General features: G+C 34.8%; 51 protein-coding genes and 5 pseudogenes (2 of these 56 cut by a window edge). 9 read left to right on the top strand and 47 right to left on the bottom strand.

Translation table 11 applies throughout. The annotated features are described in order from the left end of the window. The 5 genes from NSQ08_RS03265 to NSQ08_RS03245 all read right to left on the bottom strand — a co-directional run. Positions 1 to 1,194: the start of a restriction endonuclease-like protein gene (locus NSQ08_RS03265; protein ID WP_340780036.1), read on the bottom strand. It extends 1,251 nt beyond the left edge of the window; only the first 1,194 of its 2,445 coding nucleotides appear in the window; its start codon is at positions 1,192 to 1,194; the stop codon falls past the left edge of the window. Then, positions 1,169 to 3,709: an MrcB family domain-containing protein gene (locus NSQ08_RS03260; protein WP_340771486.1), complete on the bottom strand. Its 2,541-nt coding sequence runs from the start codon at positions 3,707 to 3,709 to the stop codon at positions 1,169 to 1,171. The genes NSQ08_RS03265 and NSQ08_RS03260 overlap by 26 nt, the downstream gene beginning before the upstream one ends. Positions 3,710 to 3,797: 88 nt before the next feature. After that, a complete protein-coding gene (locus tag NSQ08_RS03255) occupies positions 3,798 to 4,772 on the bottom strand; it encodes a tripartite tricarboxylate transporter substrate binding protein (protein WP_340771483.1) in 975 nt (324 codons plus the stop codon). Next, positions 4,769 to 5,446, bottom strand: coding sequence for a response regulator (locus NSQ08_RS03250; protein WP_340771480.1), 678 nt, complete (start codon positions 5,444 to 5,446; stop codon positions 4,769 to 4,771). The genes NSQ08_RS03255 and NSQ08_RS03250 overlap by 4 nt, the downstream gene beginning before the upstream one ends. 19 nt (positions 5,447 to 5,465) lie before the next feature. Further along, the gene (locus NSQ08_RS03245; protein ID WP_340771477.1) at positions 5,466 to 7,055 is read right to left on the bottom strand and encodes a sensor histidine kinase; all 1,590 of its coding nucleotides are present in this window, start codon (positions 7,053 to 7,055) and stop codon (positions 5,466 to 5,468) included. A 224-nt stretch (positions 7,056 to 7,279) separates the two neighbouring features. On the opposite strand from NSQ08_RS03245, the gene NSQ08_RS03240 reads away from it, so the two are divergent. Next, entirely contained in the window at positions 7,280 to 8,605 is a 1,326-nt protein-coding gene (locus NSQ08_RS03240) for an MFS transporter (RefSeq protein ID WP_328009645.1), read from the top strand. 453 nt (positions 8,606 to 9,058) lie between these two features. Here NSQ08_RS03240 and NSQ08_RS03235 read toward each other — a convergent pair whose 3' ends face one another. The 5 genes and pseudogenes from NSQ08_RS03235 to NSQ08_RS03215 form a co-directional block, all read right to left on the bottom strand. Beyond that, positions 9,059 to 9,382: a hypothetical protein gene (locus NSQ08_RS03235; RefSeq protein ID WP_340771466.1), complete on the bottom strand. Its 324-nt coding sequence runs from the start codon at positions 9,380 to 9,382 to the stop codon at positions 9,059 to 9,061. A 35-nt stretch (positions 9,383 to 9,417) separates the two neighbouring features. Continuing rightward, on the bottom strand, positions 9,418 to 9,588 hold the full coding sequence (locus NSQ08_RS03230; RefSeq protein ID WP_002010943.1) for a hypothetical protein: 171 nt from the start codon (positions 9,586 to 9,588) through the stop codon (positions 9,418 to 9,420). A gap of 51 nt (positions 9,589 to 9,639) precedes the next feature. Then, positions 9,640 to 10,290: a Yip1 family protein gene (locus tag NSQ08_RS03225; RefSeq protein ID WP_002010942.1), complete on the bottom strand. Its 651-nt coding sequence runs from the start codon at positions 10,288 to 10,290 to the stop codon at positions 9,640 to 9,642. Between the two features lie 430 nt (positions 10,291 to 10,720). Next, positions 10,721 to 11,413 (bottom strand): annotated as a pseudogene (locus NSQ08_RS03220) (cytoplasmic protein); the annotation flags it as partial. A 162-nt stretch (positions 11,414 to 11,575) separates the two neighbouring features. Then, positions 11,576 to 11,737, bottom strand: coding sequence for a hypothetical protein (locus NSQ08_RS03215; protein WP_340771463.1), 162 nt, complete (start codon positions 11,735 to 11,737; stop codon positions 11,576 to 11,578). Positions 11,738 to 12,027: 290 nt separating this feature from the next. Between NSQ08_RS03215 and NSQ08_RS03210 the strand changes: the two genes are divergently transcribed. Next, positions 12,028 to 12,303, top strand: a complete 276-nt coding sequence (locus NSQ08_RS03210; RefSeq protein ID WP_340771461.1) for a hypothetical protein — start codon at positions 12,028 to 12,030, stop codon at positions 12,301 to 12,303. Between the two features lie 69 nt (positions 12,304 to 12,372). On the opposite strand, the gene NSQ08_RS03205 is transcribed toward NSQ08_RS03210, so the two are convergent. The 7 genes from NSQ08_RS03205 to NSQ08_RS03175 form a co-directional block, all read right to left on the bottom strand. Then, a complete protein-coding gene (locus NSQ08_RS03205; protein WP_340771458.1) occupies positions 12,373 to 15,567 on the bottom strand; it encodes an Eco57I restriction-modification methylase domain-containing protein in 3,195 nt (1,064 codons plus the stop codon). An 11-nt stretch (positions 15,568 to 15,578) separates the two neighbouring features. After that, the gene (locus NSQ08_RS03200) at positions 15,579 to 18,899 is read right to left on the bottom strand and encodes a helicase-related protein (protein ID WP_340771455.1); all 3,321 of its coding nucleotides are present in this window, start codon (positions 18,897 to 18,899) and stop codon (positions 15,579 to 15,581) included. Between the two features lie 64 nt (positions 18,900 to 18,963). After that, entirely contained in the window at positions 18,964 to 19,641 is a 678-nt protein-coding gene (locus NSQ08_RS03195) for a hypothetical protein (RefSeq protein ID WP_340771453.1), read from the bottom strand. A 934-nt stretch (positions 19,642 to 20,575) separates the two neighbouring features. Then, positions 20,576 to 20,797 carry a hypothetical protein gene (locus NSQ08_RS03190; protein WP_340771451.1) on the bottom strand — a complete coding sequence of 74 codons (222 nt, stop codon included), beginning with the start codon at positions 20,795 to 20,797 and terminating at the stop codon, positions 20,576 to 20,578. Positions 20,798 to 21,261: 464 nt separating this feature from the next. Continuing rightward, positions 21,262 to 22,101, bottom strand: a complete 840-nt coding sequence (locus tag NSQ08_RS03185) for a GIY-YIG nuclease family protein (protein WP_113770662.1) — start codon at positions 22,099 to 22,101, stop codon at positions 21,262 to 21,264. A 223-nt stretch (positions 22,102 to 22,324) separates the two neighbouring features. Then, positions 22,325 to 22,549 (bottom strand): hypothetical protein, encoded by a 225-nt coding sequence (locus NSQ08_RS03180; protein WP_340771444.1) that lies wholly within the window; start codon positions 22,547 to 22,549, stop codon positions 22,325 to 22,327. Continuing rightward, a complete protein-coding gene (locus tag NSQ08_RS03175) occupies positions 22,549 to 22,779 on the bottom strand; it encodes a hypothetical protein (RefSeq protein WP_340771441.1) in 231 nt (76 codons plus the stop codon). The genes NSQ08_RS03180 and NSQ08_RS03175 overlap by 1 nt, the downstream gene beginning before the upstream one ends. A gap of 293 nt (positions 22,780 to 23,072) precedes the next feature. On the opposite strand from NSQ08_RS03175, the gene NSQ08_RS03170 reads away from it, so the two are divergent. Beyond that, positions 23,073 to 24,350, top strand: coding sequence for a hypothetical protein (locus tag NSQ08_RS03170; RefSeq protein WP_340771437.1), 1,278 nt, complete (start codon positions 23,073 to 23,075; stop codon positions 24,348 to 24,350). Here NSQ08_RS03170 and NSQ08_RS03165 read toward each other — a convergent pair. Both NSQ08_RS03165 and NSQ08_RS03160 read right to left on the bottom strand, forming a co-directional pair. After that, a pseudogene (locus tag NSQ08_RS03165) lies at positions 24,338 to 24,429 on the bottom strand (DUF4176 domain-containing protein); the annotation flags it as partial. The gene NSQ08_RS03170 and the pseudogene NSQ08_RS03165 sit on opposite strands and share 13 nt — an antisense overlap. Positions 24,430 to 24,442: 13 nt before the next feature. After that, positions 24,443 to 25,111 (bottom strand): hypothetical protein, encoded by a 669-nt coding sequence (locus NSQ08_RS03160; protein ID WP_340771435.1) that lies wholly within the window; start codon positions 25,109 to 25,111, stop codon positions 24,443 to 24,445. Positions 25,112 to 25,238: 127 nt separating this feature from the next. On the opposite strand from NSQ08_RS03160, the pseudogene NSQ08_RS03155 reads away from it, so the two are divergent. After that, positions 25,239 to 25,502 (top strand): annotated as a pseudogene (locus NSQ08_RS03155) (tyrosine-type recombinase/integrase); the annotation flags it as partial. Between the two features lie 102 nt (positions 25,503 to 25,604). On the opposite strand, the gene NSQ08_RS03150 reads toward NSQ08_RS03155, so the two are convergent. The 4 genes and pseudogenes from NSQ08_RS03150 to NSQ08_RS03135 form a co-directional block, all read right to left on the bottom strand. Next, complete coding sequence (locus tag NSQ08_RS03150) at positions 25,605 to 25,886, bottom strand: hypothetical protein (protein ID WP_002125625.1); 282 nt, start codon at positions 25,884 to 25,886, stop codon at positions 25,605 to 25,607. Positions 25,887 to 25,907: 21 nt separating this feature from the next. Next, positions 25,908 to 26,192 carry a DUF4176 domain-containing protein gene (locus NSQ08_RS03145; protein WP_002125622.1) on the bottom strand — a complete coding sequence of 95 codons (285 nt, stop codon included), beginning with the start codon at positions 26,190 to 26,192 and terminating at the stop codon, positions 25,908 to 25,910. Between the two features lie 28 nt (positions 26,193 to 26,220). Then, a complete protein-coding gene (locus tag NSQ08_RS03140) occupies positions 26,221 to 26,415 on the bottom strand; it encodes a hypothetical protein (protein ID WP_340771428.1) in 195 nt (64 codons plus the stop codon). Between the two features lie 199 nt (positions 26,416 to 26,614). After that, positions 26,615 to 26,842: pseudogene (locus NSQ08_RS03135) on the bottom strand (hypothetical protein); the annotation flags it as partial. A gap of 540 nt (positions 26,843 to 27,382) precedes the next feature. On the opposite strand from NSQ08_RS03135, the gene blaIII reads away from it, so the two are divergent. After that, on the top strand, positions 27,383 to 28,330 hold the full coding sequence (gene blaIII, locus NSQ08_RS03130; RefSeq protein WP_002016516.1) for a class A beta-lactamase BlaIII: 948 nt from the start codon (positions 27,383 to 27,385) through the stop codon (positions 28,328 to 28,330). A gap of 218 nt (positions 28,331 to 28,548) precedes the next feature. Here the strand turns inward: blaIII and NSQ08_RS03125 are convergent, their stop codons facing one another. From NSQ08_RS03125 to NSQ08_RS03090, 8 genes are all read right to left on the bottom strand, one after another. Beyond that, a complete protein-coding gene (locus NSQ08_RS03125) occupies positions 28,549 to 28,707 on the bottom strand; it encodes a hypothetical protein (RefSeq protein ID WP_002087303.1) in 159 nt (52 codons plus the stop codon). A 131-nt stretch (positions 28,708 to 28,838) separates the two neighbouring features. Then, positions 28,839 to 29,000, bottom strand: coding sequence for a hypothetical protein (locus NSQ08_RS03120; protein WP_002150223.1), 162 nt, complete (start codon positions 28,998 to 29,000; stop codon positions 28,839 to 28,841). A gap of 293 nt (positions 29,001 to 29,293) precedes the next feature. Beyond that, positions 29,294 to 29,818 (bottom strand): hypothetical protein, encoded by a 525-nt coding sequence (locus NSQ08_RS03115; protein ID WP_193652648.1) that lies wholly within the window; start codon positions 29,816 to 29,818, stop codon positions 29,294 to 29,296. Between the two features lie 326 nt (positions 29,819 to 30,144). Next, positions 30,145 to 31,116 carry an ABC transporter ATP-binding protein gene (locus NSQ08_RS03110; protein ID WP_061689456.1) on the bottom strand — a complete coding sequence of 324 codons (972 nt, stop codon included), beginning with the start codon at positions 31,114 to 31,116 and terminating at the stop codon, positions 30,145 to 30,147. After that, positions 31,109 to 32,101, bottom strand: coding sequence for an ABC transporter ATP-binding protein (locus NSQ08_RS03105; RefSeq protein WP_002169052.1), 993 nt, complete (start codon positions 32,099 to 32,101; stop codon positions 31,109 to 31,111). The genes NSQ08_RS03110 and NSQ08_RS03105 overlap by 8 nt, the downstream gene beginning before the upstream one ends. Before the next feature lie 27 nt (positions 32,102 to 32,128). Beyond that, positions 32,129 to 32,980: an ABC transporter permease gene (locus tag NSQ08_RS03100; RefSeq protein WP_002035185.1), complete on the bottom strand. Its 852-nt coding sequence runs from the start codon at positions 32,978 to 32,980 to the stop codon at positions 32,129 to 32,131. A gap of 6 nt (positions 32,981 to 32,986) precedes the next feature. Beyond that, a complete protein-coding gene (locus NSQ08_RS03095; RefSeq protein WP_002035186.1) occupies positions 32,987 to 33,937 on the bottom strand; it encodes an ABC transporter permease in 951 nt (316 codons plus the stop codon). Between the two features lie 298 nt (positions 33,938 to 34,235). Beyond that, a complete protein-coding gene (locus NSQ08_RS03090; RefSeq protein ID WP_340771412.1) occupies positions 34,236 to 35,825 on the bottom strand; it encodes an ABC transporter substrate-binding protein in 1,590 nt (529 codons plus the stop codon). Positions 35,826 to 36,145: 320 nt separating this feature from the next. Here NSQ08_RS03090 and NSQ08_RS03085 point away from each other — a divergent pair, with 320 nt between their 5' ends. Then, on the top strand, positions 36,146 to 36,484 hold the full coding sequence (locus NSQ08_RS03085; RefSeq protein ID WP_002030071.1) for a hypothetical protein: 339 nt from the start codon (positions 36,146 to 36,148) through the stop codon (positions 36,482 to 36,484). A gap of 287 nt (positions 36,485 to 36,771) precedes the next feature. On the opposite strand, the gene NSQ08_RS03080 is transcribed toward NSQ08_RS03085, so the two are convergent. From NSQ08_RS03080 to NSQ08_RS03055, 6 genes are all read right to left on the bottom strand, one after another. Further along, entirely contained in the window at positions 36,772 to 38,973 is a 2,202-nt protein-coding gene (locus tag NSQ08_RS03080) for a hypothetical protein (RefSeq protein WP_340771408.1), read from the bottom strand. A gap of 175 nt (positions 38,974 to 39,148) precedes the next feature. Further along, the gene (locus tag NSQ08_RS03075) at positions 39,149 to 40,126 is read right to left on the bottom strand and encodes an ornithine cyclodeaminase family protein (protein WP_340771404.1); all 978 of its coding nucleotides are present in this window, start codon (positions 40,124 to 40,126) and stop codon (positions 39,149 to 39,151) included. 19 nt (positions 40,127 to 40,145) lie between these two features. After that, a complete protein-coding gene (locus NSQ08_RS03070) occupies positions 40,146 to 41,198 on the bottom strand; it encodes a proline racemase family protein (RefSeq protein WP_340771401.1) in 1,053 nt (350 codons plus the stop codon). Positions 41,199 to 41,610: 412 nt separating this feature from the next. Beyond that, complete coding sequence (lhgO, locus tag NSQ08_RS03065) at positions 41,611 to 42,813, bottom strand: L-2-hydroxyglutarate oxidase (RefSeq protein ID WP_340771398.1); 1,203 nt, start codon at positions 42,811 to 42,813, stop codon at positions 41,611 to 41,613. A 58-nt stretch (positions 42,814 to 42,871) separates the two neighbouring features. Continuing rightward, entirely contained in the window at positions 42,872 to 43,810 is a 939-nt protein-coding gene (gene glaH, locus NSQ08_RS03060; protein WP_340771393.1) for a glutarate dioxygenase GlaH, read from the bottom strand. A 528-nt stretch (positions 43,811 to 44,338) separates the two neighbouring features. Next, positions 44,339 to 44,692 carry a DUF3870 domain-containing protein gene (locus NSQ08_RS03055; protein ID WP_001225455.1) on the bottom strand — a complete coding sequence of 118 codons (354 nt, stop codon included), beginning with the start codon at positions 44,690 to 44,692 and terminating at the stop codon, positions 44,339 to 44,341. A 240-nt stretch (positions 44,693 to 44,932) separates the two neighbouring features. On the opposite strand from NSQ08_RS03055, the gene NSQ08_RS03050 reads away from it, so the two are divergent. Beyond that, the gene (locus tag NSQ08_RS03050; RefSeq protein ID WP_159146282.1) at positions 44,933 to 45,148 is read left to right on the top strand and encodes a YflJ family protein; all 216 of its coding nucleotides are present in this window, start codon (positions 44,933 to 44,935) and stop codon (positions 45,146 to 45,148) included. A gap of 462 nt (positions 45,149 to 45,610) precedes the next feature. Next, entirely contained in the window at positions 45,611 to 46,111 is a 501-nt protein-coding gene (locus tag NSQ08_RS03045; RefSeq protein WP_001273686.1) for a DinB family protein, read from the top strand. A gap of 201 nt (positions 46,112 to 46,312) precedes the next feature. Here the strand turns inward: NSQ08_RS03045 and NSQ08_RS03040 are convergent, their stop codons facing one another. The 7 genes and pseudogenes from NSQ08_RS03040 to NSQ08_RS03010 form a co-directional block, all read right to left on the bottom strand. Continuing rightward, positions 46,313 to 47,266 carry a TRM11 family SAM-dependent methyltransferase gene (locus NSQ08_RS03040; RefSeq protein WP_078422021.1) on the bottom strand — a complete coding sequence of 318 codons (954 nt, stop codon included), beginning with the start codon at positions 47,264 to 47,266 and terminating at the stop codon, positions 46,313 to 46,315. Between the two features lie 172 nt (positions 47,267 to 47,438). Next, positions 47,439 to 49,031 (bottom strand): N-acetylmuramoyl-L-alanine amidase, encoded by a 1,593-nt coding sequence (locus NSQ08_RS03035; protein ID WP_340771378.1) that lies wholly within the window; start codon positions 49,029 to 49,031, stop codon positions 47,439 to 47,441. A 224-nt stretch (positions 49,032 to 49,255) separates the two neighbouring features. Beyond that, a pseudogene (locus tag NSQ08_RS03030) lies at positions 49,256 to 49,508 on the bottom strand (hypothetical protein); the annotation flags it as partial. A gap of 58 nt (positions 49,509 to 49,566) precedes the next feature. After that, on the bottom strand, positions 49,567 to 50,616 hold the full coding sequence (locus NSQ08_RS03025) for a M42 family metallopeptidase (protein WP_340771373.1): 1,050 nt from the start codon (positions 50,614 to 50,616) through the stop codon (positions 49,567 to 49,569). Positions 50,617 to 50,774: 158 nt separating this feature from the next. Then, positions 50,775 to 51,101: a nucleoside triphosphate pyrophosphohydrolase gene (locus tag NSQ08_RS03020; protein WP_340771370.1), complete on the bottom strand. Its 327-nt coding sequence runs from the start codon at positions 51,099 to 51,101 to the stop codon at positions 50,775 to 50,777. A gap of 75 nt (positions 51,102 to 51,176) precedes the next feature. Next, positions 51,177 to 51,311 (bottom strand): hypothetical protein, encoded by a 135-nt coding sequence (locus tag NSQ08_RS03015; protein WP_340780275.1) that lies wholly within the window; start codon positions 51,309 to 51,311, stop codon positions 51,177 to 51,179. A 174-nt stretch (positions 51,312 to 51,485) separates the two neighbouring features. Next, positions 51,486 to 52,274, bottom strand: coding sequence for an enoyl-CoA hydratase (locus NSQ08_RS03010; RefSeq protein WP_002010905.1), 789 nt, complete (start codon positions 52,272 to 52,274; stop codon positions 51,486 to 51,488). Positions 52,275 to 52,604: 330 nt separating this feature from the next. Here NSQ08_RS03010 and NSQ08_RS03005 point away from each other — a divergent pair, with 330 nt between their 5' ends. Then, positions 52,605 to 53,984 carry an O-antigen ligase family protein gene (locus tag NSQ08_RS03005; RefSeq protein WP_340771365.1) on the top strand — a complete coding sequence of 460 codons (1,380 nt, stop codon included), beginning with the start codon at positions 52,605 to 52,607 and terminating at the stop codon, positions 53,982 to 53,984. 98 nt (positions 53,985 to 54,082) lie between these two features. On the opposite strand, the gene NSQ08_RS03000 is transcribed toward NSQ08_RS03005, so the two are convergent. From NSQ08_RS03000 to NSQ08_RS02990, 3 genes are all read right to left on the bottom strand, one after another. Then, on the bottom strand, positions 54,083 to 55,945 hold the full coding sequence (locus NSQ08_RS03000) for an S-layer homology domain-containing protein (protein WP_088035283.1): 1,863 nt from the start codon (positions 55,943 to 55,945) through the stop codon (positions 54,083 to 54,085). A gap of 148 nt (positions 55,946 to 56,093) precedes the next feature. Continuing rightward, on the bottom strand, positions 56,094 to 57,182 hold the full coding sequence (gene csaB, locus NSQ08_RS02995; RefSeq protein WP_002087333.1) for a polysaccharide pyruvyl transferase CsaB: 1,089 nt from the start codon (positions 57,180 to 57,182) through the stop codon (positions 56,094 to 56,096). Between the two features lie 143 nt (positions 57,183 to 57,325). Then, positions 57,326 to 57,671, bottom strand: the 3' end of a protein-coding gene (locus NSQ08_RS02990; RefSeq protein WP_340771359.1) for a putative polysaccharide biosynthesis protein. 1,175 nt of this gene lie beyond the right edge of the window; 346 of the gene's 1,521 nt are visible here — the last part of the coding sequence; its start codon lies off the right edge, out of view; its stop codon occupies positions 57,326 to 57,328.

Raw genomic sequence — 57,671 nt, 5'->3', positions numbered from 1 at the left:
ATACGTCCAGTATTCGTATAACCTTGCGACATCTTTTACCGACACTTTGAAAATTTGTCCTCGTAATGTTAAACCGCGCGATAGCATTAAGAAGATTTGATACGCATCTCGATAGCCTGCTGCCATTTGGATAACGAGCGAAAAGACTGAGCGATCTAATTTTCCGATCCCTCTCCAAAATGGATCGTTCAATTCGTTTTTCATTCGATACTTCATATTTTTTACACACTCTAGCAAATCTTCATCAGTTACACCACGTGTATATCTAGATTTTGACTCTAGCGCCTTAAGTAGATCGTCTATTTTATGTACAATTCTTTGAATCATCCATTTAACAAATCGATTTTCCAGCGTATCATAAGACACTTCCTTATAAGCTGTAATACCTTTAGTTGGTATACTGTTTTCTCCTTGCAGCAAGTGTGGTCGCTTTCGCAAATAGTTCATTCCGATAGAATCCAATTTACGAATTTTTTCTCCTCGTACTAGTTTATGCCTAGTCATAAGTATATGATGCGGTTGTCTTTTTATATGAGAGATCGACTTCATAAATCGCTCAAAGGAATCATTTAAAATACGATAAAACTCACTCTTCGATGGATTTGTAGCGTAAATTGCAGATGCTCCTAAGTAAGTTCTTTTTAGTAAATGAAATGCTAAATTATAAATTTCATCATTTACTTCATCTAATAAGGCTCTGTAATCATTCTTATAATCAAGTTTTGCCGGGAAAACTTCAAATGTAACAGTTAATAAAGTATCTTGGTCATCTTTAATTTCAAACGTTGTATTTCCTACCTCATTCGGAAATGAAAGGTTCCCCATTAACACATGAAGTGACCCCATTTGAATAGAACTAACTCGCTTTCGAAAACCCGGATGTTCATGATAAAAAGACAGCTGCCTGTTATTTTTCGGAACAACAACAAGCTGATAACTTCTATTTTCAAAAAAGATTGGCGGGTGTTCGTTCCATTCATCTAGCCTCTGCAATCTCGCATCAAATACAGAAACGGATTCAGCCTTCCCATCTACATGAAAATACATCATTTCATCTGCGTTCATAGCGTGATATTCTTTTAAACTCTCGTATTTTTCATGATAAGGATTTCCTTTAATCGTCAATGATAGCTCCTCTGTTTCAATCTTAACTAGCTCTATTTCATTATTAGATCCAGAAAGAGGTGAAACCATCATACTCGAACCTCCTTAACATATGAGACAACTTGTTAGCTGAACGAGGATACTTAGCATATGAAGTGTCATTATTGCCGCTATCATATTCTTCATTTGCACATAATACATACAACTGCTTTAATACCTCTTCTGTTCTGCCATCGCTCCCTGCAAGACGCGGTAAAATCTTTTGATATATTTGATAATCAAGTGCTTCATCGAATGACAATAACTTTCCTTGTTCGTTGTATGCCATATAGAAACAAATTTCATCTCGTATACGATACCCAACTTGAGCTCCAACTGATTCAAGTGTTTTATTTATTTCTATTAAAGTGGTCGATATATTTCTCACAAGATCTTCATTTTCTTTAAAACATTCTTTTAGATGAAGATACTCGGTTGCTAAAGAGCGATTAGAAACAATTTCAGCTTCTTTCTCCTCTATATCCATTAAGAAATTAAAATAATCTAAGTTAACGGTATTAAATTCAATTGTATTCGCACGATCTAATACTTTTTTACTTAACGGATGTGTCGTTTCATCCATATTTACCGTTCCGATAATATATACATTTGATGGAATTATAATGCGCTTATTCGTAATTGACTCTGGAAGAACTGGTGACGTAACAATTTTTCCATCTTTCCATTTACGACTTTCAATTACACTTAAAAAGTCACTAAAGTAGTATTCCACTCGAGCTAAATTCATCTCGTCCAACACTACAAAATAAGGTCGATTTGGATTATTGTCTGCATCTTCAAGAACTTTAATTAACGGTCTTTCTTGAAATTCCCCTTGCAGATTTACATAACCAAGCAAATCAGAACTATCACTCCAATCAGGTCGAACCGGAATAAGCGTAAACTGCCCATTCTCTTCCGTAGCACCTAAACTCTCCGCAAACCACTGTACAATTTTCGTTTTCCCTGTACCTGAAATACCTGATAAAATAACAAATGGCTTCGTCTTTAATGAAAGGAAGAAATTAATAAGATCCTTTTTCTCATAATAGAAACCTTTACTTTGAATATAAGAAGACACATGATCGATAATTGATTGCTGATCTAAATACACTTCTTTCCTCTCATAAATCATTTCATATTTCGTTCCTTCCTCTTTATAAGCTATGAATCCCTCATAATAGCGAAGCATTTCTTCTAGGTCCTCTACTAACTCTTTTTCACTTGGCATTTTATTAGCATCGTACGCAATATAAGCCGCTGTTGAATTTGCATATCCTTTTGCTTTTGGACTTGTCCCTAGGAAGATCTCATCATCTTTTTTCACCTTTTGAGACATATGTATTTGTTCACGAATCTCTTCTTTAATTTTTTGCATCTCTTCTTTAGTTGTTTCTGTTACACCTTGTCCAATGGTCAAATATAATCGTTGCATATCTTCGCTAAATAAATAGACGATATAATAGCCTCTCTGTGTCGATGTTGTAATATCTCTATGCATTAGGGCAATCCACGGAACTGTTGCCCAATTCCCTTTTCCAACCGATCCTATCACACTGTACTGCTTCTCATTTATAAATGGTAACCGAATGATCTCTGTTGCCATATCATTTCGGACTGTTAATCCTAATTTATGTCCTGCAAATTTTTCTGTTTTTGCATCCAAATATTCTTTCATTATCTTTAAAAAGCCTTCACGTAAACTACTACTCATATTACCGCCCTTTTCTTCATTCTTTTTTATGTATTGTTCGGCCGGAATCCATTCAGCATTAATTATTTCCAATTTCTCAGACCACATTAAGAGATTATGCGTACGCTCTTTTGCTAATGATTCTAGCATTAAATTATCCCCTCTAGAGTTCCGGACAATCGTCATCGCTAAATGTGCTAAAGCTTCTTTCTTTTCCCTTCTTGGATACGCTCTTAAAAGATTAAGTACAAACATAACAATGTGAAAGTATTCCTGCTTTAAAACTAACTTTCGAATAACATCATTCTTACTTTTTGCCTCAATATATTCAGTTAATAAAGACGTATTAATATTATGATTATCCTTTAAAAATCCCAGTAATCTTAAATCTTGTCTTCCTTTAGATTTAACTCTATACAAATTACCATTGGTTTGCTCACTTAAATTTTTTGGATCGTATGTATTATTTATTACCTCTTCTAAAAATCCGACAACTTTATGATACTGCTCACATGGCAAATTATCAGTTTGGAACTCTTTAAATGTAATAGCTCGCGATCCAGTCACATTCACAAATGGAAACTGAGAAAAAAAAGCTACCAAGAAAGCATTACATTCTCCCGCTTGCCCAAAATCCTCATGCTTTACCTTACGAACATCAATAAGTTTTTCCCAAGCATTCTTAAGAATTTCAAAACTCACTTTAAAATAAGATATTGCTGTCTCGCCCTTTTCATATTGCTCAAGTGAAAGTTTAGTTTCAACGTATAACCCTTCATCATCCTTATTTATAATCAAATAAGATTTATTACCTTTTATATCTTCAACCTGTTTCTTTGATTTAGCCAATTCAATTATGAGTTGATCCAACATTTTTATCCCCACCGTTACAATAAATTACAATTACTACTATTTTACCAAACTATGTATAAAAGAAAAATCATACGCCATACCGTATGATTTAATAATTTCTATTATTCCCCACTAACTCCCCATACTCCTGACTACTCTCCTCCAAAAAACTCTTACTCTCCCCACTCCCCTTATAAAAACTCTCCCAACCCCTCTCCCTCAAAATCCCCTTCCAACTATCACTCTCAACCATCTTCTTAATAATACTATCCCAATAAGCAACCTCTTCCTCCGTCATATCTTTCGGGCCCATAATACCTTTCCAGTGCTGGAAGATGACGTCGATTCCTTGTTCTTTCCACGTTGGGATTTCTGGTAGTCGGTCTAGTCGTTTTGGTGCGGATACGGCTAGTATTTTTATTTTGCCGGCTTTGTATTGTTTTTCGGCTTCGGATAGGGTCATTGTTGCGACGCCTATTTGTTTGTTCGTTAGGGCGTTTATGATTTTTTCTTTGTTTTCGTAGACGAAGAATTGTAGTTCGGCAGGGTTGATGCCGAATGCTTTGCTTACTTGCACGAAGGATAGGTGATCGTCGTTTCCTAGGCCTGGGGCAACGCCGATTTTGAAGTTTTTCTTGTCTTGTTTTAGTTGTTCCATTAGTTGTTTTGCAGTTTCTATGTTTGAATCTTTTGATACGACAACGACTTCCCAGTCTGATGCGAGTGTCGCGAGTGGTGTGAAGTCTTTATATGTTAGTTTACTGTGGCCTAGTAGGTTGTTCGTTATGAGTAAGCTTGAGTTAATCGCCAGTACGTGACCGCCTTTTTGTTTCGTATATTTCCATCCGACATCACCGCTGCCACCTACTTTGTTTGTAACAGTGATTGGTTTTGTGAAGATTTTTTCTTCTGTTAGTGTTTTTTGCATCGCTCGTGCCGTTAAGTCCCAACCTGCTCCTTGAACGTTTGGCGCAACGATTTCTAATTTGTCGATGTTCACTTTATTCGTATGGGATTTTTCCGAAGAACAACCAACTATTACTCCTGTCATAATCCATATACATAGTAATAATCGTTTTTTCATAGTCCTCGTCCTATTCGATATTTTCGTTCTGGTCGTCCGATAATGCCGTATGTGTACTCTACTGTGCATTCATTTGTCGCTACTAAGTATTCTAAATATCTTCTTGCGGTTGTTCTGGAGGCACCCATTTGTTCTCCCATTTCTTCTATTGTAATGCCCGCTTCGAATCCTTTTATAATCCCTTTCACTTTTTGCAGTGTTAACGGATCTACACCTGTCGGTAAGTTTTTTATATCTTGTGTTTCCGAAATGCCGAAAAAATTATCGATGAGTACTTGATTCACTTCATTGTTACTATGTAATAAATGCTTCTTTCTTTTATAGTCTTCAATTGTGCGAACAAATTTTTCTAGCGTGACCGGTTTTATAAGGTAGTTGCTTACGCCATTTCGAATTGCTTTTTCTAGCATATGGTTTTCATTTGCCGCAGTAACCATAATGACGTCAACGTTTGGAAAATCAGCATGAATTTTCGGCAATAAGTCTGTTCCGATTCCGTCTGGTAAATAATTATCTAATAGAAGTAAATCGATTTCTTCTCTTTGTAGTAGTTCCATCGTTTCTTTTGTGTTCAATGCTTTTCCAATCACTTTTACGTCCTTTATTTTTGATAAAAACTCTTCCTGAATTTGCGCGACGCGGAAATCATCTTCTGCAATTGCAACCTTCAACATATGCCCATCCCCCTGTTTGTCATGTACTTTCTCTCAATGTTTTCGGAAGGTAAATTGTAAAAATAGCTCCCCCATTTTTCTCGTTTTGAATCTCAATTGTTCCCCCTAGTACATCTACCATTTCTTTCACGTTTGCTAGTCCGTAACCACGATCATTTCCTTTCGTTGAAAATCCTTTTTGAAAAATGGTCGTAATTTTTTCTGCCGGTATCCCTGTTCCACTATCTATCACTTCAAACACAATGTCGTGCCCAATATCCGTAACAAAGAAAGAAACATTCTTCTCCCCTCGTTCACTCACCGCATCAAACGCATTGTCGATTATGTTTCCAAGAATCGTAATAAGGTGCGAAACTTTTATATGGTCTGGTAACGGATGAAGCGCACTATCGCCTTCAATATGAAAATCAATTTTCTTCTCAGACGCTGTTCCGATTTTTCCTAATAAAATAGCCTGTACTTTTGCATCATGAATTTGATGGAATAAAATATGATTTTGGCTTTGATGAATGTTAGATTCTTGTTGGATAAACTCAATCGCTTCTTTGTAATGTCCTAACTGAAGTAATCCGGATAAGACGAAAAGTTTATTTGTAAATTCATGTGTTTGAGCACGTAAGTCCTCTGAATACTTTCTTACTTCAGATATCGTATTCACTAAGTTTTGCAGTTCTGTTTTATCTCTAAAACTACATACAACGCCTACCGTACTGTTATTTTCGAGTATCGGTGTCATGTTTAAAATAAACACTTTATCTTGAAACGCGATTTCTTGATCGCTTTCTAACACTCTCTCCATATTAAATTCCGGTAAAACTTTTGAAATGTGTTGCTGCATATAATCATCATTTACATGTAGCATCTCTTCTGCCGAGGTGTTCATCATCGTAATAAAACCGTTTTGATCGATAGCGATAATTCCTTCTTTTATAGATAGTAGTATTGCGCTTCGTTCCCGGTATAGCGCTGCAATTTCATTCGGCTCTAAACCGAGTGTATCTTTACGTATACTACGTGCTAAAAGAATGCCACCAACAATGCCTGCTAATAATACAGCTAAGGAAAAGAGTATAATTTCTTTCGTTCTGCTCAGTATGTTAGATTCAATCCCTTTTATTAAAAACTCTACTGTCACAACACCTACAACTTGATCGTAGTCTCCGTTATGAACAATAATGGGCGCCTTCGCCATTAAAGCAGGACCACTTTCACCATTTCCTTCAAGCGTATAATAGCCACCAAAAGTGAGTGCTTCATAGTTATATGGATTGTTACTCTTTGTGCCAATTAACTCCGAATTAGAATGGGAATACATAACCCCATAGCGATCTTCTATAATTACATAATCTGCACCAGCTTGCTCGCGAACTTGTTCCGCAATAGATTGAATGGTACTTTTATGCTCGTTATATTGAAAAGCATCTTTTATAGCTGGCATAAAAGACAAAGATTTAGCCGTTTGCAGTGCTAGCTGCTCTACTTGGCGCTTCGTATCAACGGACTGAATGTAAACAAATATTCCCGCTAACAGGAGAACGACAAATAAAATTAACGTAATAATTAAGCTTACTATTTTCGTTTGTAATGACACTTTGCGTGATTTCTTCATACTCCATATCCTTTGATAAAATATTCAAAACTATCAATCTCCTTTTTCTATTATTATGACAAAACTAATAATGAAGCAACTATTAAAACTCTCCATGTACATAAAGTACAAAAAGAATAAAATTGTCATAATATTGAGATTCCACCCCGAAGACAGTACAATTCAACTACATTGAACACGCTTTCATATATAACTTTTATTTCTAAGCAAGAGGAGGAATTATTATGGCTCAAGCAAAATCTAACCGAGTCGCCGGCAATATCTTTAAAGGTTCCGTCGGCAATTTAATTGAATGGTACGACTGGTACGTTTACTCTGCTTTTGCTGTTTATTTTTCAGCAGAGTTCTTTCCTAAAGGAGATCCAACGAGTCAGTTATTGAACACAGCAGCTATTTTCGCAGTTGGATTTTTAATGCGCCCTATCGGAAGTTTATTAATGGGACGCTATGCAGATCGGCACGGCCGCCGGGCAGCATTAACGCTTTCCATTACGGTTATGGCCGGTGGTTCTTTAATTATCGCCTGTACACCTAGTTACGAAAGCATCGGTATTATGGCGCCAATTATTTTAGTTCTTGCTCGTTTACTTCAAGGGTTATCACTTGGCGGAGAGTATGGAACTTCCGCAACATATTTATCTGAGATGGCTAGTAGTGGACGCCGTGGTTTTTATTCAAGTTTTCAATATGTAACACTCGTTGCTGGACAGATGGTTGCGTTAGGTGTTCAAATTGTTCTTCAGCAATTACTAAGCGAACCAGATATGAAAGCTTGGGGATGGCGTATTCCATTCATTATTGGTGCGATGGGAGCAGTAGCTGTATTGTGGCTTCGACGTACAATGGATGAATCAGAGCAGTTCTCAAATATGGAATCGAAAAACCGCGAAAGCGCAGGAACCGTTCGCGCTCTTATGAAACACCCGAAAGCAGTATTAACAGTAGTCGGCCTAACACTAGGAGGCACTGTTGCATTCTATACGTACACAACATATTTACAAAAATTCATGGTAAACACAGTCGGTCTTCCGAAAGAAGTTGTAAGCTGGATTAACTTTGTCGCACTACTTATTTTCGTCGTACTTCAACCAATTGCGGGGCTATTATCCGATAAAATTGGACGCCGCCCACTATTAATGGCTTTCGGTATTCTCGGAACGTTACTAACAGCACCAATCTTCTTCTTTATGGAAAAAACGACAGAACCAATCGTAGCATTTTTACTCATGATGGTCGGTCTCATTATCGTTACTGGTTACACTTCCATTAACGCAATTGTAAAAGCCGAACTGTTCCCAACTGAAATTCGTGCACTAGGCGTAGGTTTACCATATGCACTAACCGTTGCGATATTTGGCGGAACAGCCGAGTTCATCGCATTATGGCTAAAAAGTATCGGTATGGAATCACTATTCTACTTCTACGTAGCTGGATGTATCGCGATAAGCTTTATTACGTATTGGCGTATGGATGAGTCATCGAAGACTTCGCAGATTGAGGCGGAGCTTGGTAGTGGAGATAGCTTGAAGAATGGTACTAGTTCAAAATAATAAAGTATAGAAGATCATCTTGAACAGGATGACTTCTTTATATAACACCCCTCAAAGAGAATTTTTTCTCTTTGAGGGGTGTTATTTTTCAATTTTCACTCGGTCTAGATTTATAATCTTTCTTCCGAGCAAACCCCATGTTTTGCTTTTTCTTTTAATTCTTAAGATACCGATTGTGGTGAGTTTGACGACCTTTTTTTACTTTTAAATACTTTTTGAACGGGCAACCAGAACAATCCCACACAAGCCACCCCACTCCTTCCCGCGCAAAAGATAAAAGCACCTTCAATTAGCTGTAACACCAATGGATTCTTTGAAAGTTTGTTCGTAACAAATAGTATGATTATAAATTTTAAAAATAAATGTTATAGTCAATCAAAATAAAAGGCGTGAGCTATTGGGCTCACGCTTAAGAAGAATTTTAATTTAAATGTTTTTATAAAAGTTAATTTTTTAGTTATTATTTTTATACATTATTTGTTCTTGTCCCCAAACTTCAATTAAATTTCTAAGTTCAGTTGTTTCAATCTTACATATATTAGGATCATGGATAGAATATAAATCTACAAGTATAGTTTCATCCTTTTTTACTTGAATTGCACATAATGTACCTTGAAATTCATTATATTCTTTTAAATTATTTAATACTTCATCAATTTTTTGTAACCACCATTTAACTGGAATCCCTTGGATATCGTTTTCTAAAAATGTTGCTACAATTTCTAGTTCTTTTGGTAATTCTATTTTTAAAGAATCTAGGTCTTCATTTTTTGTCACTTTATATATATTTCATTTGTAACTACTCAGCTACCCTAAGGTTTTAATGGTTTAATATTTTGATTTTCAAGTTTGCCTTCACAAATTCCTGTTAACACTGATAATAAGAAAAACAGGCCGTAAAACGGGCGATCAATTTGATCATAAAGGTCATACGCTTCGCCAAGTGGAACATCCGAATCATGTGGTTGTTCAGCCTGTAACAATTACTAACAGCGCGTAGAAAACGTTTGGATAAATAAGAAGCAAATAAATTATTAAAGGGTTGTAACCCCTACTATAAGAAATACTATTATTACCAAAGGAAGAATGATAATCATAAAGGACACTATTATTGTTAATAATGCTTTCCATGCTGAAAATTGGTGTGCTTCTCCTAAACATTTTAAGGAAATAATGATTGTCCAAATTCCAATAACTATATCAATTATGGCAAAAATAAGAAACAAAATCGTTAAAGTTATGCTACTATCCATTTCCGGTGTCTCACTCGTAAAGTTTTCTATCCCAAACAAGAAAAATGAAGGCACCCAAACTAATATAAGAGAGTAAACGTAAGGGATATAAGAATAGGCAACTGAGTAACGTGTTTTTTCAAAGGTACCTTGTCCACCAAGTTTTTTTGCCACCCAATTGAATAACGCTGGTAGCAAAAAATAATAAATTAAGAAAGCAACGAAGGTACCGAATATAACTATTGAGATTATTGAAAATGGACTACTTATTGAATCCGCCATATTTTTAGAAGATGCTCGATCTAAAGTCTGTACGAATGAGCCTAATAAAATGAGTAAAAACACATTCTTAGGTTTGGATATAAAAATTTCTTTCATTGTATCACGTGGTTTTGTCCAAATGGAGAACCAAGGATTAAGTGCACGTTTAAATTGATTTTCTGGAGTTTCCATATAAAAAACACTCCCCTTTCTTAAAAGATATTAAATATAAATTCCTAATTATCCCAATTATGTACATATAAATATTAAAGCATAAATAGTCGGTTATTTAAATGTAAATATTCAATCATTTAATTTCATCTGGAACTTAGGGGTAGTGCTTCTTAGCAATTACCTCTATATTGTCTTGCATTTTTAACTATGGGCTAAGTAGTTACTTTCATTTTTGAGTACCTCACATTCTTTAATACATTGAATAAACAGTTATAATCTTATCATTAATAAGAACAAACCTAATTTCCATTCCTTCAGATGTTTTACCAGAATATAATCTTCCACCTATACATCTTTTATTGCTATAAGCCTTGTGAATGGCTTCCATAAGAAGAATGCGATTATATACTTGAAATGCAACAAATCCTCTTTAAAAGCCTATACGTATTTTCACTTCAACTCTATCAAGAACTTTATCCGCATAATCTTTTATTACTTCTTGTACACCTTTAACTCTACTTCTTCCACCAGTTTCAGAAAACATAAATGTATCACGGGCTTCTTGTAAAGCTTCAAAAGTTTTTATCTGATTGCTACCAAAGCCACTAGTACCTGCGAATGCAAATCGTTCTTTCAATGGTAAATGATTCGAAACAGACGAAATACCTTCTGAGAATTTTGTTAGATTTGCAGTAGTTGCTACCTTCGATACTTTACTTAATCCTTTATCACCAATGAGACCTATCCCAATTTGAGTTAAAGCATAACTTCCCCACTTTGCCCGACTTTCTGCGTCTCCATTTATTACATCATTAATAAATGAATCCGATAATACATTATACATCGTACTAAGGGTATCAATAGGGTGCAAAGCAGCGTTCCCCATGTTTTCCCACGTTTCCCAATCTCCTAAAGCTTTTATTCCGTCTATTGTATCGCTAACTGCTTGTCCCGTACCATCTACAATGCCGTCCCAAATTTTTTCACCAGTAGATTTTTCAGGTAGCTTACCACACATTTCACCTTCTTCAATTGAATTGGCATCTTGACGTGCCCTCTCTTCTGTAATTGCTTGAATAGAAGTTGTCCACTCCATATTCAACCCTTGTGTACTAAACGTACTACTTACGGGAGTCGAACCAACCTTCTCAGAATGTTATTATATCAAGGCTTGCGGGGGAATAGATTATTTTGACTACATTTTTGACTACGAGTTATAAAAAATTGTAGGGGAAAGATTCGGAAAAGAATTATCATTGAAAAAAACAGGCTAAGGGTTTCCCCTAGCCTGCCTTTCTAAGTCTTATTTTGAAAGTTGCTCATTATCATCTTCGTCGATTACGTATGAATGTGATTTTGCTGCTTCCTCAATTTCTTTGAATGCCCAGTATGTTGCTTTCACATCTGTGAAGCTCGGTTTTGTCACACCATTTAACGGACCACTTTCAAATATGTGGTTCATCATCACAACGGCTTACACACGTGTTACGTGTTGGCTACACCTTGCTCTACAGAAATCTATTTATAGTTCACCGCTACTGCCGCCATTTCGGCACGCGTGATATTTTGAATTGCATGGAAGTTTCCGTGCTCATGTAGGTATCGAATTCATCTAACTTGGGATTCCTTGAATATTAACTTAATATCATTTAAAAATAAAGAGGAGTTGTATCCGTATTTGATTGAAAAATACGGATTACAAAAAAAAGAACTGCTTATAATTGGGCTTCACAATTATATCCAATGGCCAACTCAATGCAAATTGGATATTGGATAGTTCTACCTAGCAAAATCAATAAAACAGTTCATTTTGACGAAATTAAGAGCGAATACCAATTTGATGTAAATGCAAATAACCCATTTTATCATTATCGTGATGTTCACTGGTTTTCAACGAATGTTCCAAAAAAAGTTTTTAAACCTGATATTTTAAATTCATTTGGAGCCTTTATGACTATTTGTCAAATAAAAGCTAATGATGCCGAAGAAAGACTGATTAAGATGTATCAAAACAATTGGCTTTCTGAGTAAACTATAAAAATGCCCCCCATATCAACCGGGAGGCATTTTACTTTTATATTTAATAATTACTTAATACTATTAATCATCATCTGCACCTAATCTTACTTTAATTTCGAAGTTAATAATATATTGCAATTCGAGCTCCGTTAATCCATAGTATTCAGCCAACATAGTATCTACACGGTCAATAATATGTTTTGAATATCTTGGGTAGAATTCATCGTATACGACTTTACCTGTAGCATAATTAGCTTCTTTTCGTTGTGCATTTTTTTGATAATCTTCCATTAAATCATGGTTTAAATCAACAAAGCGTGATCTCATCTCCTCGCTCATCGTGCTTAATCCTAATGGAAAGTTCTTTATTTCTCTAGTAGACAAATCTCTACAGTTAGATAATAAAATGAACCACCAGAAAAACAATGAACTATTGATGGCCGCCGAAACAACATCACCATCCTCTTTACTTTTCACATACAGAGGTTTTACATGTGAAGAAATTTTATGACCTTCTTTTTCGTTCCAAAAATATGGAATGAAGTTCATTGCTCTTAGCCAATATCTCGGTGCATTATGATAATAAATCGTAGAAACATCACTTTTAATACCTAAATCGTTAGCTAAAGGCTTCTTAGCATTAATTTTATACCAAATGTCAGCTTCTATTTTATTACTCAATTTAGGAATAGAATTTTTATATGCAATTCCCTGGTTATGTTCTACATACATTAAGTTTTCAAATAGGAATGGTCTATATGGCTCCATCCAATGATGATATTTAGTTGTAAAGACCTTATTTGTGTTTTCACATGGCTGATATAGCATAATTGCTAAACGTTGATCTACACCAACAAAAAGCTTAGAAGGCCTTATCGAATATGTTGAAATCCATAGCATTTTATCATCTTTGTATAGCTCCATAAGTGGGGCCATTCTATCTGTACAGAAAGCTGAGTGTGGAATAATCATTCCCATCATACCGTTTTCCTTTAAAAGATAATTACATCTTTCTAAAACATAAGCATAAAGATTGTTTGTCTTAATCGTTTTATAATCATACAGCTCATACTCAGATTTTATTTTTCCATATTCCACATAAGGTGGATTACCTATTAAAACATCAAACCCACCTTGTTCCATAATAGCGTAGAAATCAACAAACCAATGGAATGGTAAATTTTTCTCTACCCACTCTGTATAGTCGGCTTGCTCCGCATGAACATTTTTCAAATACCTATTTAGCTCTCTCTTTAATGAGAACAACTCTGTATTTAATTCTTGCTTTATGTTATAAGTTGTACTGCCATTATCTATTTGTTCATCTTTATATTTTGCAAATAAATTTTTAATTAAATCAATCTTTACATTTAAAGTAGTAGTAAACCCATCATAATCCAGTGTACTTTCAACTATTTCACGCGCTCTCTCTATACTTTCAAAGCCGACCAAAGTATTTCCAGATCTAATATTAAAATCAATATCAGGTAATGGTTCTAATTCTTCAATTGAATTGATTTGTGAAATAAGTTTTAAAAACAAACGTAATTTACAAATTTCTACAGCTTCTTCCATAATATCTACACCATACAAATTATTAATCATGATGGTTTTTAAAATGAAATAGTCTTGATTATTATGTCTTTGTATTTTACTCAACTCTTTATTTACTTTTTCATAGTGATGAGCTAAAACATTAGGTTCATTTAACCATGCTGTCATTCGAATAATTAAACTATGATAAATAGCTTCTAAGATATTCAAAGCTTCGAATAAAAAGGCTCCTGACCCACAAGTAGGATCTAATACTTTGATTTCTCTAACTTCTTTATATAGTTCAACTATAATATCTGGATCTTCACATTCTTCTATGAAATCCTGCATGATTTGCCTTACGTCTAAATTACTCGTAACCAAATCTTCTATTTCAAAGATTTCACCATTCTTCATTTTCTTAAATATTTCACGGTAATTAGCAATACGAAGATTAAAATCATTCCATGTCTCTGTAGGCAATCCTATATCTCCGTTCACCATCACGTTTAATAAATTAAAATCAGCCTGTGATTCAATTCCTTTTTTTGTTGAACCATAAATATATCGATCTGGGTCCCTTGATAAGATATCTTGTAAAAGCCTGCTAACATTAACTTTTTTATCTTTATTCTTCAACAAATTCCCAAATAAATATGGAATAATTGAATTTTTACTAATGTAGTTAGTAATATCTTCTTTTGTATAATATGCGCCCATTTGTTTTTGATTAATGTATTTTTCGAATAAATACCCTAAGACATCTGGGTTAATTTCATTATCCTTTTTATTGGGCCTATCATCTAAATGCCAATTATATTTCTCAAAGAAATCAAAAATCTTTTCAAATGCTTCATCTTGGATAACTATATCTGGATAAACTTCTTCAATATGGTGTCTTACAAATAAACCACCGTTTAAATATGGAATTTCTCCGATAACATCCACAGTATGAGAAGATCGTTTTCCAGGAACTAGTGCAAAACCTTTAAAGAATAAAACACTTAAAAATTCTGAGAAAAAACGATCTCCTGATGTATATTTTTCACCAATTCTATTCAGATTATTTCTTAAATAATTAACATCACTATTTAAAAAGCCCTTCTTTTGAATAAAATAAGTAAACATTAACCGATTTAATATTACCGATACATACCACTCTCTTAAATGTTTATCATCTATTCCATCAATATATTTGATAAATTGCTTACGTTCTTTATTAAACTGATCAAAAAATTTCTTCGTTACTTTTTCTAGGTCGAATGCTGAACTTGCTCGAGTAGCAACTTCCATGATGTTGACATTTCCATGTTCAAAATCTTCAAAGCCAAAATAGATAGATCTTAATTTTTGAATGATTGCCTCTCCTGTCTGGCCTTCATAAAAATTATATTCTTTAATACTTAATGGTTCATCTTTGACTCTTCGAACCCATTGCCATATTTGCCGCGTTTTTGCAGCATCGATATAAATAATAATATGTTCACGATAGCTTTTTGATAATTCACGTTCAATTTTCTTACGTACAGAAAAGTTTGAGATAGCTATGTTATTTTCATCAACAATTGTCAAAGCAGGCATTCCTGCAATTTCAGCTATCGGATGTAGCCAAAATACTCCTTCGTTCACTTCTACCTTAATATCTTGAAGGTTACAATTGTTCCAACCTAAATCTTCAATAAATAATCGCTTAAAATCAAAACTATTTATGTTATTTCTTATTTCATTTACTGGATACTTCATATTATCTCCTTTTAGTTTAGTCCCATAGAACACAATATTACTGGTTCCAACTGCTGTCGATCTTCTGAAACATGACATAGTCTATTTTCAAGTTGAATTGAATATAATGTGTCTATTAACTCTCTAACATCAACACTTGAACGTAATTTTGCATTTAAAATGTCCGCTGCATATCTCGTTAGAGGATACTTATATATTAAATTTAGTATATCATTTAAATTATCTAGTTCATCCGCGAATATTGAATTTCTGATCTCTATAGTATAATTTTTTAAGATTTCATAAACCCTAAATCGAGCCCCTGTTGCTTTTCCTAATTGACCACCAATATTTTTCTGTTCGGATTTAAAATCTTTTAAAGCTTTAGCAACTATTTCATGATGATTCGCGCCCTTTTTATCAAAAGGAGTTTCCCTCTGACATTCGATAGCTTTAATAATTCCATATTGAGATGCCCTAATTTTCTCCCCATATTCATTCATCCATATTAACGCATCATTACCTACTTTATTTCGTAAATAAACAATTACTGAATTATCAGCAGTAAAATCCTGATTCTTCTTACTTGAATAGACTACGTGAGGTAATTCTCTAATGATTTTCTCTAAATCTGGATATTGTTCCGACTCTCGTTTCCATATCTCATATGCATATGATGATAAATCAACTTCATTAAAAAAGTCTTGTTCTTCTAATACAGTCGATTTTTCATTATATAGATCACGTAAAACTTCAATATCCCCCTGGTCTTCAAAGAATGTTTCATCAGTTCCAACTACTTCTGCGTTTTCTGATAAACGATTTAATAATCTATTTCTTAAATTAATAATATTTTCTATACCTTCTACTGGCATAAAGCTATAGCATAATATTTCTGCAGCTTGTTGGCCAATTCTATCTACACGCCCAGCTCTTTGGATCAACCTAATAATTGCCCACGGCAGATCATAATTAATTACAATTGATGAATCTTGTAGATTTTGACCTTCACTTAAAGCATCTGTCGCAATTAATATTCTAATCTCTTTATCTACCTTTTGATGATTACTCTTAGGACTAAATTTCCACACTATTTCTGTTGAATTTTCACGAGAACCTGTTACTCGCTCTAAATCGGTTACACCATGATTTTTCAGATTTTCGAACAAGTATTCTACTGTATCTGCAAACTGTGAAAATATCAACACTTTTTGTTTTGAATGTTGCACTGTCAATAACTCTAAGAGTTTTAAAAATTTCTCATCTTTTTCTGCGCTCCATCGATAATCTACATTCGAGGCTATCTGCAATAGAATTTCGCTATCTGATTCTAAATGTCCTACTAAATTTTCACTAAAAACAGCTGGCGAAATCCATTTAAATTTATTGCTATATTTATATTTGATTTTTTCATAAATTTTTCGTGATTGTACTTCAATATCTGCAAGTGTTTTCTGACATTGTGCTTTTTCCTCTATGGCATAAACTTCATCTTCTAAAAGAAAATCTTCTTCTATTTCAAGCAATTCCGAACTTTGAGCGCCAATTGGTACTGGTAATTGATTTTTTAATGCATATAAAAGAACACCATCTCTATACAAATGTCTATAAATAGATATTAGAAATGCCTGCCCACTACTCTCCAATCTTTTAAAAACATTCGTTCTGTAAAAGCCAATTAGATATCTCGCAGATCCTAAATTCTCAACCAATTGAGATTCAACACTAGTTAATCCCTCTTTCTTCTGAATACTAATATAATCTGCTAAAAGGTATCTTGGTAATTTTAATGAGTTGATTTTGTCTAAAACATCTACCGAATAAAGTTTACTGTAAGATGATTGTCCAGTTGATTCATAGGTAAGCGTCTTTGGGGTTCTTTGAGGAAAATAAGCCTTATTACCATTTTTAAACTTAATATGTTTTCTACTATCACCATTATCCATTTTAGAATAATTCTCTAGAATAAAACTTCTCGTTCTTCTTACCATGTATAACCGCATTAATTCCTGCCAATCTTCTGCATATGGGCTATGTTCGAAAGCTTCTAATGAGTTAAAAGAACATTGATATTGTCTTAAAAATTCTGTTTCACCCATTTCTTCAATTAACCTTTCTGGCCTTATACTGAACTGATAGCTTTCAGGAATAAATAAGCGTAATTGATTAGATAAATCGTAGTAAGTCTTATTATAAGGAGTTGCTGTCAATAAGACCACTTTCGATTCACTTCTATTTATATAATTTTGAACAGCTTTATAACGCTTGCCATCTTTATTACGTAAATTATGGCTTTCATCAAGAATAACCAGTCCATATCTAGTTTTTAATTTATCTAAATCTTCAATTACTGTTCCGAAAGATATAACTTTTGCATTTAAATAGTAGCGTTTACAATAATCTTCCCACATAGGCACTAACTTCGCTGGACAGAGAATTAAGGTTTCAACAAAGTAATTTTCCTGATACAATCTCGCAATTGAAGTCGCTAATATTGTCTTACCAAGCCCGACTACGTCACCTATCACTACACCATTTCTTTTTTGAATGTGCTGAACTGCAATTTTTAATGCGGTTTCTTGAAATTCTAATAATTCATTTTGAATTACATCTGGAATCGATACATCTCTAACACCTTGCTGCGCCTCTTCTGACAAATGATAAATCATTTTCATATAAATGTTATAGGGCATAATTTCCTCTTCACGCGCCCAACTTTCGCTTAGAATCTTAATTAAATCTTCAGTAATATCTAAAGAATATCTATCTTCCCAACGATCTGAAAACCATTTTGATAACTTATTACAAGCATCGTAGTCTAAAACATCTACATTCAACTCGCCTTGGCCTCTAAGTCCTGAAAACGTTAGATTACTACTTCCTAAATATCCTACAGTTGGACTAATAGGATCTTTTCTATACATTAAGTATAACTTAGCATGTAAACTTGTACGTAAATATAATTTCACACGTACTTTTCCTTCTTTTAGTTGACTAACCAATTTTTTCAAGCCAGCTTCATCACTGTTTGAGGGAGCACCAATAATTAATTGTTTCTTAAAGTTATCCATCAGTCTATTTTTAATTTCTAACGTTGTTTTTCGATCAAGATAGCTATCTGTACTATCTGAAAATAATTCCATTAATTCTTCTTCAGGTAATTTTTGCATCCCTATTAATAGTCTACATTGATTATTAGCAGTACCTTGCATATTCTCAATATATTTATCTATTTGCTTCCATCCTCTTAAATTAAAATACCCTATACAAAAATCGGCTTTATAAGAGGTTTCTAACGTTGTAGATAAGGCTTCAACCAGCTTTTGATCAATATTATCAAATATCCTAGGCATTCATTTAATCTCCTTTATATAAAATTAAAAATAGAAAAGTTTTTCTCTCTAAATTTACTCTTATTTATGGTCTTGCTCTTAATAGCGTTGTATTATGTAAAACATCATTAAGTGTTAAATCTGCCAATCTAATTGTAGCGTCTTCCGGTATTAAATAAGCTATTCGGCCATACCCTTCACCATATTCACCAATTAATTGACCCTTCCATCCATTTTTGAGAATTGCAGATATTTTAGCTGCAGTAATTAAACGTACATCACTAATATCTTCATTAACAAATGCTACCCAAAAACTGTTAGCCGGAATATCATTTCTATTAATAAAATCACAAATATTTTTCCATACAGGAACAACATCCAGATAGTAGCTTTCACATCCGTAATTAGGTATAACTGACCCAGAATGTGTAATCCCCCCACCATTTGTTTTTCGGAAAGTTTGTGTTTTATATTTAATTTCTACATAAGAATTATGGACTTGATCGTTTCCTAATACATTTATATTTACTAAATAATCTGATGCACCTTTTACCCATTCATTGACTTTTTCATTTATGTCATATTTTTCGAACCATTCTTCATCATATCTTGTGAAATTAGCAATTTGATTTGTACTTTTTTGATTAATTAACTTCACTACAAGTTCTACACTGGGCTGTTCATATTCTTGTGCTGCCTCATGCCGCATTTGTCTCTCCTCATTATATCTTGCTTTACGTTTAATGTTAGCATCATTACTCATAATAAATCCCTCCATTTTATTACTTTTAAATAACAGAAAATATATAAAGTATAATTTAGGTGATATTAATAATTTCACTCTAAAATAGTTTAAATTACCCACTTGAATTTATTACACTATAATATACCATGAAAGTATTATATTAGGAAAATGGTATGTTGAAATTTAAATGTTCCAATACCATTCTGAAATTGTCATTGAGTTAGTATTTAAGTGTTGTCATAATTTAAATTTAATTTAAAACAAAAAAATGAAGATAATATGACTAAGCATGTGTTTGAAAACGAAGTGACCGCAAAAATTTAGACAATTTATTTTGTTAGGTAGCTTGGGAGGTCTGAACTTAATCTTGTAACCTCTAAGATAAATCTGTATAAGTAATAGCATGCTGTATTTTAAAATAACCATATAAATGCATTTAGAAATATGTTGAAAGGTTTTATTTTTACATACATACATACATACATACATACGAAGTTGCGCGAATAGAATGGAATCGTATAAAGGAAATTTTAAGTGGTAAAGAAAAAGCAACGATTTATATCCGTGTTGCTGGGAAGAATTCTTGATCCACAAATTTATTTTTAGATTTATATGAGCATCTTTTTCCGGGAGTAGAGGTATTAATTGATCGAACCACTAACGAGTAACCAAGAAAATTATTAGCAAAGTGTACTGCTTTTAAACCTACTAAAATCGCAACGAAAAAACTATACTCATCGTCTCTTCTATTACGAACTGAATCAAATCGTCCTTCTGGATGTTAAATTTGTCGGAAAATAATTGATAACCGTCTTTCAACTTAATCATCAATTTTTTCTTTATATGCCACTACAGCTTTTTCATAAATCTTGCCCTGGATTGAATATGTTACCGTGTAGATTGTGATTATTAAAGAAATTAATCCAACAGTATTTCCAAAACTTGCAATACTTTATTTTTCAGCAAAGTCTACAAGAGCTTTTATTATCGCTTCATCACTTTTTATAAGTGTCACAATCCATAAAAACATATATCCAATCAAACCAAAGTAAAAAATCAAATTTACAATCACTGTATTAAAGAATTTAATTTGATCATTGAGAGTAATATACTGAGATAAAATATCCCTTGAAATAAAAGGTTCTTCAGTTAAATCCTCATTAATAAAAAACATTTTTAGTACCCAATAATACATAGATGTAATGATTGTCTTCATAATTATTAGAATAGAATAAAGATACGCTAGTAAAGTTACTGCAAACATCACTACTTCAAATTAAGAATACTCACTCATTTCATTTAAATTATTCACTACAGCTAACATAAAGATGCAACACCCAATGAGCGTAAAAATAATTAATGCTACATAATATTTATAATCCTTAGGCAAACTGTCGTAACGTTCCGGACTAATTTCCAAAAACAATCGATTTGCAAGTAGACAGACTCCATAAAGTATTAATGTCGTAATTATGATTATAACTGTCGTCTGTAAAGGACTTATTATTATAAATATAGGTGCTAGGATTAGTAAAAAACAAAAAGCAAAGTCACTAGAATTCATTTCTTTATAGTATAAAAAACGTTTGATTTTTTTCATCATTCACTCCAACCTATAATGACGCTTCTCATAGTCGATTAAACCAAATCTTTCAAACTCCTCCTATTACTATCCTTCCACTCCGTCAATCCATTTGCACTTCGCCCCATGACAATATCAGCTGCTGCCGAAGGACTCGAAAACAACAGATCTTCCATCACAATAAATTCATTATTAATGACAGCTATTTTTTCTGACTGTATTAGCTCATTTCGCTTGGCAATTGAACGCTCTCCATAAGAATTTACATAATCAGTAGCAATTTTAGATCCCTTTAATACAACAAAACCTTCTTGTGTCTGAACCCCTTTTGCTTTTGCACCACGAGCAGCTTCAATATAGAAAATGTCATTCTCATTGATTTCTGTACTATCTTTAATCTCTTCGAATAGCTTATGTCCTAGCGTATTCACCATCATCATAAGATTACTTATATATTCGTCCATTTCCGCGCGATCTGGTTCTGATATTGATGGTATTGGAGGAATGTTACCGTTCATTACGAAAGAGCGATTAGTCGCTTTCGCTTTTTCATACAGCTTATTTTCAATATATTTAATATGAGCTTTATTTAAATTCTCGTCTTTACTGATAAATACAATGACCTCATTCCAAAAGTCCTTTTCGCGTAAATGATCTTGCAAGCGTTTATAAACTTCTTCTGCTTCACCTATGTAAACCGCCTCTTTATCATCCTCATTACGACCGAATAACATATACACACCTGTTGAATTTAAATTCGGACGATCCGCACACTTTTTAACCTCTGTACGAGGAATTCTGTATGCCAATCCCGTCCAATTTGATAACTCACATGTTAATCGTCCACTTGGATCTCCGTCTATTAAAAACATTTTAATTGTTTTGCCGAAAGTCATTTCCTTCTCTCCTTTTAAAATTCCCCTTTTAGTTGCCTATGTATTTTCCGCCAATGCCGCTTCGTTTGTTTTTTAATATGTGACCGACAAGGTAATTTACTCATTTGCTTATGCACTTTTTTAGTATATGCATTAAAATTACCGTATCCCATATATTTGTGACCAAGATACGTATACAAATCATATAGCTCCCTTTTAGGACCTGGTCGGCTTGTAGCATAAGCTATTCGCTTACTTGTTTGAGCTTTTTATATACGCGGGAGTAATATTTGAACAAACTTCTCTCGCATATTCGGATGATATTTTTTTCCACGACAAAGCCTAAATAATCTAATGGACTAATTTTCATATTTTCATTATAAATTATTTTATCTCTATATAAACGTAGCTCCGTTTTTTTCTCTTGAATAATTAGACCATCTTCTTTATAGCTCTCAATTTGTGCCATTAGTTCATTTTCCCACTCATCTTCTGATCACCACTCTGGCCCATACCTGTGTAATGATAAATATCATCTACAACCTTGTCATCATAAAGCTTCGTCTTATCCGAAATAAGCGTTAACGTATTCGTACGATTCGATTTACGCATTCCCCCCTGCGGTGCACATAAAAACACTTCACAAATCTCCTGATTATTTACAACTTCATTGATTACTAATGGACGTGTCATTGTCATAGAATTACCTCCCAAAATATCATTTATTCTTATTATTAAATTCATTGTACTATGATGGTAAACATTGGACCATGGTGTCAGATGATAAGTCTCCCTAACTGCACAGGACAAAATCGCTCAATATAAACCATTAATAACATCCAATGTTAAAAAATATTTATTTCAAGTATAATTAATCAACTAGGAATAGATCCAGATTTAAAGATTGATAAAGAGAAATCACTTCGTCCAGCTAGTGATGATATCAAGCTTACTGATTTGTGGATTAACACCTAAAGAAAGTTGGTATAAATATGATTGATTTAGAAGCATACTTGATTCCAAAAATTGCAGAGCGTTGCAAAATATTACGGATGAATATAGGTTTTCCTATGGAAAGAATGTCTGACAAAGCATCGATAAGTCGTATCGAAAAAGGAGTGGTTCCTAAAAGTGTTAATTTCATTACGGAAACGGTGCTTTTTGATTATACAAATGTATTTGATAAAGCTCCAGAAGAGATTATTTTCGGAAGTTCAGAAGAATTTGAAGAAACTTTAGAATGGCTTTTTACAAAATTATTTAGATTAATTCGTATTAAAGATTTAACTACTGATTCAGACTTATATCGAGGTTTAGATAATATAGATATCGAATCTCAAAAAGCGGTGTTATCAATGGCAGAAACATTTGCTGAATTTAACATAAAGCGATACAACTTTCTAAAGTCTGATGAGAAGTATATGGATAATGTAAGTAAAGACTTGGATTGTCAGTTATGTCTAGGTGGGAAATTCGTTAATCTCGAGAGAGATTTTAGAAAAACTCCAATAAATGAAGAAACTGTAATTGATATTTTTGATATGAGAGATAAAATGTGGTTGATGTGTAGAACGAAGTTTATAAGTTCATTCAGAGTGGAAATAATAGACAATATTTTGAGAGATTTCAAATATTCTAATATCAATTCGAAAGTTAGACAGTGGATTATTCAGCAATTTAATAAAGTTATTGTTCCTGATGTTATAGCAAAATTAAAGAGTAATATGATTTTCAAAATCGGATTCATGGTGAAAAATTTAATTGATGAATTCCTAGATGAAGATTTATCAATATCATTTCAAAATACTGTTCCATTACAGATGACAAAAGCTAAACACTATGAGTTAAACATTAATAGTATTGATTTAAGCAAATTATCGGAAGCTGAAAAAAATGAAAGAGTTGAACTAATATTAGAAGTTATGAGAACAATGCAAAAAGGAGAAATTCCAGATGCTAAGCTTTTACGTTATGGCATAAACTTTAGGGAAGTACCTGAAGCAATTTCAACTAAAGAAGTTGAAATTGCTGATGTTATAAATCGTACAATCAAAACTAGAGGTATTGGGAGGACTCTTAAGGATCCACCAATGTTTGAAGAAAGTCCTATTTTCGTGACATCGGATATTAATCCTCAAGAAGCGATAATGGCAGCTTTTGAGGATTGGTATAATAATAAACATTTTAAGAATCAAAATATTCCAGGATATTTGACTAATAATAGCCAAATAATTCAATGCTTGCATATCAGCTTTCCTCCTTCTGGATAAAAACAGCCAATATAGTCATACATCACAGGTTCTTTAACCATAAGTTTTTTTTCCTTCCATAAATCACAATACTTAAAATTCAATAAAACTCTTTAAAAGGTTTCATGTGTTCTACCTCCACCTTCTATATGCTTCCTTAAATAATAATACCTATGGAGTTCCATAATGAAATGAAACAAAATAAACGAAAGCATGGAGTATACACACATTAATACAATTGCTACCATCTTTTGTGTTGCAAAACCAAGACTGATATTAGCAATGAGTTGACCCAATCCTATAAAAGCCACTACTCCGAAAGCAGAGTTTTTTTTCGATGATTTTGATTTTTTGATTGGTTCCTGAAGTTTTTTAATATGATTTTTATAATAATGATTCAAAGCAAAAATATACAAACCAACCGAAAAAATAAAATAGATGGGAGTTTGTAATCCTAACATTCCATATGCAAACTTTTGGATTATAACTAATAATCCTACTGAACATACGATGCCAAATACCCCACGAAATAGAGTGTATTGTAATTGCCGCTTCCTAGGATTTATAACAATCCATATTGCCCATACATTTAAAAAAGCAACTGGTGGAACTATTATGTACATATATATTGGTTGAAAAGGATTCGCAAAAGCAGGTAAAAGCACAAATATATCTGCTATCCCAATCACAAGAGTAATTATAGTCGACCTTATATCATTTACAGCATAAAGAGCCATATAATATTCAAAAACTTTTTTATGAAAATCTGTATTTTTTTTCATGTTAATTAAACCACCCTGCTACTGTTGACCAAGTTTTTTTCGCACCCGTTTTCACCATATCCTTAATACTATCATCTTCACCATCACCATCTAAATCAACATCCCATTTTACACCTTCTGTGAAATATTATTCCCTTCTCGAAAAGAAGATCACCCCATTAATAAGATCTAGGCTTATCAAAAATTTCAAAAAGCCAAAGATTTTGCTGGTATCGAATCTATTGGGACTCACACTATGCGCAAAACCTTCGGCTATTGGTTCTATAAACAAACTAAAGATGTTGCTATGTTGCAAGAGATATTAAACCACAGCACACCAAAGATTACACTCAAATATATTGGAATCAATAAAGAAGAAAAAGATAATATTCTTGATACATTTCAAATTTAATTTACTTAAAATTACTATTTCAACTGTCATAAAAAATAGTGGAAATTTATAAAGAAAGATCTTTTATTTTAAATTAAAAGGTCTCTTCTACAAACATATATATTAAGATTTATATTTTTTTACTGTACAAGGGATAGTTACGATGTACAAATCTATAGCATAGATTGTAACCCAAATACCTTTCCCTTCAGCTTCTAACTTTTTATTTAGTTGAGATAAATGCTCTGAAATTTTTCTTTTCCCCCATCTTCTAGGAAACCATTGAAAAACCTTAGGAACATTATGTTTCTTATTATACCGAGCATTCAATCTCCAGAAAGTGAAAAAAAACAAAGCAATAATTATGATACAAAAAATATCAAAATATGAAATTCCTAAAATCATATTATATTTTCTCCATTTCCACTAAAACTCAGATAATTTACTTCTTAATTCTAATTCACCCTCTGTTTCAAAACCCTTAAATAATAAATGAGCAATTTGATTATGATTAAAAAATACATTATATTCTTTTGATAAATTACCATGAGGATATGGACAAGAAACATAATCCCATAATTTATTATCATCTTGTTGTTGCTTTCTACCATAAATCATAAGGAGTTGATTAATTTCTTCTACAAGAACTACAGAACCAATTGGTAATAATTCGCTTCCTATTGGTAATTTTGGTATATTTATATTTTCCATACAAAACTCCTCCTAAATAAACTAATTACTACTTTAAAAATAAAGATGTGATTTTATAAAAAATAAAAAAAGCTAGCGGCATCACTATGCCAAAAATTAGAGATAATATCATTTTCTCTTTAAAAGTAGCATCTGCTGCAAGCCAAACGGCTAATAAACTAGAAGGAACAGCAATAAAAACAAAAATAATTAAAATCTTTTTAAACACTTGCAATGAAAACAAAAAAACTTCCCCCTCATAAATATAACATTCTAACTCTTTTCTACTTTTCTACTCCAAATTTTATTCCTAAACCAACAGGTCCAAGACCAACACTTAATTCATTTTTTAATCCAACTTTTGCCTCTCCACCTATACTACCATAAGCTACATCTCCGCCAACAACTAGTTTCCAATCATCAATAAAAGGTAACGGTATTTTAACTTCTCCCTCAACACTATCTATTGGATGTAAAATTGTGTTTAATATTCCTTTAGGTTCATCTAACACCGCTTCATTTTTCCCTTTTTTGTAGTTATGATATTGCCCGATAATAGGAGTATTTTCTATCTGGCGAATAAATTTTTCGTACAACTGATCCATCGCTTCTACGTTATTTTCAACAGTATCTTTAAGTTTATCAAACAACGTTTCTTCTATGTTCTTCGTTTACCTGAACTCGATTTTCTTTATCTAAAAAAGCATAATTCATTAATATACAATTTAAAAACCTCTACTTATATGTAGAGGTTTTTGTATGACGAAAAAACACGTAGTTCCATTGTTATTTTACAAACCCCAAATTCTTCCTCATCTTAAAGTGGAACAAATTTATTACTTAGAGTGTCTAATAAGTGTATTTCTAATATTAGTTGTCCAGATTGGATACAACATATCCCGTTTGACATCTATTTTTATGTATTACAAAAAAAAAGAAAGGACTTATTATTCCCAAAAGTAAAAAATATGTATTGTAATACTACGGTTAAGTATTACAAGTTTAATACTTTCACAGGTGAACAATTACAAGTGGAAACAAAAAAGAAACAGCCCAAACCGTGACTTATCAATCATATAAACGTTTTGGATGTCCTTTAACCTGTAAAATTTTAGCTGCAGTAGTATTGTTACCCTATGCCATCTTTAATTGCATTGGTATTTAGAATACCTAGACAAAATCCATATATTCTTGAAAGAGGTTGAAAATTTATGTTCGTTTTAAACAAGTTCTTTAACATTTTACATTACAAAAAGATTGTGCCTGTAGTATTACTTTCATGTGTATCACTTATAGGTTGTTCCAATAGTAACACTCAATCTGAACCACCTAAACAAACGAATCAAGCTAATCAAATTAAACAAGAAAATACAGGTAATCAATCTTTCGCTAAACTTGAAAAAGAATATGATGCTAAGCTTGGTATTTATGCACTGGACACAGGTACAAATCAAACTGTTGCTTATCATTCAGATGATCGTTTTGCATTTGCATCTACATCTAAATCATTAGCTGTGGGCGCTCTTTTACGCAAGAACTCATTAGAAGCTCTTGATCAAAGGATTACGTATACTCATGAAGATCTTTCTAATTATAATCCAATTACTGAAAAGCATGTTGATACAGGCATGACGTTAAAAGAACTTGCAGATGCTTCAGTTCGATATAGTGACAGCACAGCACATAATTTGATTCTTAAACAGTTAGGAGGGCCCTCTGAATTTGAAAAAATCTTGAGAGAAATGGGAGATACTGTTACTACTTCAGAACGATTTGAACCTGAATTAAATGAAGTGCATCCAGGAGAAACACATGATACCAGTACACCAGAAGCGATAGCTAAGACACTTCAATCATTTACATTAGGAACTGCACTTCCAATAGAAAAACGCGAACTATTAGTAGATTGGATGAAGAGAAATACAACTGGAGATAAATTGATTCGTGCGGGCGTACCAAAAGGATGGGAAGTAGCTGATAAAACAGGCGCGGGATCTTACGGAACAAGAAATGATATCGCAATTATTTGGCCACCAAATAAAAAGCCGATTGTTCTTGCTATACTTTCTAATCATGATAAAGAAGATGCTAAATACGATGATAAACTTATTGCAGACGCAACCAAAGTCGTGTTAAATACCTTAAAAGCTACGGAATAAATGATAATAGGTTAAAAGTTTTCTATTTTAGGCGGGTGTTTTCATCAACTAAAAATTTAATAGTGTCCCAAAAACGAAATTTGGTGCTAACTTGTAATAAAAAGCTCATTTTTATTGTTTGGGGATAAATCGTTCTTTAAGCTTGATGGTGATTTGGTGCTATCCCTAAAACATCTGGACTGTAATAGCCAATTTAAAAAATGCAAACAAAAAGACCTTCAATCAGTCGTTTTGTTTGCATTTCCTTTTTCTAAAACTACAGAAAAGATAAGTACTATAGTTAACACCATAATAAACCTTACTTCACTTCCATCACTTACAAAAAATGAATACAAAGTATAAATTAAAATTAATATTCCATAAATAACTTTGTGCAATGAACTCCCCCCTTTTTGCCGTATAAATTTTAGTGTAAAAATTTAATTCAAGCCCTATATCAAAGTGAAAATAAAAAGCACCTGTGATATACACAAAGTGCTTTTCTCTTGTCAATTTATCTATTTTCTTTTTATAACTCAAATTTCTTCGAATCGTACTTTTCTAGAGTTTGCTGTAATTCATTTTGTTCATATGGAATATGTTTATCTGTCTGTACATCTTCAACATTTTCTCCACCTGTTAATAATCTCCTGTACTTAAAAGAGTGCCCTGTTAATACTGTTGTAATCATTTTGTATTGCCCTCCTTTTGTTTGATTACTTGTATCATAAAACAAGTATCTGAAGTTGATATGTAGTCTATCTAGAGTGTATGTAAATTTAAAAAATCTCTAATAAAATGTTTATGTTGTAACGTAACGTTACCACCAAAACTAGTGCTTCAAACACCATGATTTGAAGAGATAGTCCCTCATGTTCTAGCCTCAATTCCTCCTACAGTTCTATATTCAGTAAAACTAGTTAATCCCTATAATATAAAAAGAGCACCACTTTTTGGATGCTCTTCGTCATAACTATATATTATTTAATTCCCTTCTTTTGTTGGTACCATTTTTCCTTCTTGAGAGTCTGTGCCCTCTGTTCTTTCAACAGTTTTTGCATGTTCTGGTTTTTCAGGGGCTCCCATTTCAAATCCAGATTGAGAATCTGTACCTTCTTTTGCTGGTACCATTTTTCCTTCTTGAGAACCTGTACCCTCTGTTCTTTCAACAGTTTTTGCATGTTCTGATTTTTCAGGGGCTCCCATTTCAAATCCAGGTTGAGAATCTGTACCTTCTTTTGTTGGCACCATTTTTCCTTCTTGAGAACCTGTACCTTCTGTTCTTTCAACAGTTTTTGCGTCTCCTTTAGGAGTTGCTGGCACTGCATCTTTAGGTAAATCAAAGTTTTGTGAGAAAGACGTTGTTCCATCTGCACTCTGTGTAATTACTTGATTGGAACTATTTTCATTTGACTTTAAATTGTCCATTTTCGCATCATCTGCACCTACTGCACCTCCCGCTACCAATCCTGTACTTAAAAGTGCTCCCGCTAATAATGTTTTAATCATTTTTCATTACCTCCTGTTTATTTGTAATATTCATCAAAAAAGTATCTAAAGTTAATGTTTTAGTCATTATCTTTATCTACTTGCTTTTTGATTACATTTAGCATAAGACAAGAATCTATAGTTGATATGGACTGTATCTGGAGATTATGTAAAGAAAAATAGATGATCAATTGTTTAATAAACATAAAAAAGAGCTAAGGCTGTATGAGAACCTTAGCTCTTTTTTATGTTTATTGTTTATTATATAAATTATTTAACGCTACAAGCCATACCAGCTATCATATTACCAACTGAAATACCACCAGGTCCCCCCAATGCTTTCTCCTCTAAAACAAATGACAAGCCACTTGATGCCCCTTCGCAATCTCCACCATCTTCGGTACTTCCTGCGCGCATTTTTCAGTGGCGAATTTGCAGCGCGTTCTGAATTTGCAGCCGGATGGTGAGTTGAGTGGGCTTGGTACTTCCCCTTGCAGAATGATCCGTTCTTTGCCTGTGTTTGTTGGATCTGGTTCTGGCATGGATGAGAGTAGTGCTTGTGTGTATGGATGTGCCGGTTTTGTGTATAGGTCTTCGCTGTCGGCAATTTCTACTATGTTTCCTAAGTACATGACTCCGATTCTATCTGATATGTGTCTTACCATGGATAGGTCATGGGCGATGAATAAGTATGTGACCCCTGTTTCTTCTTGAATATCTTGCAGCATGTTTACGACTTGTGCTTGGACTGAGACATCTAGTGCTGAGATTGGTTCGTCACATAGGATGAAGTCCGGTTTTACAGATAGTGCGCGTGCGATGCTAATGCGCTGTCTTTGGCCTCCGCTAAATTCGTGCGGGTAGCGATATAGGTGTTCTTCTTTTAGTCCTACTTTTTTGAGAAGGTCTAGAATGATTTCTTTTCTTTCTTCGGCTGTGTAAGAGCCATGAATGTTCATCGGTTCGCTAATAATTTGGAATACGTTCATTGTCGGGTTTAATGATGCGTATGGGTCTTGGAAAATGATTTGCATTCGTTTTCTGTATTCTTTTAGTTCACTTTCCTTTAGGTCCGCGATATCTTTTCCATCGAATAGGATGTTACCTGAAGTCACGTCGTGTAAACGAATGATACTTCTTCCTGTCGTTGATTTTCCGCAGCCGGATTCCCCTACTAGTCCGAATGTTTCACCCTTTTTAATTGTGAAGCTTAGGTCATCGACTGCTTTTAATTGCTCTGTTTTTCTGCCGAATAGTCCTTTTTTAATAGGAAAATACTTTTTTAAGTTCCGAACTTCAATTAAGTTTTCTTCATGCATGGGAATCACCTACCGCCCTATCGTTTAACCAGCACATAGAGCGTCTTCCGTTTCCGATTTCAAAATATGGTGGACGTTCTTTTTCACAAATGTCCATTTTATGCGGGCAACGCTCTGCGAATGGGCACCCTTTCGGCGGGTGTAGTAAGTTTGGCGTTACACCTTGAATTGGCGCTAGTCTTTCTTTTACGCCGTTCGATATTTTTGGCAGAGAGTTTAATAAGCCTTTCGTGTATGGATGATTCGGCGATTGAAAAATATCAAGTACATGTCCTTCTTCCATAATAAGCCCGCCGTACATAACGATGACGCGTGTACAGTTTTGCGCAACAATTCCAAGATCATGTGTAATAAGAAGTAATGACATATTCGTTTCGTTTTTTAAGTTTTTCATTAAATCTAGTATTTGTGCTTGTATCGTTACATCAAGCGCAGTCGTCGGTTCATCCGCAATGAGAAGGTCTGGGTTACAAGACATTGCCATTGCGATCATAACCCGCTGCTTCATACCGCCGCTTAGTTCATGCGGATATTGTTTTACCCTTTCTTCCGGTGAAGAAAGACCGACTTGTTTTAGTAAGTTGACCGCGATATTTTGTGCTTCTTTCTTTTTCACTTTTTGATGCCGAATAATTACTTCCGTCATTTGCTTACCAATTTTCACAACTGGGTTTAATGCCGACATTGGATCTTGAGATATGAGTGAAATTTGATTTCCTCTAATAGAACGCAATTCTTTCTCCGATTTAGAAAGCACGTTTTCATTTTGAAAAAGAATCTCTCCTTCTTTCACTTTCCCTGGCGACGTAACGAGGGCCATAACGGATTTCGCCATAACGCTCTTTCCGCTTCCCGATTCGCCAACAATCCCAACGACTTCACCCTTTTTCAAGCTAAATGAAACGCCGCGAACCGCTTCTACTTCGCCGTCTTCTATGAAAAAAGAAGTCTTTAAGTTTTTCACTTCTAATAGTTTTTCAGACACGCTTTTCACTCCCCCTCACTTAAAACATTAGTTCTCATGATGAGCCCCTTTTGGTGCGAAAGCTTTTTTCAACGCTTCACCGATTACGTTAAAACTTAGTACAGTTAATAGAATAAGGAACCCTGGGAAGAGTGTTAAATACCAAGCTTCACCTATGTATCCTTGCGCATTATTTAGCATGCTGCCCCAAGAAGAATCTGGTTCTCTAATACCTAATCCTAAGAAGCTAAGTGATGATTCCATTAAAATCGATGTCGCAATTGTTAATGTCGCTGCGATTATAATGGTCGATAAAATGTTAGGAATGATGTGTCTTACAATAATCATCAATGATTTTTGTCCAGATACTTTTGCATATAAAACGTACTCACGCTCTTTCACAGATAACGTTTCTGCCCTTACGATACGCGCGGTATCCATCCACGTTAATAGTCCGATGATAAGAACAAGCGTTGTAATTCCTGGTTTTAAATAAGCATTTAATAGTAGCATTAAAAAGAATGATGGAATCGACATAAGAACTTCAACAATTCGCATTAAGAAGTTGTCTAACTTTCCGCCAAAATATCCGCTAATTGTTCCTACTGCGGTCCCGATTGTAATGGAAACAACCATCGCTAGAAAACCAACCGCAAGGGAAACTCGTCCGCCATATAACGCTCTCGTTAAATAATCCCTTCCGTAATCATCCGTGCCGAACGGATGACTCATACTCGGTTCTTGTAAACGATCTGGAATCGACATTTTACTAGGATCGTACGGTGATACGAATGCGAAAAGAGACGCGATTGTTAAAACACCCAGTATAATAACTCCCATTACTACAAACTTATTTTTTGTAAAACTATTTTTTATCGTTTGAAATCTCCTATTGTTCATTCCAAATCACCCCCTCATTCGAATGCGCGGATCTACTACGCCATATAAAATATCAGCAATTAAATTACCGAGAATTAACATGAACGATGATAATAATGTGATTGCCATAATAATTGGATAATCAAATCTAAAAATAGCATTTACCCCGAGTGAACCAAGTCCCGGCCATGAGAATACTGTTTCCGTAATGAACGCTCCGCCTACTAAACTTGGAATGGATAATCCGAAAATTGTAATGATCGGTATTAATACGTTTCGAAGTACGTGATTAAATAAAACTGTTTTCTGTGAAGCACCGTACGCATATTGAATTTGTACGTAATCTTCCTCTAATTGCTGGATGGTACTTGAGCGAATATATCTCATATAGACAGAGATGTTTTGGAACGCTAGCACCATGCAAGGTAAAATACCGTGCTGGACAATATCCCAGAAGGAATCTTGACCGACTGTGCGCATACCCATACTCGGAAGCATGTTCAACTTTAAAGAGAATAAGTAGATTAATAGTAACGCGAACCAAAAGACTGGCATTGAGATTCCCACATAGGAGATGAAGTTCACAATGCGGTCAAAGAACGAGTTCTTTTTCACACCTGTAAATAATCCAAGCGGTATTGCGATTACAAATGAGACGAGTAAAGATGATCCCATTAACCCAATTGTTGCGGGTAATCTTTCTGTAATAAGTTCTAAAACAGGACGATGGTTTTGAAGTGAGTATCCAAAATTCCCTGTTAAAATATTTTTTAACCATAAAAAATATTGCACGTAAATCGGCTGATCTAGTCCTAAACTTTTGCGAATACGCTCGACATCAATCGGACTCATATTCGGCGTTACAAAGTTTCGAACAGGATCGCCCGGCGCTAGTTTTATTAATAGAAAAGAAATAATAGAAATAACAAATAAAAGCGGAATCGCATTTAAAAGCCTCTTTGCAATTACTTTATACACAAACTTCCCCCCTCAAGATAAAGTGAAACTTTAATCAGTGGGGGTTTTGTCCATCCCCACTGATTATTAGTTGAACCAATCGGGCATTTACAGGCAGTTGATCTCCCACCTCACTTCTTTGCCTCAGTTGACTTTCGAGGTGGGAGTCTTACTGCCCGTTAATGCGGGATAAAGTGAAACTTTAATCAGCCCTACTCCCGCCTAACTTCCTCGCATTCGCCGGATTTTGAGGTGGGAGTCTTACTGCCCATTAAAGCGGGATAAAGAAGCTGATTTTCACCAGCTTCTTTACAGTTTCTTATTTCACTTCATAAATCTTCGATAGATCTTCAAACATTGTAACTGGAATTGCTTTTGCTTCTTTTAATCCATCAAACTTTTTATCTACTGCAATAACTGCTTTCGGATATGCGATTGGAAGATAAGGTAAGTCTTCTCTAGCTGTATCTTGGATTTTGTGGTATAGCTCTGCGCGTTTTGTTTTATCTGTTTCAACCGCAGCTTCTTCCCATAACTTATCGAAGTCAGCATTTTTATAACGTGCATAATTGTATTCCGCATTACTTAAGTACAGGCTCTTATATGAATCTGGCTCTGGTCCCATTATGTAACCACCGAATGTAATGTCATATTCTTTATTCTCTTTATCTAAGCCTTTTTCACTTGCTGCACTAGCATCTAATGCATTCAGTTCAACTTGTAAGCCAACTTCTTGTAATTTTTGCTGTGTATAAAGTGCTAGACTTTCCATGATTTTATTATTCGTTACATACATAACGCGGATTTTTTCTTTATCTTTCACACCAGCTTTTGCTAATAAATCTTTCGCTTCTTTTTGATCATACTTATACTCTTTAATATCTTTCGCATAATACATAGCGTCTGGTGTTAAGATTGAATTTGCCGGTTCTGCAAATTGACTAGAAACGAACGCTGAGTTAATCATTTCTTTCTTATCTAATGCATGCGCAATTGCTTGGCGCACTTCTTTTTTCTTCATAAGGTCTGTATTAAAGTTATAAGCTAAGTAGAATAATCTACCTTCAGGGAATGTGACCATTGAGAAGTTCCCAGTGCTATCTAATTTCTTAAAGTCTTGCGGCTCAATCATCTTCATATTAATTTGACCATTTTGTAGTGAAACGTTTGCTGTATTACGGTCTTTTACAACACGGTACACGATAGAATCTAATTTCGCTTTACCAGCAAAATAATCATCGAATCGCTCTAGCGCAACATATTCATCTGATTTAAACTCTTTTAATTTAAATGGACCTGATCCTACAGGTTGTAGGTTTTTCTTACTCTTCACTAAATCCGCTTCACCTTCAAATACATGTTTCGGAATTGGGAAGAAATCATTCATAACCCCTTCGAAAGATGCACTTACTTGCGGTAATACAAATTGAGTCGTTAGCTCATCCACTTTTTTCACCTCAAGCGGCTTTCCTTTAAAAATAAAGTTTTCACGGCTTGAACTATTTTGCTTCTCATCTAAAATAGATTGGAATGTAAATACTATATCGTCTGATGTAATTTTCTTACCATCATGCCATTTCAAATTATCCTTTAGTTTTAAAGTCCATGTTAATTGATCTTCTGAAGGCGTAAAGCTCTCAGCGAGAACAAACTTTTTCTTACCGTCTTCCATATGATACAGCGGTGCATATAAAGCTTGCTGTATCGTCAATGACACACGATCATTCGCATAAAGCGGATTCATCGTATCGGGATTATCACTAACACCAACTGTTAACGTTCCTCCATCTTTCGGAGTCCCTGACGTACTAGTTCCTGCTTGCTTCGAAGAATCTTTCTCCCCTGAGCAAGCCGCTAATGCAATAAGTAATAGTAGGACAAATGGTAATGCAAACAACTTCTTCTTCATATTTCGACCCCTCTCGACTATTTACACCTATAAGAAAACTCGGAATTAATACCGAGTTTTCTTATAGGTTTTAAATTACCACTACCCGTATGTATTGTCAAACTTTTTCGCAAAGATAGACAGTTTGAAATCTATTAATGAATTCTTGCGATAAAATATATTTATGCGGGGGGGTAAAATAAAAAGACCACGAATAGGTGGCCTCGTAAAATGCGTTGAAAAACTAGCAGCCTACAGAAAGTTTCTCTGAAATGGTTGTTATATATAATTGAAAATGTAGAATGGGATTAAAGATAAAAAAACATTTTTAGGAGGTTATCATGACGTTTGATGAATTGAAAAAAAACAAACCAACAACCCCATGGGTTGAGCATGATGAAGATGGGGAATTTTTCACTGAAGAAAATATAAGTGCAACAAATAAGGTTCTTGACACTTACATTAACCATCTAGAGCAATTAGGCGAGACTCCAACCGAAGTCGAAGTAATGCAAGTTGTTAAAGAGGTAGTTATTAAACTAAATGAACTAAATATCGAACATGACCATTTTATCGAAACAATGGAAAGAGAAGATCTCTATGAATTTATCGATGCGGCAGCACGAATAGCTGGCTTAGAATCCGAAGAAGATATAACAGAAGAATGGCGGGAATGGTAAAAAAGCTGCACCTCTAATTATTAGAGGTGCAGCTTTTTTCATACGCCAATTGAATTAATGATTTGATGTCCGCACAGAATTTACGTGTTCCAACATATCATTAACATCTTCTAAATCAAATTTCCCTAACCATTCTTACAGTCCTTCGTCTATTTCGACTTCTCCTCGTAATGCCTTTTAAATTTCGTTGTACATATAAGAGTCACCACAACAAAATTAAATAAAAAAACGATTCTCTTATATATTATAGTAAAAACTAATTTACACCTTTTGAGACAAAACCGTTTCTATCCTCTCCGATAAACACTCTCCTGCCCATCCACCTTCATTCGTAATCGATCTTCCGCCAACGTTAACTCTACTTTTTTGTATTCACCTGAGTTTTGTTTGACCGAGATGATATATGTATTATCCCCACTCTTCGGTTCAGAGCTTATATAGAATTTATGTTGTGGAAGACGGCCGCCTGGCTGTTCCTTTGCGATAATTAATTCACCGCTTTTATCTCCTTCACTTAATACAAAAGTTATGCCATCCCCACCGGTAGTATTGATCCAGTCACCTTCTACCTGTGTGAATGGTATCGTTGTTTTCGTGCGATTAGATTGTTCACGTTTATCATTTTGTCCTGTATACGTTTTTTTCTCATCAACAGGCTCATAATTGTTCATAAACTCTTCTTTCGTCATTCGTTTTAGCGAGAGGTTTTCTTCTTGATGCCCTAGTCTTATTAACTCAATCTCCTCGTCATCTACTACATTCACCTGAACATTAAATGGTGTGAATGTTTCTAAATTAGATTTCACCTCATAAATGCGTAAACTAATTTTCTTCTCATCAATATTTTGTTCTTTAAATAAGTATGTAACGTTTTTTTCACCGTTATAGAGTGTTATTTCGCCTTTTTTATCTCCAGTTACATTAATCCCTACATAACTAGGATCACTTGTATCTACCCAATAACCATCTATATCCGCTAATGATGCGGTGCTTAGTTGTGTAGTTTGCGCTTCCATATTTTCGCTAGTTTCCACCGGAGTTGTGATTTTATCATCACCTGAGAAAAATAACATTTTCACCGTAAGCAGCGCAACTGCTACACCGATTACTCCCGTAATGCCTAACAACACGAAATCCTTTTCTTTTTTACTATCCGCTTGTTTTGGAGCTAGCTCATCATTTTCAAGATTACTGCCACATGCGACACAAAACCTTTCTCTTCCAGACCTTTCCTTACCACAATGTCCGCAAAAACGATTTCGCCCTTTGTCTGGATTCACACGTTTTAACAATTTATCTATCATGCCTTGTCCAACTAATGTTCCATTAAATGCATTCAAAGCGGTTTCTTTCTGTTCTGGGGTCATGCTCCCCCACTGTGAAGAGTCTTTAGCTTTAGCCGTATCTCCATCCAAACTAGTTTTTGCATAGTCGTGCGCTTCTACATTCACCGATTCCGCATCTGAGCCGTGATACGATAAATTATTCGTTACATCTCCGTCTGGCACCGTTCTTACATGGCCTTTCACTGCTACCATTTCTGTATTCACCGGCTTTGCATCCGGACCATGATACGATAAGTTATTCGTTACATCTCCATCTGGCACTGTTCTTACATGGCCTTTCACTGCTACCATTTCTGTATTCACAGGCTTTGCATCCGGACCATGATACGATAAGTTATTCGTTACGTCTCCATCTGGTGCCGTTCTTACATGGCCTTTCACTGCTACCATTTCTGTATTCACAGGCTTTGCATCGGGGCCGTGATACGATAAGTTATTCGTTACGTCTCCATCTGGCGCCGTTCTTACATATGGTTGCACATTCGTTCCCTTAGCTATATGCGCCTCTGAAGAATGTACAACTGTTTCTCCTGTCACAGCGTGTCCATCAACCACTCCTGGTTCTGCGACATACACATCTCCACCAACATGCATTTTTAAAAATGGCAAAATGAAAGAAATAATAATAAGAGGTACACTTCCCATAATTCCAAGAGCTGCATAACTACTATAACTATGTCCATACAACCAAATTAACGTTGCTCTTATACCAATAAAGCCTAACGCCGAAACGATAATAGACTCCATTACTTTACTAGGTGAAGAATCGTAGGCTAAAGACGCACTAGTAGGATCGAAACTCATTCTGGCTAATAAAATAGCCGCAATTCCATATACAAGCAATCCAGCTAAGAAAGGCCTCCAATTTTTTAGCACAAACTGAATTCTCATAAAAAAGAGAACGAGCATAACAATAAAAATAATTGGTGCTAAAAACGGAAGAATTGCCGCTATTATGCCTAATATGAGCATGAAAAATAACATTTTCTTCAATAACTTAAATGATGTAATAATAAAAAATAAAAATAGTCCAAAACCAAATAATCCTGGATGGATATATCCTAAAAATAAAATGATAGGAAATAATGTTATCGCTATTTTATGATGGTTGGTTTCTTTCTGACTTGCAATCCATTCCTCCATACTTTATACTCCTTTCTTAATTGTTTCATAAACCGTTTTCATCCTTATAGATTATATAACGCCTTTTGTAATTTATATATATACATTTTAAATAAAATAAATCTGTAATTCGCCCGCAACCAATCCCAAAGCGGCGCCACACCCCACCAAAAAAAGACCACCAAAAGGCAGTCTCTCACAACTGAATCATAGTACCCACTCCACACTCCACCGCTTTCTCATACAAATACTTCGCGACGATAATATCCACTACCGCCAAACCTACTGATTTGAAAATAGTAATCTCTTCATCATTCTCTCTACCAGCTTTTTCTCCGCTTATAATCTGACCAAGTTCGGCGTGGATGTCGCTCGCTTCAAATAATCCTTCTTTTATAGGAACTTGAAGGTCACCCGTTTCTTCTAGTGCTGCTTCTTTTGATTCGACTACTACTTTGTTTGCGTTAGCGATGGCGTGAGATGGTAGTTCTTGCATGCTCGGTCTGAATGAACCGACGGCGTTTATGTGGACGCCTTTTTGTAGTTTTTCTGAGAAGACTGGTGTGGATGCATTCGTTGTTGTGACGATGATGTCCGCTTCGCTTATTGCTTCATTTGGATCTCTGTAGACGTACGCTGGTTTGCTGAATTTTTCTTGTATATATTGCGCAAATGCATACGCTTTTTCTTCTGTTCGGTTGTATAAATTGATTTTTTCGATGCCCCTAACAGCGAGTACAGCTTCAGCGATTCCTTTCGCCTGTTCACCGGTGCCGATGATGCATAAAGTTTTTGCGTTATGACGAGCTAAATGTTTTGTCGCTACACCTGATAAGGCGCCTGTTCGAATCATCGTTAAGTACGATCCTTCTAAAAGCGCAAGCGGTTCTCCCGTTTGAAAGTCTGATAGCATAACAATTCCGTTTATCGTTTTCTTTCCTATCTTTTTATTATGCGGAGCTACCGTTACTACTTTTAAACCGAGCGCTTCGAGTCCTTCCGCTACTGAAGGCATAATTAATGCGGTATTTTGCTCGTTCGCAAATGGTAATGAACCGCGAATTGGTGTGATCGTTCTTTCTGCTGAAAATTCTTTTAAAGCAAGCGCCGCGTATTCAATGACTTCCTTCATATTTACTAAGTTTCGTTGTTCGTTCGCGCTTATGACTAGCATATCTTTCCACCTCCTCCTTCTACTCTAACAAAAATCCCCGATTCAAATCATCTCTCGGGTCTACAACGAACTGATGAAATCCTGTAATAAATGCATTCCCCGTTACTTTCGGAACGACAGCTTCATATGTATCTACCGCTGTTACCGACAATACTTCTCCCTCAAATTGGCCGTCAGTAATGCATTCGTGGATGAACATCTCTCTTTTTTGTAACGCATCTTTTTCAAAAAGAGTTGCGATTCTTGCGGAAGTTCCTGTACCGCAAGGAGAACGGTCCACTTGCCCATCAGCAAAGATCGTTACATTTCGTAAAGTAGCGTCTTTTCCTTTCGGTTCATCTGAGAAAATAACTCCGTATATTCCTTTTAAATCTTCTTCAAGTGGATGTTTTACTTCCATTTGACTTTCAATGTAGTGTTTAATTTTACCGCCCCACGTTTGAATTGCAGCTAAATCTTTAAAATCGACTTTCAAACCAAACTCTTTACTATCCACTACAGCGTAGAATGCTCCGCCAAACGCAATATCTACTTGAAATTCATAGTCATCTATTTTGATAGGAACGTCTTTTTTGTATACGAACGAAGGAACGTTTTCAAATGATACTGACTCTACTTCGCTCCCGTTAAATGTTGCGTACGCAATAACTTCCCCAGCAGGGCTATCGATAATGAATTTTTGTTTTTCACCTGTCACTTCAAACATACCTGTTTCAATTCCAACTGTAATAACAGCGATAATTCCGTGACCACACATCGTACTCCAGCCTTCATTGTGCATAAATAATACGCCAAAATCAGCATGAGGACTTGCAGGCGGAGTAATGATACAACCGTACATTCCGTGATGTCCTCTCGGTTCATACATAAGAACCTCGCGAAGATGATCCAAATGTTCCATGCAGTATGCGCGTCTTTCTAATTGCGTTTCTCCCTTTATCTCTGGCACTCCGCCCGTAATGATTCGAAGTGGTTCCCCAGCTACGTGAGCATCAATTGTCGTGTACACTTTACTAACCTTCATTTCTATCTCTCCCCTATATGTTAATACTATTTTCATTGCAAGTATCATGCCAACGCATAGAGTATAAAGTGAAACTTTAATCAGTGGGGGGCTTCATCCCCCACTGATTATTAGCCCACACCAATCGGACTTTTACGGGCAGCCAGACCCACAAATAGCGGGATAAATCTGTATACATTTTTCAAAAAAACATACACTACTGTCTACTTTTTTATACAGTAGACAGTTGGCGACCATTAAGCTACAACCAACCCCACACTCCGCAAAAATATATCAGCGATTATCTAATTATATCGACCGCAACTCCGAATATATCGGCGATTCGACACAACTTATCGACTTACCGACAAATTCCGCATTCTCACACCGGTTAACCTACAACCAATCCCACAACCGGTCTACCCGAGAACACCCGGGCATCCAAACCTAAAAAAATCCCCCAAAAACCTCAGGGGACCCATCAAACCCTAACCGCCACCACATCCGGCACTTGCTTAGCAATCTCCTCACCAATCTTTATACTAGCCGTTGCCGCTGGAGATGGCGCATTACAAATATGCAGAGAATTGATGCCAGGGATAATACAAAAGTCATCAACCATATTTCCGTTTGATAAAATGGCTTGTGCCCTTACACCTGCATGAGTTGGCACGATATCTTTTTCTGTAAGTTCTGGTATTAGGCGCTGTAAGCTTTTTAGGAATGATTGTTTACTAAATGAGCGCACCATTTCTTTTATGCCTTCTTTCATATTTGGCATCGCCATTTTCCAAAAGCCTGTGTATGTCATTGTTTCCATGAAGTCTTTTATATCGAAGTCCGTTTTCGTATAACCTTCTCGCTTAAAGCTTACTACTGCATTCGGTCCTGCATGTACGTCTCCGTTTATCATTCTTGTGAAATGAACACCTAAAAACGGAAATTCAGGATTTGGAACTGGATAGATTAAATGTTTTACAAGATGGCGTTTTTCTGGGACAAGTTCATAATATTCACCACGAAACGGAACAATTTTCATATCCGTTAATATCCCTGTCTTTTTCGCAATGCGATCACTATGTAAGCCGGCGCAGTTAATGAGAAATTTCGTTTTAAATGTGCCTTTGTTTGTCTCAATTGTTACGGCGTCTTTTTTCTCCGTAATACGCTCTGCGGCTGTTCCTAAATGTACTTCTCCCCCGCTTTCTTGAATTAAGCGAGCAAATGCATAACTTACTCCTTTATAATCAGCAATCCCACAAGAAGGAACACGGATTGCGCCAAGTCCCTTTACATGCGGTTCAATTTCAGCTAATTCTTCCTTATCTATTTTTAGAATATGTAAATCGTTTTGTAAGCCTCTTTCATATAAGTTATGTAAAAGAGGAAGTTCGTCCTTTTCTGTAGCGACAATTACTTTTCCGCACATGTCATAAGCGATGTCATTTTCTTTACAAAATTGAACCATAGCTGCGTTTCCTTCTTTGGCAAACTTCGCTTTATAACTCCCTGGTTTATAATAAATTCCAGAGTGAATTACTCCGCTATTATGTCCAGTTTGATGATGTGCAAGTTCCTTTTCTTTTTCAATGATCGCGATTTTCGCACGAGGGAATTTTTTCGCTAAAGCCATTCCCGTCGAAAGCCCCACAATTCCTCCGCCAATAATTATAAAGTCATACATCCTACTTCCCCCTTAATATGATGAAAGGCAGGCCTTTTTTAAGACCCGCCATACAAACTTATTTAGAAAAACAACCACGTTGACGCATTAGTTCTCTATATAAATCTTTATTTTTCTCAAATGCAGCTCTTCCGTGCATCCAAAATAAGTTGTTTAAAAGAACTAAGTCACCAATTGGTAATTTCAATGCATGCGTTGCTGGTGAGTTTTCAACAGAATATGATAAGTCTTTCAGATAGTTTGCTTGTTCAATATTATCTGGATAAGCGAACTGATCAATAAAGCAAATACATGGTGCGTTATTCACATCAAAAAATGTTTCACGATAGACGATTTCTTGCGCATTTTTACTTGGTGGTGCTTTATACGTAACCTTAACAGATGCGAGCGAATGATTTCTAAATTTATGAAGATCTTCCCAATCGTCTAAATGTAGTAAACGGGATTCTCCTCCTACTGCATTTTGCTCTTCAATTTTCATCATAAGAAGCCAATCTGTCGGTTCATCAACGAATGTACCGTCTGTATGAAGTGTAAACAATCGGTACGCTTGACGAAGGTAAGAATCACTACTATCCGTATCTTTCACATTAAATCTAGCATAATACGTTCCTGTCATTGCATCAAAGTTTGGCTCCCCGATTAAATGTGTTAATGCTGTTGCAAATTTCACGTAGTCTGCTGGATCTGACGTTTCACCTTGTACCCCAATTGTAAATCCGCCCGTTTCACGGTCATGAACAATGCCGCGAATGTTATCCATAAATGATTGCCCAAAAATCTTTCTCATTCCATCCGCAAGATTAAACCGAGAATAAGGAATGTATTGTAATGACTGCTCTGAATGCTCTTTTACCTCTTTAAAAAACTGCTTAAGCAATTGCTGATTTAACACAATATGGTATAAACGCTTATGCTCTGGATGAGGAGCAATTTCATACCCCTCATATTTCTTTGCAAATTTCATCTTCGTACTTTGTTCTGTAATAATCGACATTTCAATTCCTCCCTAATTTAAATATGAAGAACTTATTGACGTTTTTTACAGACAGTTATCCTTATCTTCTTATGCTGAGATTCGGTCTTACTGCCCTAACATCGAAAAAGCCAGTCATACGCATCCACGACATAAAATCGTAGAAACGTACAACTGGCTCATAATTACGAGTGTTCTTTAATCTCTTAAAGTACAATAATAATAGACAGTTTGTATGAAAATATTTGTAAAACAGGAAAGCAAGATCGAATATAGAGAAGGCTAATTTCTCGTATGGATCTTATTAATTAAATAATAATTCAAAATATTCTAACTGTCAATTCGTTTTTTATTATTTTCTCTACATACTTTATACGTTTTAAAAATCCCCTTACTTTCTACGCACCCTCTTTTTTTCATCTCTTGTTTTACAACTTACACTTCATTTAACTTTTTCATAGTTCTTGCCTCCTCAATAAAATAAGCCAGTCATATCTCTTTAAAAGAAATACAACTGGCTCTCGTTTATGGTTGTAAACTAGATAGTTTTTATGGTGTTGTTTCCTCGTACTCTCCCCTGGGCTGTTCATCATTTAAATAACTTACATATTGGCGATGTAAATCTTTCACCGCACTGACGATAGCATTTTGCGCTTTTCCTTGATAATGGTCCGTAATATCTTGAACGATTTCCTCAATACCATCTTGCAAACTATGTCCTCTCAACATTTGAGCGACGAAGTCTCTACCATGCTCTGTCGCAAGCGTACATGACGCTTCAATAATGACATGATATTTATGATCTGCCTCAATTGTAATTGTTAGTGTCTCGTACATACTGCGAACAGCCATCCCTTTCGGAAGTCTCGAATGCCCTGCCATAAAAAAAGTCCCTTTACGCATATTTCATCCTCCATTACTATGTTAAGAGCCAGAAAAACAATGTACACATTTGCATTGAATTTTACTACCCTTATCCTTATAGCTCGTACTTTTGCTAAAGAAGCTCAAGTGGAAAGAAGTTACTCTCTTCATTTTCAAACATAAATCTGGGCTTACAGCGAGGCTAATCACTGTCATCCGATAATAAGTTAATCATAATAAAAATAAACTGAATATTCAATATTAAACTCCGCAAATTTCATGAATAAAAAAAGAAAATTCTCTCACCCAGGCACATATACTGTTCAAAAGAAAAAAGGAAGTGGTCTCATGTATTACGGAACGAAAGGCTGGTACGTAGCTGAGCTAAAAAAATTAGGTGTTCGCTATCATGAAGGACGAAAACTAGAAAGTTACCGCGCACACGTATTACGCAATTTATTAATCGCACAACAAGAGAAGACGAAAGAAGAGTAATTTACTAACAAAACAACTCTCGAGATATATCGTCTATTCAACAAATCCCGTCAAATCTCCCATCTAAACTACCAACTAATCACACATTGATACAAACCCAAAAAAGATCACCTACACAGGCATGCCCATCAACTTAAGAATTCAGAATCACCACAAAATGAAAAAATAAGCTTTTTTGTCACAAGTGTAGCTTTGTAAAAAAGATTGATTAAAAACATCAAACCTCTATAGATTTCTTAGAGGTTTGATGTTTTCTTGTTGGATATTTATGTTAATCTAACAATAAACATTGTGAAGAAATGTACTTCAACTAACGGGGCAGGTTAGTTGAAGATTGCTTTGACCTTTGTTCAACAATTGGGCCATTTAGTTGAAGATCTCATCAAATAAGTAATGATATTTAAAGGAATAATTCATTCTGATAAAGAACATTAAAAAACGTGATGATAAGGAGGCGATTGTATGGCAAATCATGTAGAAAATCTATATAACTATCATGTATGGGCAAATCAACGGATTATTGATCATCTTAAGACACTTTCTCCTGAGAAATATCAAAAGGAAATGAAAAGTGTCTTTTCTTCTGTTTCAAAGGTTTTATCTCATCTCTATTTGGTGGAATATGGATGGCTTCATACCCTTGAGGGTCAGAGTATGAATGAAGCAATGCAATCTTCATTTCAAATTCAAGAAAAGATTGAGAAACTGCCCATTGAAGACTTAGAAACGGAATTTCACACTTTAACATCCCGGTTTAAAACCTTTTTGAACAGACAGGAAGATATGGAAAAGAGAATAATGTTGGATAATCCATGGGCAGGATTAAGAGAAACAAGTATATCTGAAATGGTCTTACACGTTGTGAATCACGGAACCTATCATAGAGGGAATATTTCAGCTATGTTACATCAGTTGGGTGATTCTTCAGTTATGACTGATTATGCTTTTTATTGGTATTCTTGAAATGTTATTCATTAAGGCTCAGTAAAATAATCAAACTTTTTTATAAAAATCTCATACTTAGCTAAAAAGAGTAACTCCATTTTGATCAATCTTTATTCAAAATGGAGTTTTTGTATTTGTTGTTAAATAAAAAAGGATAATCAGCCTCATAATGGACTAACTATCCTGTAATTTATTAATTTAATAAACGGGTGACCTTTCCTATTCACAAACAAGAATTTGTCTAGAAAATGATCCTTTTCTTGTGATACAGCGATCTGTAATTTCAAATCCTGCTTCATGGATCATGTCGTCCATTGTTTCCATCGTGACAACGACTACCTTTTTTGCAATGCGGCGCGCACTTGAAAGAATTGAGAGTTGATCTTCTGGCGTTGCGTGCGTAAATAGATCGTACGGCATATCGATAATTGCAACGTCGTAGTTCTCAGTCAGTTCTTCAATCGGTCCTTTTGTTACTGTTCCTTCAAACCCGAAATGTGCGATGTTTTTTCTCGTTCCAAGAACCACAAGTGGATTTATATCTCTACCAACGATGTTAATTCCCATAGAAAGTGCTTCTACTACTACTGTTCCAATTCCGCAGCACGGGTCAATCGCTCGTACTCCCTCTGGGTTTGGTACAGCGATATTTGCGACAGCTCTAGCAACACGTGTGCTCAATGATGTCGAATAGCTATGCGGTTTTTTTATGTGATGATACCAAACCGGATCACTTTCTACATAGTGTCCGAAGTACCAGCGTCCTCCAAGAGGAACAATCCCGAATACACGCTCTGGATTACGAACATCCGCTTCTCCTTCAATATGCATACCGAGGTCTCGTTCAATAAGGCGTCTTTCTCCATATTCAATTTTATTTTCTTTACCAAGATCATTGATTTTAACGAAGATAACTTTGAATGTCGCTCCCGCTAAATCAATTTGTTCCACTTGTTCTAAAATGCTTTCTAAGTCGTCCCCTTCATACATAACCTCGACGCGCTCTTTAATAAACGGACTTCTACTCGGAGCAATCTTGACTTCACTTTTTAAAATATTAACGTGAGACTCCATTCCAAAGAACGAGCGCATTTCCAAGTAACATAAAGCACGCTCCTCTTCGCGAAATGCATACGTATATATACATGCAGGTGTTTTACTATGATTACTCAATCTATTATCATCCTTTATCGTTTAAAATTGTTATGATCAAAATTACTCAAATACTTTTTCATATAAAATTAAATGATATCATATGCCCGAAATAAAGAGAAACCTTTATAATTTGTTTTATAAATAAAAAGAGACTGCCTCTCGGCAATCTCTTCCATAATTTTTTCTATTATTAACGATAAGAAGATACATCGTTACCTTGCCATTCATAGTAATCTAGAATACCAGAATAAATTGCTTCTGCTGCACGTTGTCTCCATTGTTCAGTAGCTAGTTTTTCACCTTCGCCTTTAGCATCGATGAAACCTAGTTCAGCTAAAATAGCAGGCATTGTATTGTATTTCACTACATAGAAGTCTTCTGTTTTTACACCTCTATCATTTGATTGAAGTGCTTGTACTAAACGTTTTTGTACTTTTTCTGCTAGTACACGGCTCTCTTCTGAATTTGGATTTGATGCTGATCTGTAGTAGAACGTTTCTGTTCCTTCTACTTGTTCATTAAACCCGTTTGCATGAACACTCACAAAAATATCACCTTTATTTTCTTGCGCAAATTCTATACGTTTTTTCAAAGATTCACCAGAGGTATTTCCTGGACGTGTATCATCATTACGTGTTAATAAAACAGTAAATGGTGTCTTTTGTTCAAATAGTTTTTGTACGCGTAAAGATGTATCTAATACGATAGCACTTTCATCCATTTTCACACCAGAATGCCCTGGATCAACCCCGCCATGCCCCGGATCAATAATAATCGCTTTTCCTTCTAAGAAGTTCCCTTGTTTCGCTGGGTTCAATTGGTTTTTATCAACCCATTGGAAACCACTAGTTGTACGGATGCGAATCCAGCTGCCGCTTTCTTCAATAACAGTTACTTGTTGTGCTCCATATGTACCTAGTACTTTAAAAGTATGGGTAGTCCCTGCATATGTAGTGAATCCTTCCTTAATAGCTTCTGTTTTCTCTACTAAAGGTGTCCATTTATCACCGTTACTTGTTGCAATTTTGATCCATCCATCTCGCTCTTCTTTTACTTCAACCATTTGTGGATCATGCTGATTTGCACTAATCCCAGATGTTAATGATGGTCCGTGATATGTAATGAATTTTCTATCCATATATATTTTCTTTGTTTCTACTGGACGATTACTATTCTTTCCAAATTTATCTGTTTGAGCAGTAAGCTGAGCTGCCTGTTCACGTGTAATAGAATTATCTGGTTTCCAGCCGTCACCTGTACCTAAAGAAAGTTTTAATTCTACTAAAATATTTACTTCTTCTTTACCCCAATGATTTTCTAAATCAGCAAATTTTGTAGGCGCTGTTCCGGTTACTTGGCTTTTCAATTCATATGCCCTTACAAGCATAGCCGCCATTTCAGCACGAGTTACTTGTCCTTCAGGATCAAATACTCCCGGTCCTCGGCCTTTAATAATATCCTTTTTTTCAATCGCTGCAATATATTGAGCTGCCCAATGATTTTTTGAATCATTAAAAGATGGCTTCGCGTTTGGATCCACTTTAACGCCAATTGCTGTTGCGATAATCTTTGCCGCCTGAGCACGTGTTAAATTTCCTTGTGGCATAAAGTTACCATCTGGCATACCATTAATTACATTTCTCTCTACTAAATAATAAATCGCGTCTTTCGACCACGCATCGTCTGAAACATCAGGAAATTTCTTCGTTTCTGCTAAACTACTAATTGGATGTGCTAGTAAATTTGCTGCTAATATACCTGCGGCTATTGCTTTGTACTTCATGAAAAATAAATCTCCTCTCGAAACTTCATATTTATACAATTTCTCCCATTAAACTAACTATAAAGTATTAACTAATAATTAATCCTTTCATAGTTTATAACATTATATATCTATAGTAAATACGTTTTCCCTTCACATAACAAAAATCGTATATATATAACTGATAATGAATGTATATAAAAAAGCGATTAGTACATAGTACTCTAATCGCTTTTCCTAATGTATTATTTAAAATTTTCTTTAATATATATTCCCTTCCTCCAAAGAAAGCTTTACCTGATCGATCCTTTCTGCTTTTCCCGTCTCAAGATTTGTTTGGAAAGTCGAGAAATACCATATTCCTTCTCCATTATCATAATTCCCTATAAGGAACTTCCCTTTATCTAAAGCTTTAAAACAAGTTCCTGCAATACCTAGGTCACCTTCGCCAATTTTCACTTCGAGTACTTTTCCTTTATGAATATAAAAAACTTGCGCTAATGAAAAGCTGATTAAAAATAATATTTTCAATCAGCCCTCTCTATTTGCTATGAAATTATTCTTCAATTAAATTAGACATTACATATGCATAAACAAGCGCTTCCGTATGTGCAATCGAGCTTTCATGCGTACGCTCAAATGCGTGAGAAGAATCAATACCCGCTCCAATTAACGCATGTTTCACATCAAATCCGGCGCGAATCGCAGCTGATGCATCTGATCCGTAGTATGGATAAATATCCACTTTATATTCAATAGCGTTCGCTTTCGCCAGTTCAACTAAATGTTTACGTAAAGCGTAATGGTATGGACCGCTAGAGTCCTTCGCACAAATGGATACTGTATATTCATCAGATGCTTGTCCATCACCTAACGCTCCCATATCAACTGCTAAATATTCTACCGTTTCCTCTGGGATATTTGAGTTTCCACCGTATCCAATTTCTTCATTATTAGAAATTAAGAAATGTGTTGTATATGGTAATGTTACCTTTTCATCTTGCAATCTTTTAATTAGTTTTAATAGAATTGCTACACTTACTTTATCGTCTAAATGACGTGATTTTATGTATCCACTCTCTGTAATTTGTACGCGTGGATCAAATGAAACGAAGTCTCCTACTTCAATTCCTAACTCACGTACTGCATCTGCTGAAAAGACACGCTCATCAATACGCACTTCAATATTTTTCTCATCGCGCTTCGCTTCCCCTGCATCTTTGTACACATGGACAGAAGTTTGATGCATTAAAATTGTACCTGTATACGCCTTACCGCTTGACGTTTCAATTTCGCAATATTCCCCTTCTACAGAGTTCCAGCGAAATCCACCAATCATAGATAGACGAAGACGACCGTCAGGCTTAATCTCTTTCACCATTGCACCTAACGTATCAACGTGTGCAGTTAATAAACGATGCTGCTCATCATTCTTTCCTTTAACCGTTAAAATAAGAGCGCCTTTATTATTACGCTTCGTCTCTACATTCCACTCGCTTACATAGTTTTCAATAAAATTAATAATTTTCGCCGTATTTCCAGATGGACTTGGAATAGAGACAAGCTCTTTAATTAATTCCATCGTTTCTTTTGCATGATGTGCCATTGTCGTTTCCTCCTCATTCTCTCTACTATTCAGTATACAAAATTTACTATAAAACCTCTACTAATATAGTTTAATTTTCTAAATTGTAATAAAATTCACTTTACCCTAATCTTAATGACAAAAAAGCACAGCATTAACGCTGTGCTTTTTCTATAAAATTACTCTTCCGAAACGTCCATTAAATAAATCCCTCTTGTAAACCCGCCGCGCTCTTCTTCTTTCTGCTTACGAATACGCTCTACCTCTTCAATTGTTGCACCTTCTGCACCAGCTAATGAGACAATAACTTCAAGTGCATCTGCAAGTGAATCTAACGCATGCTCACGATCTTTCATCGAAGCAAATTCACGAATTTCTTCTGTACCAATTTTCGCTAACGCTTGTATGTAAGCTTGTCCTGTTAATTTTTGTGCTGTATATGTTTTTCCAGACATTAAGATTTTCTCCGGGACACGGTCTCTTACTAACCTGTTATAAGTTGACATCACTTATCCTCCTATTTTTAATAACACCCGATTGGTGAAGGCTAAATCAGTGGGGATGAACAAAACCCCCACTGATTAAAGTTTCACTTTATAGAAAAACCACTCTTTTTTCACATCCCGTTCTTTCTTCACTTCACCAGAGAAAGCAACAGTTGGATGTCCTTCAAAGAATAATGCAGTCCGTACCGCAAGAGATGGTGTAATATACAAGTAAAATCATAACGATAACACCGCTAATTTTCTTCATTTATTACTCCTAAAAAAAGTGCTAACACAATTATACTAAAATGTGTTAGCACTTTCTTCCCTTTATCTCGAATTAACGGGCAGTAAAACTAATAATCCGCGGGGGATAAACAAATCCCCACGGATTACAGCTTCACTTTATTCCCCTTTAAATGCTGGTAAACGTTTTTCTAGAAAAGCAGCAATACCTTCTTTATGGTCCGCTGTTTGCCTCATCGCATATTGACCACGCTTTTCGAGCTGAAGCGTTTGTTCTAAATTAGAACGATTTACTTCACATAAAATTTGTTTCGTTTGAATCATCGCCTTGATTGGTTTTTGTAACCATTCATTAATTTTTTGCTTCACAGCCGTTTGGAAATCCTCACCGATTACTTCATCAATTAAACCGATATCTAGCGCTTCTGTCGCTGATAATTTCTTCCCTTCCCAAATGATTTTCTTCGTCATATTTTCACCGACGCGCTTTTGAAGGAAGAAATGGCCACCACCATCTGGAATTAAAGCGATTCCAATAAAATTCATCGCAATAACTGATGATATATCTGCCATTACATAATCAGCTGTTAATGCAATACTTAATCCAAGTCCAGCAGTTGGCCCGTGAATTGCACTAATAACAAGCTTTGGCATCGTATATAACGTCACAACGATTTCAGAAATTGTATTCATGATGCCTTCAAACTTACTTTCATCATTACTTGAAAGCATTGATTTAATATCTCCACCCGCAGAAAAACCACGGCCACTTCCGCATAACACAACAACGTGAACAGAGCTTTCCGCTACTTCTTTCAACTTTTGTAATAACTCTTTTAACGTTGGTTCATCTAATGCATTTAAAACCTCTGGGCGATTGACCATAACCGTTGCTACGCGCCCTTCATATTTCACAACAACAGATTCTGTTTTACTTGTTACTTCCATTATATATACCCCTCTTTTCCACTTAAAGATTATACTTATATAATTATAGAAAGCATATTAAAAATCCTTCTTTTTTTCTTAATTTTCTGTCTAATTTTCTCGTAATTTGTATATATCTCCGTATAAAACATCCAATTTCGTTAAAAAATATAGAAATTAAAGTCGGTTTATCAATATTTTTCATCTATTTACCATTACAATGAAATGGTGTATTCTTAATTTTGATGCAAAAAAATAAATATTGAAATTCATTCGCCTTATTATGTAAATAAGGCTTTTATCCCCATCTCTTGGGTATTGAACTAAAGGAATGAAGAAATGGAGGAATATATGGTTAATAAGTTGAAACAAACGGATAACTACTTCCCGCATTTCCTATTGCTATTCATTGTGTTTCAACCAATTTTAGATTTATTAACGTCTTTTTCAATCTATGTATTACACATGAGCGCAACAGTTGGAATCGTAGTCCGTTTCGCCTTTATGCTTCTTGCATTAGGTTATCTACTTCTTCATAGAGAACAACCTGGAGCGAAAAAGTACATTCTCTATTTATGCCTACTCGGGATCGTACTAGCAATTGGTCTTGCAAATAATATGATGATTAAATCTCCAGTTTCATTTGGCGAAGAAGTAAAATTTATTTTAAAGAGCATATATCCAATTGTGCTACTGTTTGGATATATCATCGTCTTTAAAGAGTTGAAAAATAAAGAATATACGTTGCATAAAATCATTACATATTTCTTATATGCAACTTTAATTTTAAGCATCACACTGATTGTTGCAATGCAAACTGGTACAGATTTCCCAAGCTACCCTCACTCAAAGATTGGCTCAAGAGGTTGGTTCTTTGCTGGAAATGATTTAAGTTCTATTTTTGCAATTATGTTCCCAATCGTAGTGCTCTATTCGATTCATAAAACAACTTCTTTCTCGAAAATCTATTACTGGATTCCAACAATGCTTGCGATGTATGCAAGTATTATGGTCGGAACGAAAGTAGGATATGGTGCAATTGTTCTAACGCTTGGCGTGGCACTTTTATTCTCATTCATTGAATATATGATTCATCGCAAAAAAGAAGGAACAGGATTCACATATCTCGTAAATACAGTTGTTGCCGCTATTGTACTAGGAGGTTTAATTGTACTTACACCACATACTCCTATCGCAAAAAATATGGGCATCCACATGCAAATATACGAATACAAAAAATCAGTACAAGAAGAAAAGGATAGAAAAGAAGGAAAAGTAATTACAGAAGAAAAACATGAGCAGGGTGAACTAACAGACTCTGAAATGAAAAGTTTAATTTACAGTGATCGCGATAAATTTTTAAAAGTATACAAACAATACTATAAAGACGCACCACTATCACAAAAACTATTCGGAATGGGCTATGCTGGTAACTATACTGATAAAATTAAGTTAATCGAAATGGATTTCCATGACCTATTCTTTGCATTCGGAATCGTCGGTTTCCTTATTTACTTAATACCATTTCTATACTTCGGTATTAAATTATTCATTCGTATCATGACAAACTTCAAGAAAATATTAACTGTGAAATATATGCTATTAGCTAGCACCGTTGTACTATCAATCGGAATCGGCTTTATGTCCGGCCACGTATTAACAGCGCCGTCCGTTAGTATTTTCTTCGTCGTTATACTCGCTTACTTAATTGTTGATTTTGAAATTGAATAATAAAAAAGAAGGTGCTCAAAAAAGTCAGTTATTCTGGCTTTTTGAGCACCTTTTTTTAAAATGCATCTAAATAATCAGTTTTTCTCTTTTATATTTAATTAGTGTTTTACGTATTCTAAGTTTTCTTTTGCGATATATGCTTCATTTACAGCAGGATTATCAGAAATAATTTTAACCCACACTTGTCCATTTATCGTTTCTTCACCTGTAACTGTTACAACTTTATTTGTAGTTAAGCGATAAAGTCGTTCATTTGATCTATGAGGATCCTTTTTCACTTCCACATCATTCTTCACACGAGCAAGTTTATACTTGTTGTATTCTTTTTTACCTAAATAAGAATCAAAACGGTACATATGCCCTGCTACTTTTTTGCCCCAGTTCGCATCAGATGCATATTTCATATTTAAACCGGTAGCTTTATCACCTGTATATGTTGCTGTATAACGCCAATGTCCCGGATTTAAATATCCTTCATTCATGTATACTTTTGCAGCATGTTCAATACAATCTTCTTTTGAATTGAAAGATTCTCCGTTACCATATGGACTATCGTCTGTTGCTTTTAAACCAAACAAGTTATTTTTATCTTTTGCAAGAGCGCTTGTTCCATAATAGCTCTCATGAACTGCTAATGAATATAGGAATAATGCATTTACATTATACTTACTTTCTACTTCTTTAAATTTCTTTCCTAAACCGATTAGTGGAGAATCTGGTTTAACCGATTTTATGTAACTATCTAATTGTTCAGCTGTATAGTCTGTTTTAGAACGCAATGATAAATAATTGAAATATTGATAGAAAGTTTCATTTCCAAACGTCTTTCCATCTACACTATACATTTGCTGTCCTTGCTTCATGAAAGAAGGTGCCGCTCCATATCTAAATTCTGTATATCCAGGTGAACTTGTATTATATGTATAATATCTATGGTATAAATATCCATCTGATTTCACATAATAAGATGAGTTCTTCATTTCATTTGTAGGAATTAAAGTGATTTCATTTTTCTTCACATAACCTGTTAAATCAGAAAGTTGAACTTTCACACGATCTTCTCCAACTTCTAGCACTTTAAATTCCGTTCCATACTGAACATAAGTATAAACTGTTTGTAAATCGTTACCATAAACATTAATTATATTTTGTCCTTCTACTCGCTTCGCACTTGCAAATCCATCTTTAATCCATAAGAATTCATTTTCATACTTCACTGCATTAATACCTTTATTTTGCGCAGCTGTAACTGCTTCTTTATATGTATTATAGCGCTCTACTTCTTGCTCTGTTCCGTTTTCTCTTACATTTATCACGACATATTTCTTAGTTTCTACAGGATTGCTATTTCCGTTTTTTTCAATTGTCTGAAGCATGCGATCCAACATAGCTGAAGCCATACCTCTTGTAGCTGATAAATGTGGTCTAAATGTATTATCTTCTGGATACCCCTTAATAATTTGAGTAGCCACCATAACTTGTACATGCTCTTTATAGTTAATACTATCTTTATCAGTAAAGGTAAGCGGACTTACAGCTATTTTAATATTTTTATAGTCTAACGCTCGCTTTACCATTATCGACATTTCTTCACGTGTAATCACATCATTTGGTGAGAATGTCTCGTTAGTACGACCATTAATAATTTTCGCTCCATATGCTCTACTTACACCATCATATAAACCGTAAGTCTTCGGCACATCCTCGAAATTCGAATCAGCTTTCGGTAAATTTAAAGCCCTTGCTATGAATGTAGCAAACTCTGCTCTTGTTACTAACTTATCAGGCGCATATACATTCTCACCATACCCCATTAAAACTCCTTTAGTAATAAGTGAACGCATATGCGTCTCAAACATATGACCTGTAATATCATCATTTGCCGCATAACTTGAAATAGGAGTTAAAAGTAATGAACCCGTTAATGCCACTGCTGTTATACCTTTTGAAAAAGTCTTCACGGTTGTCCTCCTCGTAATCTACGAATTTATTATCACAAATTTGATTATATAATAATCGCAATCATTTTAGCATAATAAATAGAAATTAACATAAAACGTTTTTGTAATTAGAATTTTCATTAAATTGAAAAACAAAATAAAAGACACTTTACTTTTTTAATAAAGTGTCTTTTTCCATATGATCAATGAGTTTCTTTGTTGCCTGTTTGCCTTGCAACCGAAGTTCATCTATTGTTAATTGTAACTCTTGCTGCACAGTTCCTTGTTGCATTAATTGCTTTTTTGCAAGTTCATATAAATACTCAGCACTCCATTCGCCATCCACACTTCCTATAACTGGCTGATTCACTTGACTTAAAAACGAATCAATTTTCGGATCGTACGAAATCCCGACCATTGGAGTTTTGGCTACTGCAGAAAAAACAAGTGCATGAAGACGCATACCAATTAGTAATGAACATTGTGATAAAATGAATATTTTCTCGTCGATATCCATTTTATATGGAAGCATATACGTCTCTTCTCCCATTAATTCTATTACTTCACGCGAAGCTTTTTGATCAAATGGCTCATGCATTGGAACAAATAAAATTTGGTATCCTTCTTGCTTTAATTTTTTTAATGCCATAGCTAATTTTTTTATATAATCTTCTTTTGCATGCCAATAACGTACACTAACCGCGATTACTTTTCCATGTATAGAATGCTTTTGCAACCAATCCGATTGTTTTGTTCGTTTCCATGTTAAAACAGGGTCTGGAACAATTTCAATATCGTTTTTTATACCAAGTCCTTTTAAATATAAAAACGAATCCTCATCTCGAACTGATACATAGGAAGCTTTTGACAAGTTCCATTTTACTAATAGACGATTATATCCTTTTGTAATTGGCCCTATTCCTTGTGAATAAATATAATACGGCTTTTTTAATAATCGAGCGAGTCCCATAATACCCGTATAATATAGAATACTCTTCGTACTTGTCTGATCTTGAAGAAGGCTCCCGCCACCGCTAATAACTCCATCACTGTTTTTTATCGCATGATAAACAGCTTTTATATTCCAGCGATCTACCGATTCTACACCATACATTTCCTTTGTATATTTAGAATCATTTGATAGTACTACTAGTTCTATATCCGGGTTCTCTTTACTTAACGATTCAATAATTGATTGTAGAATCGCCTCGTCTCCAACATTATAAAAACCATAATATCCTGATAAGACTAAACGCACCCTAAATCTCCTCCAAAACTAGGTAACCGTTTATTTCATTTAACATAAACTGGTACCCATTCCTTACCTAAACACTTGATACCCTACATAGTTTCCTCTTTATCAGCTCATATGAATTTTAATAAAAAATTAAATTTCTATATTTATCTTTTCAAAAATGGTATTTTTTTTATTGATATCCATTTTAATTTCAAAGCACATACACCATACAAAATGGTTGTAATACTTAATGCTATACCACTGAATAATAACGTCATAATTCTTGAAGATGTAACATCTATCACATTACATAGTTCATACAATCCTAGTCCCAAAATACATGCTATTCCTAGCACACCAAAAAAGCTTTTTAAATGAATAGAATAGGCAATGTAGCTTCGAATATACAAATAATTTACAATACAAATCAATACGTAAGTAATTAATGTACTATACGCCGCTCCATCTATGCCAAACTCCTGCACTAACATCATGTTTAACACGACTTTC

The organism is Bacillus sp. FSL E2-8887 (assembly GCF_038007205.1).
In the GTDB taxonomy this organism is placed as follows: domain Bacteria; phylum Bacillota; class Bacilli; order Bacillales; family Bacillaceae_G; genus Bacillus_A; species Bacillus_A mycoides.
Note: the sequence above shows the minus strand (reverse complement) of the source record. Positions and strands in the feature narration are given on the sequence as shown.

What these genes read in the sequence shown, in the direction of transcription:
- NSQ08_RS03260 (WP_340771486.1), bottom strand. Translation starts at nt 3,709, where the DNA reads ATGTTGGATCAACTCATAATTGAATTGGCTAAATCAAAGAAACAGGTT.
- NSQ08_RS03255 (WP_340771483.1), bottom strand. Translation starts at nt 4,772, where the DNA reads ATGAAAAAACGATTATTACTATGTATATGGATTATGACAGGAGTAATA.
- NSQ08_RS03250 (WP_340771480.1), bottom strand. Translation starts at nt 5,446, where the DNA reads ATGTTGAAGGTTGCAATTGCAGAAGATGATTTCCGCGTCGCGCAAATT.
- NSQ08_RS03245 (WP_340771477.1), bottom strand. Translation starts at nt 7,055, where the DNA reads ATGAAGAAATCACGCAAAGTGTCATTACAAACGAAAATAGTAAGCTTA.
- NSQ08_RS03240 (WP_328009645.1), top strand. Translation starts at nt 7,280, where the DNA reads ATGGCTCAAGCAAAATCTAACCGAGTCGCCGGCAATATCTTTAAAGGT.
- NSQ08_RS03225 (WP_002010942.1), bottom strand. Translation starts at nt 10,290, where the DNA reads ATGGAAACTCCAGAAAATCAATTTAAACGTGCACTTAATCCTTGGTTC.
- NSQ08_RS03215 (WP_340771463.1), bottom strand. Translation starts at nt 11,737, where the DNA reads ATGATGAACCACATATTTGAAAGTGGTCCGTTAAATGGTGTGACAAAA.
- NSQ08_RS03210 (WP_340771461.1), top strand. Translation starts at nt 12,028, where the DNA reads ATGCAAATTGGATATTGGATAGTTCTACCTAGCAAAATCAATAAAACA.
- NSQ08_RS03205 (WP_340771458.1), bottom strand. Translation starts at nt 15,567, where the DNA reads ATGAAGTATCCAGTAAATGAAATAAGAAATAACATAAATAGTTTTGAT.
- NSQ08_RS03200 (WP_340771455.1), bottom strand. Translation starts at nt 18,899, where the DNA reads ATGCCTAGGATATTTGATAATATTGATCAAAAGCTGGTTGAAGCCTTA.
- NSQ08_RS03195 (WP_340771453.1), bottom strand. Translation starts at nt 19,641, where the DNA reads ATGAGTAATGATGCTAACATTAAACGTAAAGCAAGATATAATGAGGAG.
- NSQ08_RS03190 (WP_340771451.1), bottom strand. Translation starts at nt 20,797, where the DNA reads ATGTTTTTTATTAATGAGGATTTAACTGAAGAACCTTTTATTTCAAGG.
- NSQ08_RS03185 (WP_113770662.1), bottom strand. Translation starts at nt 22,101, where the DNA reads ATGACTTTCGGCAAAACAATTAAAATGTTTTTAATAGACGGAGATCCA.
- NSQ08_RS03180 (WP_340771444.1), bottom strand. Translation starts at nt 22,549, where the DNA reads ATGGCACAAATTGAGAGCTATAAAGAAGATGGTCTAATTATTCAAGAG.
- NSQ08_RS03175 (WP_340771441.1), bottom strand. Translation starts at nt 22,779, where the DNA reads ATGACAATGACACGTCCATTAGTAATCAATGAAGTTGTAAATAATCAG.
- NSQ08_RS03170 (WP_340771437.1), top strand. Translation starts at nt 23,073, where the DNA reads ATGATTGATTTAGAAGCATACTTGATTCCAAAAATTGCAGAGCGTTGC.
- NSQ08_RS03160 (WP_340771435.1), bottom strand. Translation starts at nt 25,111, where the DNA reads ATGAAAAAAAATACAGATTTTCATAAAAAAGTTTTTGAATATTATATG.
- NSQ08_RS03150 (WP_002125625.1), bottom strand. Translation starts at nt 25,886, where the DNA reads ATGATTTTAGGAATTTCATATTTTGATATTTTTTGTATCATAATTATT.
- NSQ08_RS03145 (WP_002125622.1), bottom strand. Translation starts at nt 26,192, where the DNA reads ATGGAAAATATAAATATACCAAAATTACCAATAGGAAGCGAATTATTA.
- blaIII (WP_002016516.1), top strand. Translation starts at nt 27,383, where the DNA reads ATGTTCGTTTTAAACAAGTTCTTTAACATTTTACATTACAAAAAGATT.
- NSQ08_RS03120 (WP_002150223.1), bottom strand. Translation starts at nt 29,000, where the DNA reads ATGATTACAACAGTATTAACAGGGCACTCTTTTAAGTACAGGAGATTA.
- NSQ08_RS03115 (WP_193652648.1), bottom strand. Translation starts at nt 29,818, where the DNA reads ATGATTAAAACATTATTAGCGGGAGCACTTTTAAGTACAGGATTGGTA.
- NSQ08_RS03110 (WP_061689456.1), bottom strand. Translation starts at nt 31,116, where the DNA reads ATGCATGAAGAAAACTTAATTGAAGTTCGGAACTTAAAAAAGTATTTT.
- NSQ08_RS03100 (WP_002035185.1), bottom strand. Translation starts at nt 32,980, where the DNA reads ATGAACAATAGGAGATTTCAAACGATAAAAAATAGTTTTACAAAAAAT.
- NSQ08_RS03090 (WP_340771412.1), bottom strand. Translation starts at nt 35,825, where the DNA reads ATGAAGAAGAAGTTGTTTGCATTACCATTTGTCCTACTATTACTTATT.
- NSQ08_RS03085 (WP_002030071.1), top strand. Translation starts at nt 36,146, where the DNA reads ATGACGTTTGATGAATTGAAAAAAAACAAACCAACAACCCCATGGGTT.
- NSQ08_RS03080 (WP_340771408.1), bottom strand. Translation starts at nt 38,973, where the DNA reads ATGGAGGAATGGATTGCAAGTCAGAAAGAAACCAACCATCATAAAATA.
- NSQ08_RS03075 (WP_340771404.1), bottom strand. Translation starts at nt 40,126, where the DNA reads ATGCTAGTCATAAGCGCGAACGAACAACGAAACTTAGTAAATATGAAG.
- NSQ08_RS03070 (WP_340771401.1), bottom strand. Translation starts at nt 41,198, where the DNA reads ATGATACTTGCAATGAAAATAGTATTAACATATAGGGGAGAGATAGAA.
- lhgO (WP_340771398.1), bottom strand. Translation starts at nt 42,813, where the DNA reads ATGTATGACTTTATAATTATTGGCGGAGGAATTGTGGGGCTTTCGACG.
- glaH (WP_340771393.1), bottom strand. Translation starts at nt 43,810, where the DNA reads ATGTCGATTATTACAGAACAAAGTACGAAGATGAAATTTGCAAAGAAA.
- NSQ08_RS03055 (WP_001225455.1), bottom strand. Translation starts at nt 44,692, where the DNA reads ATGCGTAAAGGGACTTTTTTTATGGCAGGGCATTCGAGACTTCCGAAA.
- NSQ08_RS03050 (WP_159146282.1), top strand. Translation starts at nt 44,933, where the DNA reads ATGAATAAAAAAAGAAAATTCTCTCACCCAGGCACATATACTGTTCAA.
- NSQ08_RS03045 (WP_001273686.1), top strand. Translation starts at nt 45,611, where the DNA reads ATGGCAAATCATGTAGAAAATCTATATAACTATCATGTATGGGCAAAT.
- NSQ08_RS03035 (WP_340771378.1), bottom strand. Translation starts at nt 49,031, where the DNA reads ATGAAGTACAAAGCAATAGCCGCAGGTATATTAGCAGCAAATTTACTA.
- NSQ08_RS03025 (WP_340771373.1), bottom strand. Translation starts at nt 50,616, where the DNA reads ATGGCACATCATGCAAAAGAAACGATGGAATTAATTAAAGAGCTTGTC.
- NSQ08_RS03020 (WP_340771370.1), bottom strand. Translation starts at nt 51,101, where the DNA reads ATGTCAACTTATAACAGGTTAGTAAGAGACCGTGTCCCGGAGAAAATC.
- NSQ08_RS03010 (WP_002010905.1), bottom strand. Translation starts at nt 52,274, where the DNA reads ATGGAAGTAACAAGTAAAACAGAATCTGTTGTTGTGAAATATGAAGGG.
- NSQ08_RS03005 (WP_340771365.1), top strand. Translation starts at nt 52,605, where the DNA reads ATGGTTAATAAGTTGAAACAAACGGATAACTACTTCCCGCATTTCCTA.